Source organism: Tessaracoccus sp. ZS01, assembly GCF_022342445.1.
In the GTDB taxonomy this organism is placed as follows: Bacteria; Actinomycetota; Actinomycetes; order Propionibacteriales; family Propionibacteriaceae; genus Arachnia.
The window spans coordinates 1-57,671 of sequence record NZ_PQFE01000013.1; the positions used below are offsets into that span (position 1 = coordinate 1).

At 66.9% G+C, this 57,671-nt stretch carries 43 protein-coding genes and 2 riboswitches (1 of these 45 running past the window's edge); of the genes, 25 read left to right on the top strand and 18 right to left on the bottom strand.

Going from position 1 to position 57,671, the window contains the following annotated elements; genetic code table 11:
- The 3 genes from C3E87_RS10990 to C3E87_RS11000 form a co-directional block, all read left to right on the top strand.
- Positions 1-181 (top strand): hypothetical protein (locus C3E87_RS10990; protein WP_233120793.1); only part of this gene is annotated, 181 nt, incomplete at its 5' end.
- Positions 182-514: 333 nt separating this feature from the next.
- Positions 515-623: riboswitch (TPP riboswitch) on the top strand.
- A complete protein-coding gene (thiC, locus tag C3E87_RS10995) occupies positions 615-2,333 on the top strand; it encodes a phosphomethylpyrimidine synthase ThiC (RefSeq protein WP_076062738.1) in 1,719 nt (572 codons plus the stop codon). It overlaps the preceding riboswitch by 9 nt.
- 118 nt (positions 2,334-2,451) lie before the next feature.
- Complete coding sequence (locus C3E87_RS11000) at positions 2,452-3,312, top strand: nuclease-related domain-containing protein (RefSeq protein ID WP_158069080.1); 861 nt, start codon at positions 2,452-2,454, stop codon at positions 3,310-3,312.
- Positions 3,313-3,328: 16 nt separating this feature from the next.
- Here C3E87_RS11000 and C3E87_RS11005 read toward each other — a convergent pair whose 3' ends face one another.
- Positions 3,329-3,880, bottom strand: coding sequence for a TetR/AcrR family transcriptional regulator (locus tag C3E87_RS11005; protein WP_076062883.1), 552 nt, complete (start codon positions 3,878-3,880; stop codon positions 3,329-3,331).
- Positions 3,881-3,974: 94 nt separating this feature from the next.
- On the opposite strand from C3E87_RS11005, the gene C3E87_RS11010 reads away from it, so the two are divergent.
- Positions 3,975-4,985 (top strand): hypothetical protein, encoded by a 1,011-nt coding sequence (locus tag C3E87_RS11010; protein WP_076062743.1) that lies wholly within the window; start codon positions 3,975-3,977, stop codon positions 4,983-4,985.
- Positions 4,986-5,056: 71 nt separating this feature from the next.
- Complete coding sequence (locus C3E87_RS11015) at positions 5,057-5,548, top strand: DUF456 domain-containing protein (RefSeq protein WP_076062746.1); 492 nt, start codon at positions 5,057-5,059, stop codon at positions 5,546-5,548.
- Between the two features lie 126 nt (positions 5,549-5,674).
- Here the strand turns inward: C3E87_RS11015 and C3E87_RS11020 are convergent, their stop codons facing one another.
- The 12 genes from C3E87_RS11020 to C3E87_RS11075 all read right to left on the bottom strand — a co-directional run bounded on the left by C3E87_RS11020 (position 5,675) and on the right by C3E87_RS11075 (position 20,041).
- Positions 5,675-7,099 (bottom strand): GH1 family beta-glucosidase, encoded by a 1,425-nt coding sequence (locus C3E87_RS11020; RefSeq protein ID WP_076062749.1) that lies wholly within the window; start codon positions 7,097-7,099, stop codon positions 5,675-5,677.
- The gene (gene yicI, locus C3E87_RS11025; protein ID WP_083665601.1) at positions 7,096-9,426 is read right to left on the bottom strand and encodes an alpha-xylosidase; all 2,331 of its coding nucleotides are present in this window, start codon (positions 9,424-9,426) and stop codon (positions 7,096-7,098) included. Before yicI ends, C3E87_RS11020 begins: the two co-directional genes overlap by 4 nt.
- Positions 9,426-10,307, bottom strand: coding sequence for a carbohydrate ABC transporter permease (locus C3E87_RS11030; protein ID WP_076062752.1), 882 nt, complete (start codon positions 10,305-10,307; stop codon positions 9,426-9,428). The genes yicI and C3E87_RS11030 overlap by 1 nt, the downstream gene beginning before the upstream one ends.
- Positions 10,307-11,278 (bottom strand): carbohydrate ABC transporter permease, encoded by a 972-nt coding sequence (locus C3E87_RS11035; protein WP_083665602.1) that lies wholly within the window; start codon positions 11,276-11,278, stop codon positions 10,307-10,309. The genes C3E87_RS11030 and C3E87_RS11035 overlap by 1 nt, the downstream gene beginning before the upstream one ends.
- A 95-nt stretch (positions 11,279-11,373) precedes the next feature.
- Positions 11,374-12,699, bottom strand: coding sequence for an extracellular solute-binding protein (locus C3E87_RS11040; protein WP_076062755.1), 1,326 nt, complete (start codon positions 12,697-12,699; stop codon positions 11,374-11,376).
- A gap of 213 nt (positions 12,700-12,912) precedes the next feature.
- Positions 12,913-14,097, bottom strand: coding sequence for an ROK family protein (locus C3E87_RS11045; RefSeq protein ID WP_076062890.1), 1,185 nt, complete (start codon positions 14,095-14,097; stop codon positions 12,913-12,915).
- Between the two features lie 14 nt (positions 14,098-14,111).
- Positions 14,112-15,050, bottom strand: a complete 939-nt coding sequence (locus C3E87_RS11050; RefSeq protein ID WP_233120794.1) for a ribokinase — start codon at positions 15,048-15,050, stop codon at positions 14,112-14,114.
- Positions 15,050-15,907: a carbohydrate ABC transporter permease gene (locus tag C3E87_RS11055; protein ID WP_198928293.1), complete on the bottom strand. Its 858-nt coding sequence runs from the start codon at positions 15,905-15,907 to the stop codon at positions 15,050-15,052. The genes C3E87_RS11050 and C3E87_RS11055 overlap by 1 nt, the downstream gene beginning before the upstream one ends.
- Positions 15,904-16,839, bottom strand: coding sequence for a carbohydrate ABC transporter permease (locus tag C3E87_RS11060; protein WP_076062760.1), 936 nt, complete (start codon positions 16,837-16,839; stop codon positions 15,904-15,906). Before C3E87_RS11060 ends, C3E87_RS11055 begins: the two co-directional genes overlap by 4 nt.
- A gap of 62 nt (positions 16,840-16,901) precedes the next feature.
- The gene (locus C3E87_RS11065) at positions 16,902-18,194 is read right to left on the bottom strand and encodes an ABC transporter substrate-binding protein (protein WP_076062763.1); all 1,293 of its coding nucleotides are present in this window, start codon (positions 18,192-18,194) and stop codon (positions 16,902-16,904) included.
- Between the two features lie 19 nt (positions 18,195-18,213).
- Complete coding sequence (locus C3E87_RS11070) at positions 18,214-19,167, bottom strand: phosphoglycerate dehydrogenase (protein WP_076062766.1); 954 nt, start codon at positions 19,165-19,167, stop codon at positions 18,214-18,216.
- Position 19,168: 1 nt separating this feature from the next.
- Positions 19,169-20,041, bottom strand: coding sequence for a dihydrodipicolinate synthase family protein (locus C3E87_RS11075; RefSeq protein ID WP_076062768.1), 873 nt, complete (start codon positions 20,039-20,041; stop codon positions 19,169-19,171).
- A 118-nt stretch (positions 20,042-20,159) separates the two neighbouring features.
- Here C3E87_RS11075 and C3E87_RS11080 point away from each other — a divergent pair, with 118 nt between their 5' ends.
- Positions 20,160-20,831, top strand: a complete 672-nt coding sequence (locus C3E87_RS11080; RefSeq protein WP_076062771.1) for a GntR family transcriptional regulator — start codon at positions 20,160-20,162, stop codon at positions 20,829-20,831.
- A gap of 37 nt (positions 20,832-20,868) precedes the next feature.
- On the opposite strand, the gene C3E87_RS11085 is transcribed toward C3E87_RS11080, so the two are convergent.
- Positions 20,869-21,783: an FRG domain-containing protein gene (locus C3E87_RS11085; protein ID WP_076062773.1), complete on the bottom strand. Its 915-nt coding sequence runs from the start codon at positions 21,781-21,783 to the stop codon at positions 20,869-20,871.
- A gap of 193 nt (positions 21,784-21,976) precedes the next feature.
- Positions 21,977-22,690, bottom strand: a complete 714-nt coding sequence (locus C3E87_RS11090) for a hypothetical protein (protein ID WP_076062776.1) — start codon at positions 22,688-22,690, stop codon at positions 21,977-21,979.
- A gap of 161 nt (positions 22,691-22,851) precedes the next feature.
- A riboswitch (SAM riboswitch) is annotated at positions 22,852-22,964 on the bottom strand.
- Between the two features lie 188 nt (positions 22,965-23,152).
- Between C3E87_RS11090 and C3E87_RS11095 the strand changes: the two genes are divergently transcribed.
- The 7 genes from C3E87_RS11095 to C3E87_RS11125 all read left to right on the top strand — a co-directional run bounded on the left by C3E87_RS11095 (position 23,153) and on the right by C3E87_RS11125 (position 39,993).
- The gene (locus tag C3E87_RS11095) at positions 23,153-23,968 is read left to right on the top strand and encodes a CBS domain-containing protein (RefSeq protein ID WP_158069082.1); all 816 of its coding nucleotides are present in this window, start codon (positions 23,153-23,155) and stop codon (positions 23,966-23,968) included.
- A gap of 67 nt (positions 23,969-24,035) precedes the next feature.
- A complete protein-coding gene (locus C3E87_RS11100) occupies positions 24,036-29,198 on the top strand; it encodes a DEAD/DEAH box helicase (protein WP_076062781.1) in 5,163 nt (1,720 codons plus the stop codon).
- Between the two features lie 47 nt (positions 29,199-29,245).
- Entirely contained in the window at positions 29,246-32,005 is a 2,760-nt protein-coding gene (locus C3E87_RS11105; RefSeq protein WP_233120795.1) for a helicase-related protein, read from the top strand.
- Between the two features lie 4 nt (positions 32,006-32,009).
- Positions 32,010-35,936, top strand: coding sequence for an N-6 DNA methylase (locus tag C3E87_RS11110; RefSeq protein WP_076062786.1), 3,927 nt, complete (start codon positions 32,010-32,012; stop codon positions 35,934-35,936).
- The gene (locus C3E87_RS11115; RefSeq protein ID WP_076062789.1) at positions 35,933-36,763 is read left to right on the top strand and encodes a hypothetical protein; all 831 of its coding nucleotides are present in this window, start codon (positions 35,933-35,935) and stop codon (positions 36,761-36,763) included. The genes C3E87_RS11110 and C3E87_RS11115 overlap by 4 nt, the downstream gene beginning before the upstream one ends.
- Positions 36,764-37,526: 763 nt before the next feature.
- Positions 37,527-38,828: an McrB family protein gene (locus C3E87_RS11120; RefSeq protein ID WP_198928294.1), complete on the top strand. Its 1,302-nt coding sequence runs from the start codon at positions 37,527-37,529 to the stop codon at positions 38,826-38,828.
- A complete protein-coding gene (locus tag C3E87_RS11125; RefSeq protein ID WP_076062896.1) occupies positions 38,800-39,993 on the top strand; it encodes an McrC family protein in 1,194 nt (397 codons plus the stop codon). Before C3E87_RS11120 ends, C3E87_RS11125 begins: the two co-directional genes overlap by 29 nt.
- Positions 39,994-40,217: 224 nt before the next feature.
- Here the strand turns inward: C3E87_RS11125 and C3E87_RS11130 are convergent, their stop codons facing one another.
- Positions 40,218-40,529 (bottom strand): hypothetical protein, encoded by a 312-nt coding sequence (locus C3E87_RS11130; RefSeq protein WP_143571006.1) that lies wholly within the window; start codon positions 40,527-40,529, stop codon positions 40,218-40,220.
- 254 nt (positions 40,530-40,783) lie between these two features.
- Between C3E87_RS11130 and C3E87_RS11135 the strand changes: the two genes are divergently transcribed.
- From C3E87_RS11135 to C3E87_RS11160, 6 genes are all read left to right on the top strand, one after another.
- Positions 40,784-41,365, top strand: coding sequence for a TetR/AcrR family transcriptional regulator (locus tag C3E87_RS11135; protein ID WP_143571007.1), 582 nt, complete (start codon positions 40,784-40,786; stop codon positions 41,363-41,365).
- Positions 41,365-43,107 carry an ABC transporter ATP-binding protein gene (locus C3E87_RS11140; protein ID WP_076062796.1) on the top strand — a complete coding sequence of 581 codons (1,743 nt, stop codon included), beginning with the start codon at positions 41,365-41,367 and terminating at the stop codon, positions 43,105-43,107. Before C3E87_RS11135 ends, C3E87_RS11140 begins: the two co-directional genes overlap by 1 nt.
- The gene (locus C3E87_RS11145) at positions 43,107-45,140 is read left to right on the top strand and encodes an ABC transporter ATP-binding protein (RefSeq protein ID WP_076062799.1); all 2,034 of its coding nucleotides are present in this window, start codon (positions 43,107-43,109) and stop codon (positions 45,138-45,140) included. Before C3E87_RS11140 ends, C3E87_RS11145 begins: the two co-directional genes overlap by 1 nt.
- A gap of 179 nt (positions 45,141-45,319) precedes the next feature.
- The gene (locus C3E87_RS11150) at positions 45,320-46,783 is read left to right on the top strand and encodes an HNH endonuclease signature motif containing protein (protein WP_076062802.1); all 1,464 of its coding nucleotides are present in this window, start codon (positions 45,320-45,322) and stop codon (positions 46,781-46,783) included.
- A gap of 339 nt (positions 46,784-47,122) precedes the next feature.
- On the top strand, positions 47,123-47,965 hold the full coding sequence (locus tag C3E87_RS11155; protein WP_076062808.1) for a VOC family protein: 843 nt from the start codon (positions 47,123-47,125) through the stop codon (positions 47,963-47,965).
- A 139-nt stretch (positions 47,966-48,104) separates the two neighbouring features.
- On the top strand, positions 48,105-49,205 hold the full coding sequence (locus C3E87_RS11160; RefSeq protein WP_076062810.1) for a PPK2 family polyphosphate kinase: 1,101 nt from the start codon (positions 48,105-48,107) through the stop codon (positions 49,203-49,205).
- A gap of 3 nt (positions 49,206-49,208) precedes the next feature.
- Here the strand turns inward: C3E87_RS11160 and C3E87_RS11165 are convergent, their stop codons facing one another.
- Positions 49,209-49,565, bottom strand: coding sequence for a BlaI/MecI/CopY family transcriptional regulator (locus tag C3E87_RS11165; RefSeq protein ID WP_076062813.1), 357 nt, complete (start codon positions 49,563-49,565; stop codon positions 49,209-49,211).
- Between the two features lie 78 nt (positions 49,566-49,643).
- On the opposite strand from C3E87_RS11165, the gene C3E87_RS11170 reads away from it, so the two are divergent.
- The 5 genes from C3E87_RS11170 (at position 49,644) to cydC (ending at position 55,955) form a co-directional block, all read left to right on the top strand.
- Positions 49,644-51,125, top strand: coding sequence for a cytochrome ubiquinol oxidase subunit I (locus C3E87_RS11170; RefSeq protein WP_076062817.1), 1,482 nt, complete (start codon positions 49,644-49,646; stop codon positions 51,123-51,125).
- An 11-nt stretch (positions 51,126-51,136) separates the two neighbouring features.
- The gene (gene cydB / locus C3E87_RS11175) at positions 51,137-52,237 is read left to right on the top strand and encodes a cytochrome d ubiquinol oxidase subunit II (RefSeq protein WP_076062819.1); all 1,101 of its coding nucleotides are present in this window, start codon (positions 51,137-51,139) and stop codon (positions 52,235-52,237) included.
- Between the two features lie 110 nt (positions 52,238-52,347).
- Positions 52,348-52,674 (top strand): rhodanese-like domain-containing protein, encoded by a 327-nt coding sequence (locus C3E87_RS11180; RefSeq protein WP_076062821.1) that lies wholly within the window; start codon positions 52,348-52,350, stop codon positions 52,672-52,674.
- Positions 52,675-52,785: 111 nt separating this feature from the next.
- On the top strand, positions 52,786-54,336 hold the full coding sequence (gene cydD, locus C3E87_RS11185; RefSeq protein WP_076062899.1) for a thiol reductant ABC exporter subunit CydD: 1,551 nt from the start codon (positions 52,786-52,788) through the stop codon (positions 54,334-54,336).
- Complete coding sequence (cydC, locus tag C3E87_RS11190; RefSeq protein WP_076062823.1) at positions 54,333-55,955, top strand: thiol reductant ABC exporter subunit CydC; 1,623 nt, start codon at positions 54,333-54,335, stop codon at positions 55,953-55,955. Before cydD ends, cydC begins: the two co-directional genes overlap by 4 nt.
- Here cydC and C3E87_RS11195 read toward each other — a convergent pair.
- Positions 55,939-57,030 (bottom strand): glycerate kinase, encoded by a 1,092-nt coding sequence (locus C3E87_RS11195; protein WP_076062826.1) that lies wholly within the window; start codon positions 57,028-57,030, stop codon positions 55,939-55,941. The genes cydC and C3E87_RS11195 overlap by 17 nt on opposite strands.
- Positions 57,031-57,201: 171 nt before the next feature.
- Here C3E87_RS11195 and C3E87_RS11200 point away from each other — a divergent pair, with 171 nt between their 5' ends.
- Positions 57,202-57,671, top strand: partial view of a glycosyltransferase gene (locus C3E87_RS11200; protein ID WP_076062828.1) — the beginning only. 811 nt of this gene lie beyond the right edge of the window; 470 of the gene's 1,281 nt are visible here — the first part of the coding sequence; the start codon lies at positions 57,202-57,204; its stop codon lies off the right edge, out of view.

Below are 57,671 nucleotides of genomic sequence, written 5' to 3' on the forward strand. Positions count from 1 at the left end.
AGCCTTGCCAGTGCATGTATTTGGCATTGACTTAAAGCACACTGTTGAGTTCTCAAGTTTCGGGTGCGACCCACGCTTCAACCACACCATTTTCCGTGCGATTCCCGCTTGGGGCAACTCGATCAACTTTACTTGCCGTGTTCCAGCCTGTCAAATCGGCCGGTTTGGCTTGTTCCGTTGAGTTGTATTTGCCGCTTGGGCAACCCGCAGAACTTTACTTGTTGGCCTCCCCCGTGTCAAATCGCTTGATCTGGGTGGATCAGCCGCAAATAAGCATGAATTCCCATGTGACTGGGGGTTTTGCTTGTTCAGCAGTCGCTTGCGCGAAGGCCAATACTAGACAGACTCTGCGGAGAAGTCAAAATCGGTGTAGGGCTGGGCTCGCCTGCTGGCTGCGCGTCGCGTCGAGTCGCGAGGCGATGTCGTCCTGACAGGGGCTTGTGCTCCCACGAGGCGAGTGCGGAGCGTTCGCCATGAGACGTCGGTGGCGGTGAGCTCCCGCTGTGGTTGGCTTCAGACACCCCACGGGTGCCCGGGCACGGGCTGAGATCAAGCTGATGCCGCTTGCGACCGTCGAACCTGTCCGGGTCATGCCGGCGAAGGAAGAGAGTCAGATGGAAATCCATCCGCAGCATCGTGCCGTCACCATCTCCGATGGCGACATCCACGTCGCGGTCACCGCCATCAGCTTGGCGGACTCCCCTGGTGACGTCCCCAATGCCGACGTGCACGTCTACCGCACATGTGGCCCCACCGTCGATCCTGTGGAAGGGCTTGCCCCGAAGCGCCGGGAGTGGATTGCCGGGCGAGGTGACACTGAACTCCATTCGGCGCGCTCCGCCGGCCTGGCCGACGACGGCCGGGCGGCCGTGCGTCGTGGCGCGGCCTCCGATGAATGGCGTGGCCGCAGGCAGGACCCCATCCGAGCCATACCCGGCAAGAGGGTGACGCAGCTGCACTATGCCCGCAAGGGCGTCGTCACCCCGGAGATGCGTTACGTGGCGCTGCGCGAGGGCGTCGCCGTCGAGAAGGTGGTGGAAGAGGTGGCGTCCGGCCGAGCGATCATCCCCGCCAACATCAACCACCCTGAGACCGAACCGATGATCATCGGCAGGGCGTTCCTGACGAAGGTCAACGCCAACATCGGCAATTCCGCCGTCACCAGTTCCATCGCGGAGGAGGTGGACAAGCTGACGTGGGCTACCCGCTGGGGCGCCGACACAGTGATGGACCTCTCCACCGGTGACGACATTCACACCACGCGCGAATGGATCGTCCGCAACAGCCCCGTGCCCATCGGTACCGTGCCGCTCTACCAGGCGCTGGAGAAGGTGGACGGCAAGGCCGAGGAGCTCACATGGCAGGTGTACCGGGACACGGTCATCGAGCAGGCCGAGCAGGGCGTCGACTACATGACCGTCCACGCCGGCGTCCTCCTGCGGTACGTGCCGCTGACGGCTGATCGCGTCACGGGCATCGTCAGCCGGGGTGGGTCGATCATGGCCGGCTGGATGCTCGCGCACCACCGGGAGTCGTTCCTCTACGAGCACTTCGACGAACTGTGCGAGATCTTCGCGGCCTACGACATCTCGTTCAGCCTGGGCGACGGGCTGCGGCCCGGCTCCATCGCCGACGCGAACGACGATGCTCAGTTCGCCGAGCTGCGCACGCTCGCCGAGCTGACGAAGCGGGCCTGGGAGTACGACGTGCAGGTGATGGTGGAGGGCCCCGGCCACATCCCGCTGAACCTCGTGGAGGAGAACGTACGCCTCGAGCAGGACTGGTGCCACGGCGCGCCGTTCTACACGCTGGGGCCGCTGGTCACCGACATCGCCCCGGGGTACGACCACATCACCTCCGCCATCGGGGCCGCAGTGATCGCCATGCACGGCACCGCGATGCTCTGTTACGTCACCCCCAAGGAACACCTGGGGCTGCCGAACCGCGACGACGTGAAGACGGGCGTCATCACGTACAAGATTGCGGCCCACGCCGCTGATGTCGCCAAGGGTCACCCCGGGGCGCAGGTCCGCGACGACGCCTTGAGTAAGGCGCGGTTCGAGTTCCGGTGGCACGACCAGTTCGCGCTTTCGCTCGACCCGGACACCGCCATCGCGTTCCACGACGAGACCCTGCCCGCGGAGCCGGCGAAGACGGCGCACTTCTGCTCGATGTGTGGGCCGAAGTTCTGCTCGATGAAGATCAGCGGCGACATCAGGGCCCGGTTCGGTTCCGGTGTCGACGCGGAGTCGGGCATGGCGGCGAAGTCGCGGGAGTTCAGGGAGATGGGTGCACAGGTGTACCTGGACATCTCCGAGGCGCAGAGCGCCTGATTCTGGCGGGCTGGCCGCGGTCCGGATGGATCGCGGCTAGCCTCGGCCCATGGGGGACCAGTCGTCGACCGCGTTCAATTTCAAGCGGTGGAAGCACTTCGGTAAGGATCGCTTATACGTGATTCGCTCCAGTGACGGGGTGCAGCTGGGTTATCAGGACATGGATGCCCACACGCTGCACCCAGAGTCACCGGAGCTCTCCGCGGAACTCGAGGCGGCCGTTGGCTATTGGCGCCGCCCAAGTGCCGAGCCGAGCCAATCGACGAAGCCGCCGGCGAGGCCGAAGGATCCCGCGGCGTTCACCGCATCCCGCCCCCCGGGACGGGCCGTCGGGGCAGTCCCCAGCAAGCCCACTCCCGTCCTCGACCTCATCCACAACACACCGGGCGTATCGCTCCAGGCACAGATCGACGCCGCCCACGCGGTCGGCCAGCGCGCCACCATCCTGCGAAGCATCCTTCTTGGGAAGCACGCGCGCTCGCCGTGGGAGCGGGGTGCCATCGGTGAGCGGCTGGTGGCCGCTGAGCTCGAGAGATTGCGGAAGGCGGATCCACGATGGCGCTTCCTTCACTCGATCCCGGTGGGAACGAAGGACTCAGACATCGACCACCTACTGATCGGTCCAGCGGGCGTCTTCACCATCAATTCGAAGAACCACGCCGGGATGAAGGTATGGGTGGGCGGCAACACGTTCATGGTCAACGGCGTGCGCCAGCCCTATATCCGCAACTCGCGCCACGAGGCCAGCAGGGCAGCCAAGCTCCTCGGGAAGGCCGCAGGCTTCGCCGTCGCCGTGCGCGGCATGGTCGTGCCGGTGAACGCCGACACCTTCGTCGTGAAGGCGGCACCCGAGGACGTCACCGTCATCAACCGCAGCCGCCTGGTGAGGCACCTCCGGCGCTTGCCGGAGCGACTCCCTCAGCACACCGTCGAGAAGGTGTTCGAGCTTGCCCGCCGGAGCACCACCTGGCTCGGTTGAGCTGCTGAGCTACGACCTACGGTCGGGTGGAGCCGACGAACGCGGCCACAAGACGGGCGACGACGCCGGGCGCGGCCCGGTGGATCGCCTCAGGCTGGGGGCGGGTCAGGATCGCTATGGCCGCGATGAACTCCACCGCGCTCAGGTCTGAGTTCACCGCCCGCCTGTCGCTCAGCGCCTTCAACACAGCCGAGACGCCGGCGAGGGAGCGCTCCTGCGCCTCGGTCACTTCAGCCGGGAGATCTGCAACCTGCCCGGACAAGGCGTGGGTAAGTGCCCCGACCTCCAGGGCGACGAGGCGGTCGACCAGCTCGGCCCACGTCGCCTCCGGGTCTGCGTCCAGCCCCTCCGCTGCCGCTGCGACGGCGGCGTCGATGTCTGCCAGAAGGTCGAGCATCACGGCGATGACGAGCGCGTCGCGGTCTGGGTAGTTGCGGTACAACGTCGCGATGCCAACCTCCGCTGCCTGCGCCACGGTCTCCAGCGGAACGGCGACTCCCTGCCCGGCGAACAGGTGACGTGCCTCGTCGAGGATACGGCGTCGACGTGCCAACGCGTCTGCCCTCATGACCGCCTTCACCTCCCTGGTTTTGACTTCGTCATCCTATCCGGAGGAAACTTCTCCGTAAGCGGAGGATTTTCCTCCATAACGCAAGGAACGCATGCCCGTCACCACCGAAGCCCCCATCCGTCCCACGCTGCGCAGGCGCGCGCGAGCCGTCCGCTGGTTCGGCCTCACCGCCGGCCTCTCCGTCATCCTCGTCGGCCTCCTGCTGCTGTTCATCATGCCGACGCTGAAGTCAGGCCCCCGTGACCTCCCGCTGGGGGTAGTCGCGGAGGGACCCACCGTCGACGCGATCGCCGCGGCGTTGGGGGAGCACGCGCCGGGCGGGTACCTCGTCGAGCAACTCAGCTCCAGCGCGGAACTGGACGAAGCCATCCGCTCCAAGGAGGTGCTGGGCGGGCTCGATCTCACCCGTGGCGGGTCTGCCCGGGTCGCCGTCGCCAGCGCCGGATCCACCGCGATCTCCGGCACCGTCGCCGCCACCGGCAGCGCAGTCGCCGCACAGCTGGGCCTGGCAGCCACCGTCGACGACGTCGTACCCCTTCCCGACGGCGACCCCATCGGCGCGGGCATCGGCGGCCTCGCCTTCCCCTTGGTGTTCGGCGGCATCGTGCCCGCCGTCGCGTTCCGCAAACTCCTGCCCGGACACCGGCGCCTGGTCCTGGTGGGGTTGCTGGGCTTTTCGCTGGTGGGCGGGTTCGTCGTCTCGACCGTGCTGCGCTACGCCTTTGGGAGCATCGACGGGTCGGTCTGGTCCGTGGGTGCGGCGATCGCGCTCGGCATCGCGGCCCTGGCCGTGCCCTTGGCCGCGCTCAACGACGCCCTCGGCGCGAAGGGTTTCACCGTCGCGGCCATGACGATGATGTTCATCGGCAACCCGTTCGCGGGCATCGCCACCAGCGCGGTGTGGCTGCCCGCCGGCGTGGCGACTCTGGGGCAACTCCTGCCACCCGGCGCGGCCGGCACGCTGGTGCGCGCCGTCGCCTACTTCGACGGCGCGGGCGGCGGATGGGCGCTGCTGACCCTGGCCACCTGGGTTGCGCTGGGCCTGGCTCTGTACGTCGCGGCGCCTCGGGTCGCATCGAGGAGCATGGGAACCGCCGGCTGAGGGCAGCGGGAAGGCTCGCGCCCCGGGGCGCGAAGCCAGCAGGTGCACGCGCCGGGACATAGTCTTGCAAGATGACTGCAGAGATGATCGCCGCCCTCGCCGCCGGCGTCCTGGCCCTCGTCGGGCTCACGGGGATCGTGGTGCCCGTCCTGCCCGGCAGCCTCGCCATCGGCATCGGCGCACTCGTATGGGCGATCTGGGGCGGCTCGTCCTGGGGATGGATCGCGTTCGGCTTCGCCGCACTGCTACTGATCTTCGGTGCCCTCAGCAGCTGGATGCTGACCGGCCGCTCGCTCCAACAGCGTCAGGTACCCAAGTGGCCCGTCGTCATCGGTGTCGTCGCCGGGGTCGTCGGCGTCTTCGTGCTTCCCGGTTTGGGCCTGCCGATCGGCTTCGTGCTCGGCCTCCTGCTGGCCGAGTGGTACCGGCTACGCGACTTCCGCATGGCGCTGGCCACCAGCTGGACGACCGTCAAGGCGCTGGGCATCGGGATCCTCGTGGAACTGGCCTGCGCGATGGCCGCGGTGGTCATCCTGGCGGTCAGCATCGCCACCGCCTGGTGAGCCGGGCTTAGAGGCCCAGCACGCCCAGGTCCCCGTCGACGACCGAGCCGGCCTCGAGGGTGGTTGGTGCCGGAGATGCAGCTAGCAACGCAGGGAGATCCGGCACGCGCGAAGGACGCGTCACCGCTACGGCAACACTCGCGTCGTGGCCAACCGGCGGTACCACTTCCCGCTGTCCTTGAGCGTGCGCTCCTGCGTATCGAAATCCACCCGGACGATCCCGAACCGCTTGGCGTACCCGTAACCCCACTCGAAGTTATCGAGGAGGGACCAGACGAAGTAGCCCCTGAGATCGACGCCGTCGCTCAATGCCCGGTGCGCCGCGGTCAGATGCCTCCGCAGGTAGTCCACGCGCTCCGCGTCTGGCACAGATCCGTCCGCCGCCACCACGTCAGCGAACGAGGCGCCGTTCTCGGTCACCATCAGCGGCAGGTCGGGGAACTGCCCACGGAGGCTCACCAGCAGCTCGTGCAACCCTTCGGGCGCGATGTTCCATCCCATCTCCGTGTGCGGGCCGGCCTGCTCATGGAACTCCACGACGTCGTGCGAACCCGGCCACGCGGTGCCGGTCGACGGCTTGTGCCCATCGGCATTCGCCCGTGGTGACCGTCCATCCCAGAGCCCGACGGTGGTGGTGGAGTAGTAGTTGACGCCCAGCACGTCGAGGGGTTGGTGCACGCTCGCGAGGTCGCCGTCGAGGACGAACGACCAGTCCGTGACTGCTGATGTGTCCTCAATCAGGTCCTCGGGATAGGACCCGCGCAGCATGGGGCCGGTGAAGGCGCGGTTCGCCAGCGCGTCCACCCGCCGGACGGCCTCGGCGCCTCCGTCGCCCACGCCGCGCAGCACGTGGAAGTTGAGCGTCACGGAGTACTCCGGCGACCCGGTGGACGCGGACCGCAGCGCCTGCAGTCCCAGACCGTGTGCGAGGTTCAGGTGATGGACCGCCGCCAGGGCCGCGGCGGGTTCGGTGCGGCCGGGCGCGTGCCCGCCCTGCCCGTAGCCCAGGTACGCCGAGCACCATGGTTCGTTCAGCGTCGTCCACGTGTGGATCCGGTCTCCCAACGCCGCCCCCACGACGGTGGCGTACTCGGCATAGGCCTCCGCCGTCGCACGAACAGGCCAACCACCAGCGTCCTCGAGCGGCTGGGGCAGGTCCCAGTGGTACAGGGTGGCCACTGGCTCGATCCCCCGCTCGAGCAGACCGTCCGTGAGCCGCGAGTAGAAGTCCAGCCCCCTCTGGTTCACGGCGCCGACGCCGCCGGGGATGATCCTCGGCCACGCGATCGAGAACCGGTAGGCGTCCAACCCCAGATCCTGCATCAGGTCGAGGTCGCTCTCCCAGCGGTGATAGTGGTCACATGCCACATCGCCGGTGTCCCCGTTCCACACCTTGCCGGGCGCGCGGCTGAAGGTGTCCCAGATCGACGGGCCGCGTCCGTCCTCCTGTGCGGCGCCCTCCACCTGGTAGCAGGCGGTGGCCGAACCGAAGGTGAAGCCGTCGGGGAACACCAGCCCGGAATCCCGGTAGTCCGGGCTGCCGGCGTTCATGCCTTCAGCTCCACGACGCCGGCATTTGCCGCCACCGCGTCGCCCAGCCCGAGGGCCGCGCTCCAGCCCTCGCCGGTGGCTGAGGTGATCCTCACGCCACCGTCGGATCGCTCCACCGTGAAGTCGACGGCGGTGCCGTCCGGGTTGGTCACGGTTACGGTCTGCTCGCCCGACCCACCGGGGAAGACCCGCAGGACGAGGCCGTCGACGTAGTGGTAATCAGGGCGGGTCTTCACCGCGCCGATGGGCAGCACCGCGCCTTCCCGCACGTACAGCGGAAGGCTGGTGAAACCGTGGCGCTCGGTGCGCCAGGCGCCACCTCGGACCTCCTCCCCCGTGAGCAGGTTCGTCCAGGCGCCCGCCGGAAGGTAGAACTCCACGTCACCTTCGTGCGAGAAGACTGGCGCCACGAGCAGGTCGGACCCCAGCATGTATTGGCGGTCGAGGTAGTCGACTGCGCGGTCGCCGGCGAACTCCACCTGCATGGGCCGCATGATGGAGAGCCCTGTCTTGGTCGCTTCCATCCCCACCTGGAACAGGTACGGCATGAGCTGCATCTTGAGGTGGGTGAAGACGCGGGTGACTTCGACGGCCTCATCATCGAAGGCCCACGGCACCCGGTAGGAGTTCGAGCCGTGGAAGCGGGAGTGGGACCCCATGAGCCCGAACGCCGTCCATCGTTTGTAGACGGACGGATCCGGGGTGCCTTCGAAGCCGCCGATGTCGTGGCTCCAGTGCGCGAACCCGCTCATCACCAGCGACAGGCCGCCCCGGAGGGTCTCTGCCATGGACTCGAAGGTGGACGTGTTGTCGCCGCCCCAGTGCACCGGCATCGTCTGGCCGCCGGCGGTGGCGGATCGGGCGAAGAGGACGGCCTCGCCCTCACCCCTCTCCTCCACGATCACGTGGAAGACGGCCTTGTTGTAGAGGTGCGTGTAGCGGTTGTGCATCCGCGCCGGGTCTGACCCGTCGTGCCACACGACGTCGACGGGGACGCGCTCGGCGAAGTCTGTCTTGAAGGCGTCGACCCCCTGCCGCAGCAGGCCGCGCAGCTTCTCCTGGAACCACGTGACCGCGTCGGGGTTGGTGAAGTCCACCAGAGCCATGCCGGCCACCCAGAGGTCCCACTGCCAGATCGTGCCGTCGGGCCTCTTCACCAGGTAGCCGTTCTCGGCTCCCTCCGTGAACAGCGCAGAGCGCTGGGCGATGTACGGGTTGATCCACACGGAGATCTTCAGGTCCTTCTCGCGGAGGCGCATCAGCATGGCATCCGGGTCCGGGAAGGTCCGGCGATCCCACACGAGATCCGTCCAGTTGAACTCACGCATCCAGAAGCAATCGAAGTGGAACACCGACACCGGCAGGTCGCGCTCCGCCATGCCGTCGACGAAGCTCGTGACGGTGGCCTCGTCGTAGTCGGTGGTGAAGGACGTGGAGAGCCAGAGGCCCCAGGACCAGGCGGGGACGACGGGGGGCCTGCCCGTCAACCCGGTGTAGCGCCGCACCACGTCCTTGGGCGTCGGCCCGTCGAAGACGAAGTACTCCAGCACCTCACCGGGCACGGAGAACTGGACGCGTTCCACCGCTTCCGAGCCGATCTCGAACGAGACGTGACCGGGGTCGTTGACCAGCACACCGTAGCCGCGGCTGGAGAGATAGAAGGGCACGTTCTTGTAGGCCTGCTCGCTGGAAGTGCCGCCGTCGGCGTTCCAGATCTCCACGGTTTGGCCGTTCTTCACCAGGGGCCCGAACCGCTCGCCGAGCCCGTAGATGGCCTCCCCCACCCCCAGGTCGAGTTGTTCGTGGACGAAGGTTCGGGGCCGGGGTACCGGCGCTCCCTCGCGGGCGTTGTCGATGAGGCCCGGGTCCACCTGGGCGTCAACGTCGAGCCGCAGGTATCCCTGTGCCTTGTGGCCGCTTCCGGTCAGCCGTCGACCGTCGCTCTCGAATGCCAGTTGCCAGGGTGATCCCTGGTTGATGCGGGCCACCAGGCTGCCGCTGGCGAGGCTGGCGTGGTCGGCCGCCATCGACACCGTGCCGGCACCCCCCTCGACGCGGCCGGGCAGGTCGAACCCCTGCACCGGACGGCCGCCGATGTGGTGGGCGATCCGCACGCGGATGACGCCCTCGCAGGGCGACGACAGCGTGGTCGTGAGCACGGCCCGGTTCAGCACGTCGCCGCGCTTCGCGATCTCCTTGGTGGGTGCCGTGATGACCAGACCGGGGCCGTCCGGGGTCTCGTCGGACTCCCAGATGTCGTAGGCCTCCTGCGCATACAGGGGCCGGACGCCGGGCCGGATCTGCCAGAAACCATCGGTGAATTTCATTACTTGACTGCTCCTGCGGTGATGCCGCGCGTGAGGGTGCGCTGGAAGATGAGGAAGAAGATGAGGGTAGGGATCAGGCCCAACAGAGCAGACGCGGAGGTGGTGGTGACGTCCATGAGCCGGTCGCCCTGGAGCACGGAGATGGCCACGGGCACCGTCTGGTTGGCGTTGGAGACCAGGAACGTGAGCGGGATCAGGAACTCGTTCCACGTCCAGATGAAGAAGAAGATCAGCAGGACCGACAGCGTGGGGCGGCTGATGGGATAGATCACCCGGGTGAGGATCCGCCAGCGGCTGGCACCGTCCATCGCGGCGGCTTCGAGGATCTCCCTGGGAAAAGCCCCAAATACCGATGCCAACAGGTAGGTGCCGAATGCTGCCTGGATGACCGTGAAGATGATGATCACGGACCACACGTTGTTGTAGAGCCCCATGCTTTTGAACATGTAGTAGAGCGGGTAGAGGAGCGCCTCCTGCGGCAGGAGGTTTGCCAGCAGGAACGCCAACACCACCCAGGAGCGGCCCTTGATTCTGCCGATGCCGATCGCGAAAGCGTTGAGTACGGAAATGATGACTGCGAAGACGGCGACGAGGCCGGAGATGAAGAACGAGTTCCACACCTTCCGTGGGAAGTCGACGCGCTCCCAGAAGGCCATGATGCCGTCGAGGTACAGACCCTTGGGCAGTGCCAATGGGCCTCCAGCGGAGTACTCGGCAGGCGACTTGAAGGAGTTCACCAGGATCAGATAGAAGGGGGCCACAATGGCCACGGCAGCCGCAATGGCGAAGGCGAGGAGCAGCCAGTCCATGGGACGACGCTTGAGCATTCCGCCCCGACCACGCTTCTTGGTCTGGACCGGAGTAAGGGTGCTGGTGGTCATCACAGGCCTGCGCTTTCCTTGCGCTCCATCGCGTTCTGAGCGCGGATGAAGAGAATGGCGACCACACTGATGACGATGGTCAGCGCTGTGGCGATCGTGGCGCCGTAGCCCACCTGCTGTGACTGGAAGAACTCGCTGTATGCGTAGTAGGCGGGAACGATCGTCGATGTGCCCGGCCCTCCCCTGGTGAGCACATAGATGGGGCCGAACACCTTCAGCGCTGCGATGGTGCAGGTGAGGGTGACAACGAAGATCTCTGGACGGATGATGCTGACGGTGATCGCCTGGAACCGCTGAATCCAATTGGCGCCGTCGAGTTCCGCAGCCTCGTACAACTCGGGGTTCACCCTCTGGAGGGCGGCCATGAAGATGACGACGGGATAGCCGATCTGGATCCACACGAGCACCACCATCATGCTGGCGAGCGCTGTATCAGGCGAGCCCAGCCAGTTGTGGGTGAGTGAGCCCAGGCCGACGCTCTCGAGGATGGTGTTCAGGGCCCCGTCCTGAGGCCGCAGGATCCAGCCGATCACGATGCCCGCGATGACCGCCGGCAGGATCTGAGGCAGGTAGTACGTGGCGCGGAGGAAGCTGGCGACCTTGCCGCCGAATTTGCGTCCCACCAGGTCGAACAGGAGCGCCGCCAGGATGAGCCCGATCAACGTGGGCACGATCACCATGGCGACGATCATCCAGAGGCTGTTGCTGAACGAGGCCCAGAACTTGTCGTCGCCGAAGAGCTTGAGCCAGTTGTCGAAGCCGATGAACTCGGGAGGCTTGATGCCACGCCAGGACGTGAAACTCAGGTAGATGTTCCAACCCAGGGGGATGAGCACCACCAACGTGAGCAGCGCGAAGCCGGGAATCAGGTAGAGCCAGTAGATGAGCGAGCGCCGGCTACGTTCAGGGATCAGCGGCTCTTCGATGGATCGCGGGCGTTTGGCTCGCTTGATGGTGGGAACAGCAGTCACAGCCCTACTCCTTCGTGGGGTGCCGGCTCGGGTGAATGGCGGGTGGCGCGAGAATCGAGGGCGGGGCGGCCGGGTGGCCGCCCCGCCGCTGTCAACTAGCTGACCTCTTCGGCGTAGGAGTTGTACTCCGCCGCGAGACCCTCCCGCACCTCAGCCGGGCTCTTGGTGCCGTTGCCGAGTTCCTGGAGCTGGGCGACGATCACGTCGTAGAAGGTGGGGGTGGCCCAGTCGGGGTAGAAGGACAGGCCGTCCTGCTCGTTGACCGCATTGAACGCCTGAATGAGTTCAAGGCTCTTCTCATCGGTGATGTCAGCCTCGTCCGCGGCGACGGGAAGGCCCCCGTTGTTGCCCAGGATTGCCTGGATTTCGGGGCGCATGGTGATGTCGATGAACTCGTAGGCGAGCTCCTTGTTCTCGGCGTTCTCGGGGACGACCCAGAGGTTGCCCGAGGAACCGAGGCTGAGCTCGCTGCCGGGGAACGGGAACAGCCCGAATTCGAAGCCTTCAATTTCATCGACGAAGCGGCCGTACCACCACGAACCGGAGACGAACATCGGCGACTGTCCACCCCTGAAGGCCAAGCCCGCATCCTCCGCCTTGATGCCGGAGACGTCTTCAGAGACATAGCCCTTGTCGACGTACTCAAGAAGAGTGTCGGTGGCGTAGGTGATGGGTTTGCCGTTCCAGTCGAGGGGGTTTTCATACAGCTGGTAATCGTTGACCCACTGGCGGTCGGCCTGACTCAGCGCGAGCTGGTACCACAGCTGACCGAGCGGATACTCGAGGCCGGCGGTGGCCAGTGGGGTCACGCCCTCGGCCACGAAAGCATCCATGACAGCGATGAAGTCCTCGTAGGTGGTGGGCACCTCAAGACCTGACTCCTCGAACATCGCCTTGTTGTAATAGACGGTCACAAACTCGCCGTAGTTCGGGATTCCGTACCAGGGGCCAGAGCCCATCACGCCGTTCTCGTTGTACCGTGCCGTCGTCTGGAGCGCCGGTGCCAGTTTGTCGTCCCAGCCGTATTCGTCGACGGCGCCGCTGATGTCGGCCAGGAGGCCCTGGCTGGCCAGGAGCCCAGCCGTCGCGTTGCCCTTGTTGAACTCCATCACGTCAGGCGCCTCGTCCGAGTTGAGGACCTGGCTGGCCGTCGAGCGGATCTGTTCGAAGGACTTCTCCTCGAAGTTGACCGTGGCGCCGGTCTCCTCCTCGAACACCTTGATGGCCTCTGCCCAGGCGATACCCATGGCCGAGTTGGCACCTTCGTAGTGCCAGAGAGTCAGTTCGCCGCCCTCCGCCGCGGCGCCCGTTGCGGCGCCGCCGGTGGTGGAGCCGGATTGGGGGTCGCTTGCGGCGTCGCCGCCGCAGCCGGACAGCAACAATGCGGCTGCCGCCGTCGCGCCCAGGATCTTCTTGAGCATCACTACCTCCTCGTAGGATTGCTGGCCAGCCGACAGCTGCAGCAACTCCGATGCTTTTGTTGGTGTCGCAAACATAACCCGACGAGCGGCGGCCTTGCAACCCCTTTCGGCAGATTGGTTTCTAGGCAGAACAATCTGGGCGTCAGCGGTCCCCGGCGCGTTCAGCGGGGTGGGTGCCTGCGACCTATGGGCGGCCCGCTTAGATCTGCCGGCTCAGGTCAGGGCGGCCGGCGCGAGGATGAACTCGGAGAAGACGAGTTCCGCGGCGCCCAACAGCACGGCGTTGGGCACATCGGCGGGAAGGATGCTGAGCCCTTGACGGCTGGACCGGATTGCTTCCGGCACCAACTCGTCGACGCTCTTGCCCTCGACGAGCGCGGCAAGAAAGCCGGCGATGAGGATGGTGCCGGGGTTGAAGAGGTTGACGACGTTGCGCAGCGCCACCGCGAGGTGAGCGCTCAACTCCTCCTCCAGCTCCTGCAATTGGGGTTCGTCCCTGCGGCGGAGCCACTGCTCCACCAGTTCCTCGATGGAGCAATCCGCGCTGCCCAGCGCTTTGCACAGACGGGCTGCGGTGACCTCCGCCTCGAGGCACCCTCGTCCCCCGCAATGGCACGCTGCGCCGCCTGGCTTGACCGCGACGTGCCCGATCTCGCCGGCGAAGCCTTGGGCACCAACCAGGAGTCGCCCGTCTTCCACTGCTCCCCCGCCGATGCCTGAGGGGCCGCCGATCATGTAGAAGAGATCATCGCGATCGCGGCCCGCCCCGAAGGTGCTCTCTGCACGGAGGGCGAGGATGGCGGCATTGGCGGCCCATGTGGGAACCCCCACGGCCTCGGCGATATAGGCGGACAGGGGTTCGTCGGTCCACCCGAGGTGGGTCGCCTCGCTCACCGAGCCGTCCTCCAGCCGGATCTGCCCCGGCACTGCGACACCCGCACCGAGCAGCTGCCACTCGGGGTGCTGCTGGAGCATCTCCGCCGTTGCCTGGGCTGCGAGTTCCGCCACCCGCCGCCCGGACGGCAGGTCGTCCAGCGGGAGCGACACCCGCTCCAGGAGCCGCCCGCCGGACGCAACCGCGGCGACGCGCAGCATCCCGACCTCCGGGTTGATCGCGATGGCCACCAGGTTGGGGTCGAGCGCGACGATGGGGCTGGGGCGGCCGTGCCCGTGGGCCACGGGTTCGGATTCGGTGACGATGCCCATGTCCACCAGTTGGGCGATGAGGACGCCCATCGTGGAGCGGTTGAGGCCCATCTGCCTGGTCAAGGCCGCTCGCGACTGTGCGCCACCCCGATGGAGAAGGTCCAGCATGCGCGAGACGTTGACCTCACGGATCCGCTCCGTGGTGGCGATCCCGGGAGAGTGTCCGGGGGGTCGTCGGGTGAGGGCGGGCATGAGCAGACGGTACATCACCTGCCGCGGGTGCGGTCCGGCTGCATACCGTCTCTATCGGTCAGCACCTCACTGAGCGTCGGGTAAGACTCCTGAGCCCCACGACGACCCACTGACACGGCGGCCACCCGCGTAGCGAAACCCGCCGCCTCAACCAGGCTGGCATCCTCTGCCAGCCTCACGGCCAACGCCCCGACGAACGAGTCACCAGCGCCAGTCGTGTCGATGGCAGTGACCCGCACAGCGGGCACGTGCACTGGCAGGGCATCCCCGCCCGCCACGTACGCGCCTTCCGCTCCCATCGTCACGACGACGGACCGCACACCCAGGCCGAGGAGAGCTACGGCCAACTCCTCTCCTCTCTGGTTGCCGTTTCGTTCCAGCAGATAGGCGGCCTCGGACTCGTTGACCACGAGCGGGTCGCATACCTTCAACAGCTCCGGTGGCAGATCACGGGGCGGGGCGGCGTTCAGCACGAAGCGACCCTCCCGGGTCAGTTGCGCAGCGGCCACCACCGTCTCCATCGGGATCTCCAGTTGGGCGACGACGACCCTTGCGCCGGCGATCATCCCGCCGACCTCCGCCACGCGCTCTGGCGTCACGTGTCGGTTCGCGCCGGGAGCCACGATGATCGAGTTCTCCCCGTCCGGGGTCAGCATGATGATCGCCAGGCCGGTGGGCGCCTCGGACTCACCCAACCCCCGCAGATCCACACCCGCGTCGAGGAGCGAACCGCGCAGCAGTTCGCCCGCCCCGTCCGCGCCAAGCGCGCCCACGAAGGCGACGGCACCGCCGAGCCGACCAGCAGCAACTGCCTGGTTGGCCCCCTTACCGCCGGGAGTGAACACCAGATCCGACCCGAGGATGGTCTCTCCGCCGGCCGGGCGATGATCGATTTCCACCACATGGTCGACGTTGGCCGAGCCGATGACGACGATCTGGGCGTCTCGCATCATCAGCCCTTCGTCGCGCCGGCGGTCAAGCCGGACACCACGTACTTCTGCGCGGCCAACGCAACCAGCATGACCGGAAGCGTGATGATCACCGAGGCCGCCATGAGGCCGCCCCAGTCGACGGAGGCGTAGGCGGTGAAGTTGGAGATCGCCACGGGGAGCGTCCGCGTCTGCTGGCTGGACAGGACCAGCGCGAAGAGGAAGTTGTTCCAACTGAAGATGAACGCCAGGATCGCGGCGGTCGCGAGGCCCGGGACCGAGAGCGGAAGCGCGACGCGCAGGAATGCGCCGATCTTCGTGAGTCCGTCCACCTGCGCCGCCTCCTCAAGGTCGACGGGGACGCCGTCGAAGAAGCCGGCCATCACAGCTACGACGAACGGCAGGGTCACGAAGACGTGGGTGGCGATCAGCACGGGGTAGCCACCCACCAGGCCGAGGTTGGAGAACACGAAGTACCACGGCACCAGAAGGCTCACGCCGGGCAGCACGCGGGCCAGCATCAGGAACGCCGTGGCGTTCTTGATCCGGTAGCGGGCGATCACATACGCCGCGGGCGCACCCACCAGGAGCGCGATCAAGGTGGAGACCAAAGCCACGAAGAACGAGTTGAACACGAAAGGCGCGAAGTCGTAGCGGTCCAGCACGTTGGCGTAGTTGCTCCACGTGAAGGCGCCCTGGAGGAATCGGCTTGGGTCGACGATGTCGAGGTTCCGTCGGAAGGACGCCAGCAACATCCAGGCGATGGGCAGCAGGAGCACGGTCAGCACAACGCTGATCGCCACTACGCGCAGGATCCCGAGGGTCTTCTTCTTGTCCTTCGCGCTCATCTGGCGACGGCCAGGAGTGGTGGTGGCAGTCATCGTTGGCCCGCCCTTCTGAGGATCTGGATCACGGCCAGCGACCCGACGATGAGGAGCAGGAACACCATCAGCAGGGCAGAGGCGCGTCCGTACATCGAGTACTCGAAGCTCTCGCCGTAGGCCAGGATGTTCAGGGTTTCGGCCTCGTGCCTGGAGCCGCCGCCGCGCCCCTTCGTCGCGTAGATGATGTCGAAGGACTTCAACGCGTCGATCGCGCGCAGCATCGTCGCTGCCGCCATGGTGGGCCACAGCATGGGGACGGTGAGGTGGCGGAAGCGCTGCCAGGCGTTGGCACCGTCGACGGCCGCAGCCTCGTAGGGCTCATCCGGCAGCGAGGTCAGACCGGCCAGCAGGATGAGTGCCATCATGGGGGTCCACTGCCACACGTCGATCCAGATGAGCGTATTCAGGGCCTGGCCCGGGTCTGTCAGGAACCCCTGTTCCGACAGCCCAAGGCTCTGCAGCACGTAGTTCGCCATGCCGATGTTCGGCTCCAGGATGAGCAGCCACATCATGCCGATCGCGACGGGGGTGGCGACCAGTGGCATGAGGATCGCCGCGCGCACGAGACCCTGCCCGCGGAACGTCCGCCGCAGCAGGAGCGCAATGCCGAGGCCCAGCAGTAATTCCAATGCCAGCGCGAACACGGTGTAGTAGACGGTCCTGCCCGCCGCTGGCCAGAACCTAGCCGTGTCGGTGAACCAGTAGATGTAGTTGTCGAGGCCGACGAATCGGAACGGCCTCGAGACGGCCCCCTGCGCGTTGGTGAAGGACAGGAAGACCGTGTATCCGATGGGGAAGATGATCATCACGGCGATGTAGATGATCGAGGGAAGGATGAAGATTCCCCGCACCCGCTTGTTGACCCAGGTGCTGGCGGCACTCGAGCGCTGCACAGCGCTGGGGGCCGCGGTGGTGGTCGTTGCTGTCATGCAGCGCCTCCTTGCTAGTGGTGGCCGCGCCGTCAGGCGCGGCCACCAGATGAGGGTGGGGTTTACTCGCCGTCGCTGTCCAGGAGCTCCTGGAACTGGGTGTTGGCCTGCTCCGCTGCTGCGGCGACGTCGCCGCCGTCGATGGCGGTCACGATGGGGGCACCGACGAACTCGCGGGATCGTGCCACCTGCTCGAGCTGCGGGCGGTCGTGTCCGATGGCGGTCTCGGCCGTGGCCTTGACGTTGGCCACTAGACCCGCCGGGAACGCCGAGGTAGCGGCTTCATCTTCCCAGCTGGAGACGCGCGGCGAAGGCACCGTGTCGTCGGCCATCAGCGACTTGAACATGTCTTCGCTGGTGGCCCACTGGATGAAGTCCCAGGCTGCGTCCTTCTTCTCCGAGTAGGCGTTGATGCCAGCGGTCCACGGCACGATGCTGTACGGGTGGGCGCCAGCAGGTCCGGCCGGGAACGGCGCGTAGTCCACGGTGTCCACAACTGCCGACGAATCGGGGTCCAGGAACGTGTAGGCCTGGGAGTCGGCGTCCAGGTAGAACGCGGCCCTTCCCTGCGCGAACAGGGCGGAGGCCTCAACCCAGCCCATCGAGGTCACGCCGGCAGGCCCGGACTCGCGGAGGAGCCGCCCATAGGTCTCGTAGGCCTCGATCGCCTCGGGGGTGTTGACGGTGGCGGTGTCCCCGTCCTGGAAGTCCCCACCGAAGGAGTACAGGAACGAGGAGAACTGGGTGACGGCGGGGACGTTCTGCCCGCGCATCGCGATGCCGGTCATGTTCTCGTCCGGGTTGTTCAGTGCCTTGGCCGCCGCCTCGAGTTCCTCCATGGTGGTCGGCACCTCAATGCCAGCCTCCTCGAGGAGGTCCTTGCGGTAATACATGACGTGGCGCTCGGTCATGAGCGGCACGCCGTAGATGGCATCGTCGAGGGTGACGGCGTCGCGGGACGACTCCTGGAAGTCCTCCCAGTTCCAGCCCTCTGCACCCACCTTGTCCGAGACGTCGGTGAGCCACTGGTTGCGGGAGAACTCGCGCATCACGTCCTGGACTTGGAAGACCATGACGTCGAAGTTGGAGTCTGAGGAGTTGAGCTTCACCTTGTACTGGTCGTTGAGCTGCTCGTTGCCGTAGGTCTCGATGTTGACCTCGACGCCGGTCTCCTCCTTGTATTCAGCGAGGTGCTTCTCGATGCCCTGGACCCAGGGGTTGTTCCCGGACACGACGGTGATCGAGGTCACCTCCTCGTCCTGGGCCACCTCGCCTGCTCCCCCGCCGCAGGCGGCGAGGGGCAGGATGAGGGTGACGGCGGCTGCCGCAGCAGCAAAGTTTCGGGTGAGCTTCATTGGTCGAATCCCTTCGTTGTCAGTTTCTGATGTTGAGGGGCTTGCGTCCGGCAAGCCGTTCGTTGATTGCTAGCGCTGTGACGCGGCCCACCTTGTCGTAGGCCTCGTAGGTATCGGCGGCACCGTGACAGGTGCCCACGACGTTGGGGAGCGAGAGAAGGGGATGGTCAGCGGAGGGGGGCTCCACCTCCCACACGTCGATGCCCGCCGCCACCGGGACCCCTGAGGCGAGCGCATCATAGAGCGCGGCCTCGTCGACGACGCCGCCCCGGCTGGTGTTGACGAGGATGCTGCCCGGCCGCATCGAGGCGAACTGTTCGCGCGAGACGATGTGGTGGGTGTCGGTGGTGTGCGGCAGGTGGACGCTCAGGAAGTCGCAGCCGGAGACCACCTCGTCGAACGATGTGAGCCGGACCTGCAACTCAGCGGCGCGGGCCGGATCTGCCCACGGGTCGTAGGCGACGAGTTCCACCTCGAAACCCCTCAGCCGGCGAGCCAGGTTCTGCGCGGTCATCCCGAAGCCCAGCAGGCCCACGGTCTTGCCGGTGATCTCGACGCCGGTCATCCGGTCCCAGCCCCCGGCGTGCAGCGTGCGGTCCTGCTGCACGATCTGCCGCGCGGCGGCCAGCATCAGACCGAGCGCCAGTTCGGCGACGGCGTTGGCGTTCCCGCCCGGAGCGTTGGTCACGTCGACGCCGGATTCTCGGGCCGCGCCGCCGTCGATGTTGTCGATACCCACGCCCAGCTTCGACAGGATCTTGAGGTTGGGGGCCCGCCCAATGAGGTCTGCGTCCCAGTCGTCCATGCCGACGATCGCCGCGTCGATGCTGGGTGCGAAGCCCTCCAGTTCGTCCCGCAGAAACGGCACCGACGCGGTGTTGAGGATCAACTCATGGCCGGCCGACTCCAACATTTCGCACGCCACCGGGCACAGCTCTCGAAAGCGCACAGGCCCTACTAGTACACGTCCCATGTCAGGATCCTTGCAGCAAGCCGATGGCTCGCAGCGCCTCGGTGATTGCGCGCTTAGTATCGTCGGACGGCTGGTCGATGGGCATCCGGCACGCCCCACCGTCGAGCCCCTGCAGGGTCAGCGCGTACTTGAGGTTGGCGATGCTGGGGCCCAACAGAGGCACGATGAGTTCAATCTGCTGCTGGGCTGCGGCCATGGCGTCCTCGTCGCCGGCGCGGTACGCCTCGCGGAACGCTGCCCACGGCTCCGGGCAGGCGCCGGAGACACCCGACACCGTGCCGTTGCCGCCCGCGGCCATCACATGCGGGAGATCCGCGTCGTTGCCGGACCAGAGCTTCAAACCGTCGGGTCCGGCCGCTAGGTATTCATCGACGCGGCCGCTGGCCGTGGCGGACACCTTCAGGCCGTCGATCCCGCTACCCAGGACCGAAGGCAGGTCCTGCGGAAGGAGGTCGGTAACGGCGACGTCGGGGTAGATGTAGCCGTAGAGTTCGCCGCCGCACGCCACCTTGATGGCAGCCCAGTGCCGCGTGATGCCATCGACGCTGGCGGGCAGGTAGTAGGGGGTGATCGCTGCGAAGCGTTTGGCCCCGAGGGAGACGGCGCTGCGGGTGAGCTCGAGGGACTGGCGCGTGCTGGGGGCACCCACGTGGACGACGACCCGGGCGGGGCCGAAGACATCGAGGGCGGTCTCGACGATACGGGCGTGCTCGTCGAGAGAGAGTGATGGGAACTCGCCCGTCGTGCCTGCGGCGAAAACGCCGTCGACGAGGGGCTCCAGGCGCTCCACGTTGGCGCGGAGAGCCTCGAAGTTGACCTCCCCCGCAGCTGTGAAGGGGACGGTGAGTGCAGAGAGCACTTCAGGAACAACCATTTGCGATACCTAACATCTTCGTTAACGGTTAACGGTTTACCGTTGACTGACGTTAGCACTATAGTTGGGCGCAACACAAGCAGAGAGCCATCTGCTTTCAGCCAACGAAGGGTTCCGCATGTACAGCCTCCGCTCCGTGTCGCTTGGGGACCGGCTTGCCGACTTCTTGCGGCTGGACATCGTCCAAGGCAGGATTACCCCGGGTACGCATCTAGTGGAGGACGCGCTCGCCGACAAGTTCGGCGTGAGTCGGGGGCCTGTTCGCGACGCGCTGCGCCTTCTCACCGGGGAGGGGTTGCTCGAGTCGCGGCGCCGGGGCATCTACGTGAAGTCGTTCGCCGCCGCCGACATCGACGAGCTCTACGCCATCCGAGAGGCCGCTGAACAGCTCTCCTGCCGGCTGGCGATTTCAACCTCCGACGCCGCGGACTGGGAGGGGGCGCAGGAACTGGTTGAGGAGATGCGACAGGCGGCTTTGGCCGACGACCGCCCGCGTTACGCCAAGGCGGACCTCGCCTTCCACACCGAGTACTACGTGAACTCGGGGAGCCCGCGCCTGCTCAGCCTGTGGGAGCAGTACCGGCCCATCTTCGCGACACTCCTGGAGGTGACGAACTCCCAGGACTCGGATCTTGGGCCCTCGGCCTCGGATCACACGGAGTTGATGGACTTGACGCTCAAGGGGGACACGGAGGCCTTCGCGGCGGAGTTGACCCGGCACCTCGCCGGTTCCCAGAGACGGATGCACGAGGCGCTGAACATCCGCGACAAGGAGTCGGCGGGGAGATAAGTTGCGCTGGCCGCCGGGCGGGAAGAAGGCCCCTGACTTAGTCCTGGACCAACGCATCCGGGCGCTTCGCTAGATATGTAGCCAAGCCCTCGATGTCGGCGTAGATCGTCGCGAAGCGATACCCGAAGCGATCCTCTAGCTGTGCACGAATTTCGCTCTTGGCCCGGGCAGAGATGCGATAGGTGAAGACCAGTCCCTTGGATGGAGGTCGCGACTCTGGTCTGATCCGCGTGAACTTCAATGGGATCGACGCGACCTCCCGCAATTCTGCGGCGGTCCACGAAGACGCCAGCTCAAACTCAGATCGGGGGCTGGTCTGCTTTGTCACATCGGCTGGGACACCATCAAGCAAGAAGGCAGCGCTCTGTGCTGGGATCCGTGCGTGAAGGGCTGGGGGGAGCCATACTCGTCGGCCAAGTCCTGTCCCCCAGTCCGATGGATTCTGGGTGAACGCGTTGGGATGCCACCGGGGAGTATTGCCATTCCATTTCGTGTTCAATTGAATCTTCCCCTTCACCGTGAACGCGAATAGTCGAGCGTCCCGGTCCTTGTCGCCTGACGAAACGGCGAACCAGGCGGCAATGAGAGGGTTCAAGGTGGCGTCGATCAGGCGAGTAGGGACCCCCACGTGCTGCATCTGTGCGAATAGAGGCAGAGCCGGAATCCCGTCCAGCCTCCAGTCTTCTCGGGCTAGTCTCAGCAAGCGCCTTTCGGCGGCCACCATGTCCGTCTCCATTGGAGCGCTCCCCAGTTGCTCAGCGACCTTACGGTAGAGCGAACTCCACAAACCCCAAGAGGCGTCCGCCTGCCCACGCCATACGAATTGCTCGCTCGGGTAGGCATCGCTAAGTTCATTGAGGGCAGTGTGCAGTTGCGACCAACCACCGATCAATTGTTCATATGGTTCGTAGAATGGGCTTGCATCATTACGGAGGCCGTTGTTCGACAGCATCCCCTGATCCTCTCACGCGCCACCGCGTCAAGGCGCAGTTCCACCAGTGGAGGCTTGAGGTGCTACGGAGGCCCTTCCGTGACACCTCAATGCCGGGCGTGTCTCAAGTCCGCCGCCCCACCTCCACTCGGTCGGTTTCGACTCGATCTTGCCGGGGAACGTGGCGTGGCTCCAGGACGCAGCGGCACCCGGATCAGGCGCCCCTGATCTGGGCCAAGGTCCGCGGCGCCCCCCGCTGCCAACCGCCCTCCCGTGACGGAGTGAAGAGGTCGATGCCACCGATCAATCCTCCGCCGCCTTCCCCTTCACAGACATCGCAGCCAAAGGCATCCAGCAGCAGGTCACAGTGCCGGCTCCAGAAGTACGCGGCCGTGATCGAGGAGCTCGTCCATGGTCCCCCGTACATCTTGCAGACCCCGTCAGCGCCGCAACGCATCGGACAGCCGGTCCGCGCCGGCGTCAGCTGAACCGCCACCGGCTCGTCACCGCCCACGTCTACCCCCTCACGCGTCGCTACCGGTGTCAGTCCACTGGCGTCCCACCTCAACACGAAGTCCTGGCCGTGATGCGACGCCGTGGAGATCGCCTCACCCTCGTCGACGCCCTTCACCAGAGCTCCCTTCTCCACCCACTGACGCTCCGGTGAGGTCGACACGCTCGGCAGCCAGTCCTCACCCTGGAAGCCCAGACCCCAGTAGAGCCCGCCGAGCGTGGCCTCGTCCTCGTCCGGGGTGGTCAGGCGCCCGAAGGCGTGGGTGCCCGACACTACAAAGACCGGCCCACACCCCTCCCCGAACAGTGCCTCGGGCCCGTCGGTCTCGGCGCCGGGGGTGGGCACCACGTCGACGGGCGCATCCTCGCGCCCGTTCGGCCAGATTCGGATGACCGTCTGACGGTAGGACTCCACCAGGGGGACCAAGGGCGGACGCCGCAGAACTTCCCCGTAGTCCGGGTGGCTGCGGTGCGGCGCTTAGGGGATAGAGATCTGGTCTTCCGGGAAGGAACCCTCACCGGGACGAAGTGGCAACGGCGACATGCTAGAACTCCTCGTTCCAGGTCTCGCTGGAACGAGACCGCTTGACCTCTACGACTGTGGAGGCCTGGTCTTCCTCGGAGGGCACCGGAGCGGTTACCGGTTGCCGTGCGACCATTCCGAGGGATTGGGGCCGCATCTCTTAACCCACCAAGCAGTATGGCATGCGGCTCGACGAGCAGACTCCGCACAAGCGGAAACCGGAGGACGAGGAAGATGCGTCGCAGGGCCACAGGTTGGAAGTTCTGCTGGGACGGCGCGCGATGTGATTTCCCGAGCACCGGACGACGGCTCGTCTGTCCCCCACGAGGCGGGAAGAGTGACAGAGTGTCTGGCGTGAGCCAGCAATTGGAGTTCCCATCATGGATCCGCGCGCGCGAGATCGCTACGCCCCTGACGACTTCATTCGCGACCGCGCCCGAAGACTCTGCCTTGGCGATGGCAGCGCTGCTGCGAGCGCGCCAGTTTGACAGCGCCCCCGTGCTGGCCCCCGATGGCGCACCCGTTGGGGTGTTCCGCGCCGACAACGACGGGACCTTCGACGATGAAACGCCCGTCTCCCAGGTCATGGCACCTCTCACAGCTCATCTCTTCGTGTCGGGCGACACCCCGCTGAGCACGTTGATGCGTCGAATGAGCGAGGAACCCTTCCTCTTCGTGCTCGACGATCGCGGAGTCATCGGGTTCATCACTCCAGCAGACCTAGGCACGGTCCCCGTGAGAAGTCACTTCTATCTCCGGTTGGCGCATCTAGAGAGCCAACTGGGCGACTACCTCCGGGATAGGTTCTCTGATCAGACGATGGCTATCGCCCAGTTATCCCCCAGCCGGCGCGAGGCGCAAGTCAGAATTGCGGAGGACCTGCGCAACAAAGACACCTTCGTCGATGACATCGCGTGCCTTAGTCTCGATGACCTCGTCTGCATCGTCGGCAAAGATCCAGCCTTTCGCGAGGCCACCCGTCAGCAAGGAATCGGCTGGCGCCGCGCAACGAAGGGCATTGCGGACTTCCGCAATGACGTCATGCACCCTGCGCGTCCATTCGGGGACTCCACCGACGCTCGGCCAGGCAAATTGGTCGAGTGGGAGGACTCGCTTCGGGCGCTCTCTCGGGCCGCTACCTGTCTCGCGCACGACTCACCCATCCTCTGATTAGTGGTCTGCCCCATCGCTGACTACGCCATTCGGCTAGGCTGCGCCTACGCGACGGGGAGGTAGCGTGGACGTATTCAAGGTGCGCGACTCGGTCATTGACGACTACAGGTCGTTCACGACCGCATCGATCGACATCAAAGACGCTCGGCTCAAGCATCACTATGAGACCGAACTCGACGGGGACCGCCAGTGGCCGGAACCCTGGATCTCGCTCAATCCGTCCTTCGCGTCGGGCGGCCGGATCGACGACCTCGTCCGCGAAGGCCTCCTCCACCCAGAGTGCGAGCGCATCTTCCGCGTCAAGGAGCACGTCGAGGATCCGGGCAGAAGCCCCATCACCTTGCACCGCCACCAACGGCAGGCGGTCGAGGTGGCCCAGACCGGGGAGAGCTATGTGCTCACCACCGGCACCGGTTCCGGCAAGTCGCTGGCCTACATCGTCCCCATCGTCGACCACATCCTCCGTCAGCCCAAGACGCCGGGCGTGAAGGCGATCATCGTCTACCCCATGAACGCTCTCGCCAACTCCCAGCGAGGAGAACTCGAGAAGTTCCTGCTCAACGGATACGGCAATGGCAACGAGCCGGTGACGTTCGCCCGCTACACCGGGCAGGAGTCGCCGGAGGAGCGCAACAAGGTCCTCCAGAATCCTCCGGACATCCTCCTTACGAACTACGTGATGCTCGAGCTTGTCCTCACCCGCCCGGACGAGCGTGCCCGGCTGGTGAGGGCAGCCAAGGGGCTGAAGTTCCTGGTTCTCGACGAGCTGCATACGTATCGCGGGCGCCAGGGTGCCGACGTCGCGATGCTGGTCCGTCGTGTTCGCGAGGCATGCGCGTCGCCGGGGCTGCAGTGCGTCGGCACCTCCGCGACGATGGCCAGCGGAGGGTCGACGCTTGACCAGAAGCGCACTGTGGCAGACGTCGCCACTCGCATCTTCGGCGCGTCGGTGATTCCGGACCATGTCATCGGCGAGACCCTCACTCGCGCCACCAGCCTCGACGGCGACGTCGACCGGCACGGTCTCGCGGAGGCCGTACGCAGCGTGCTCCCTCGGGACTACGCCTCGCTGGCCACCTTCCCGTTGGCCGCTTGGATCGAGAGCACCTTCGGCCTCACCACGGAGGCTGAGACCGGCCAGCTGGTTCGTCAGGTCCCCAAGCGCCTCCGTGAGCACGCCGCTCCTGATCTCTCCCGGGCGACCAAGCTCCCAATCCAGGACTGCTACGACGCCATCCAGGCGGCCCTCCTCCTGGGATCGCAGATGCGCCACCCCGAGACAGGTCGCCCGCTTTTCGCGTTCCGACTGCACCAGTTCCTCTCCAAGGGCGACACTCTCTACGTATCCCTGGAGTCGGAGAAGGACCGCTTCATCACGTCGAAGTACCAGGTGGCTGTGCCCAGCCAGCCGGAGAAGCTCCTCTATCCACTCGCGTTCTGCCGCGAGTGCGGACAGGAGTACGCCGTCGTCCGGGCCGTTTCGAGGTCCGGCGAGGTCTCCTACGCCCCCCGTTCAACCCGCGACGTCGCTGAGGACAGCGCGCAGGACGGGTACCTTTACGTCTCGACCGAGACGCCCTGGCCTGCCGACCCGATCGCGGAGAGCAGGCTCCCGGACTCCTGGGTGGACCCGAGCACCAACGAGCCTCTCCCCAACAAGGCCAAGTACCTGCCCAGGCGCGTCCGCGTCGACGTCACCGGCCACAAGGTGGACACCGGCGGCACCAACGCCGCGTTCATCCCGTCGCCGTTCACGTTCTGCTTGTCCTGCCAGGTCAGCTACGAACAGACCCGAGGCCGCGACTTCTCCAAGCTCGCCACCCTCGACGCCGAGGGCCGAAGCTCCGCCATCTCGGTGCTGTCGACCAGCATGGTGCGTGCCCTGCGTGAGGTGCCCGAGACGGAGCTCGGCGCTGATGCCCGCAAGCTCCTCACGTTCGTCGACAACCGCCAGGACGCCAGCCTGCAGGCCGGCCACCTCAACGACTTCGTCCAGGTCGCCCAACTCCGCGGGGCACTCTTCGCGGCCATGGCCAAGGCCCCCGACGGACTGACCCACGCCACTGTGGCGGCGGATGTCGTCACCGCCCTGGACCTGGATTTCACGGACTACGCAGCCGCGCCAGACGCCGTGTACGCCGCGAAGACCCGGACCGAGCGGGCGCTCCGAGACCTCGTCGAGTACCGCCTCTACCTGGACCTGCAGCGCGGCTGGCGTATCACCATGCCGAACCTGGAGCAGACCGGCCTCCTTCGGGTCGGATACGAGTCGCTCTCTGAGATCGCGTCTGACCAAGGGTTGTGGGCCGCGTCGCACGCAGCCATCCGCGACACCGAGAACGGTCGCCGCGAGGAGCTCTGCCGCATCGTGCTCGACGAGTTCCGCAAGGTGCTCGCCGTCGACGTGGACTGCCTCACCGAGCAGGGTTTCGAGCGCATCCGTCGACAGTCGGCGCAACAGCTGGCCGGCGCCTGGGCGATGGCCGGCAACGAGGAGGTGGCCTCTGTCGGCACCGTTTTCGCTTTCGCCTCACAACCCGGCCGTGGCCGCAACGACCTCCACATGACCGGCCGGTCCGCGTTGGGCCGTTACCTTCGCCGGCCGAAGCAGTTCTCTCACCTCGCGTCGCGCCTGACCACCGACGACGCACAGAGCGTGATCCAGGACATCCTGCGCGTGCTCACCCAGGCGGGGGTTCTCACGGACGTGGATCACCATGGGAGCCGTGGCTACCGCTTGCGGGCCTCGTCCCTCATCTGGGAGGCGGGCGACGGGACCAGCGCGGCCACCGACCCCCTCCGCAAGACTCTCGACGCCGACACCGGCGGACGTGTCAACGCCTTCTTCCGCTCCCTCTATCAGGGGGTCGCGCAGGATCTTCGGGGCCTGTCAGCGCGAGAGCACACCGCTCAAGTGTCCCCGCATGACCGCGAGGAGCGTGAGCAGGCATTCCGACGGGGCTCGCTGCCGCTGCTCTACTGCTCGCCGACGATGGAGCTGGGTGTCGACATCTCGAGCCTCAACGCCGTAGGCCTCCGCAACGTCCCTCCGACGCCCGCTAACTACGCCCAGCGCTCTGGGCGCGCCGGCCGGTCCGGACAGCCAGCCCTGGTGCTCACCTACTGCGCCACGGGCAACTCGCACGACCAGTACTACTTCCGCAGGTCTGCGGACATGGTGGCCGGCTCCGTCGCTCCGCCACGGCTCGACCTGACCAACGAAGCACTGCTTCGCAGCCACCTTCACGCCGTCTGGCTGGCGGAGACGGGGGAGAAGCTCGGCACCCGGATGAGCGACCTGCTGGACGCCGTGGGCGATTCCCCGTCGCTGGTGATGAAGCCGGAGAAGGCGCGGGCCTTCGCCGATCCGGACGCCATACAGCGTGCCATCGATCACGCAATGGCCATTGTCGCACCCATGTTCGCCGAGCTCCGGGGGACAGCCTGGTGGCATGAGGATTGGGTCACCGACATCATCCGCCGAGCCCCGGTGACACTCGAGGAGGCCTGTGAGCGCTGGCGTCAGCTGTACCGTGCGGCCCTGAAGGATCAGGAAGCCCAGAACCGCATCGTCCGCGAGAGCAGCCACACCAAGTCTGCCCAGAAGGCCGCCGCGGCCCGGCGGCGTGAGGCAGAGAACCAGCTCCGCCTGCTACGCAACGAGGACGACGAGACCGGGCATTCGGACTTCTACACCTATCGCTACTTCGCCTCCGAGGGTTTCCTGCCGGGCTACAGCTTTCCGCGGCTCCCGCTCGCCGCGTACATCCCAGCGGTGCGAGGCGGAAGCGGAAGCCGCGACGGCGGCGACTACATCCAGCGCCCCCGCTTCCTGGCGATCGGCGAATTCGGACCCGGGGCGCTCATCTACCACGAGGGCGCCCGGTACGAGGTCAACCGCATCCAGGTTCCGCTCTCCCCGTCCGGGCAGGGGTCCGTCGACACAGCCGAGGCCAAGCGGTGCAAGGAGTGCGGCTACCACCACGAGCGTCGCGCCGGTCTGGATGTGTGCGAGAACTGCGGCGAGCAGCTGACGGATGTCACCTACAACCTCATGCACCTGACTACGGTCTACACCCGACGTCGCGAGCGGATCTCTTCCGACGAGGAAGAGCGGCGTCGCGCTGGATACGAGCTGCAGACGTCCTACCGGTTCAGCCAGCACGGCGCACGCTCGGGCAAGCTCGTCGCGGAGGTTGTCGGCGATGACGGTCCGCTTGCCGACCTGACCTACGGCGACTCCGCCGAGGTGCGCGTGACCAACCGGGGTCGACGCCGGCGCAAGGACCCGAGCAACGTCGGCTTCTACCTCGATCCGGTGCAGGGCCGGTGGCTCACCGACACCGCGGGGACGGACTCCGAGGCCGACAACGGAGAGGGTGATCCCGAGCGGGCCAAGGCCATCCGCGTCATCCCCTACGTTCGCGACAACCGCAACATCCTCGTCCTGCGACTCACCAACCCCGTCCCCACTGAGGTAGCCACCACACTGCGCTATGCCTTGGAACGCGGAATCGAGGCAGCCTTCCAGCTCGAGGATTCGGAGCTGGCCAGCGAGGCGCTGCCAGACAGCCAACACCGTGGCCGGATGCTGCTCACCGAGTCTGCCGAGGGTGGAGCCGGCGTCCTCCGAAGGCTCCAGGCAGAGGATGACGCACTCGCGCTCGCGGCACGCACCGCGCTGGAGATCGCGCACTTCGACCCCGACACCGGTGCCGACCTCAGCATCGCCACGGCGGGCAACGAGCGGTGCGAGCGCGCCTGCTACGACTGTCTCCTCTCCTATGGCAACCAATCGGAGCATCCGTCCATCGACCGGCACTCCGTCCGCGACCTCCTGCTCCAGCTGGCCCAGTCCCACACGGAGGCTTCCTCCTCTGACCAGCCGCGCGCGGAGCACGCCGCAGAGCTCATGCGCGTCGCGGAGTCCGAGCTTGAGCGGCGCTGGGTGCGGCTGCTCTTGGAAGGCGGCTACCGGCTGCCAGACGCAGCTCAGCCTCTGCTTGAGGATGTGGGCTGCCGGGCCGACTTCGCGTACACGGGCCGCCTGCTGGTGTTCATCGACGGCCCAGTCCATGACAGGGTGGACCACACGGAGCAGGACTCGATGATCGAGGAGCGCCTGATGGACGCCGGCTGGGAGTTCATGCGGTTCGCGTACGACGAGGACTGGACCGCCAAGCTCCGTGAACGAGCTGACATTTTCGGGGAAGGACGTAGGGCGTGACGACATTCGCCGTTGGAAGTCTCGTAGCAGCGCGAGGACGCGAATGGGTGGTACTGCCCGACAGTTCCGAGGACTTCCTCGTACTCCGCCCACTTGGGGGCACCGACGACGACATTGCCGGTGTGCTGACCGCGATCGAACCCGTCACCCCTGCGGCGTTCCCACCGCCCACCGCGGAGGACCTGGGCGACCACCAGAGCGCACGCCTGCTCCGAAGCGCCCTCCAGATCGGCTTCCGTTCCAGCGCAGGCCCCTTCCGTTCCCTCGCGGCGATCGCCGTCGAGCCTCGGGCCTACCAGCTCGTGCCCCTGCTCATGGCCATGCGGCAGGAGACGGTGCGCCTTCTCATCGCCGACGACGTCGGCATCGGGAAGACCATCGAGGCTTCCCTCATCGCCACGGAGCTCCTCACCGTCGGCGACGCCCGCGGCCTGGTCGTCCTTTGCAGCCCTGCGCTGGCAGAGCAGTGGGGCGACGAACTCCTGGCCAAGTTCGGCCTGGAGGCCGAGCTGGTCCTCCCCAGCACCGTACGCCGGCTTGAGCGGCAGTGCATCGCCGGCGAATCCATCTTCGAACGCTTCCCCGTCACGGTGGTGTCCACCGACTTCATCAAGTCCGACCGGCGCCGCAACGAGTTCCTCCGCACCTGCCCTGATCTCGTGATTGTCGACGAGGCCCACACGTGTGTGGCCGACGGCGGCCTGAGCGGGAAGGCGCGCAGCCAACGCTACGACCTGGTCCGGGCTCTGGCCCGCGACGAGCAGCGCCATCTGGTCCTCGTCACCGCCACCCCCCACAGCGGCAAGGACGCCACGTTCCGAAACCTCATCGCCCTGCTCGACCCGGCCCTGGCGGAGATCGACCTCGAGCAGAGCCGCGGCCGCGAGCTGCTGGCCCAGCACTTCGTCCAGCGCCGCCGCGCGGACATTCGGCAATTCCTGGACGAGAACACCCCGTTCCCCTCGGACCGGTTGTCCAAGGAGGTCCCCTACGACCTCTCTCCCGCCTACCGCGCGCTGTTCGACGACGTGCTCGACTACGCCCGCGAGACGGTGCGCAACGCCGAGGGCGCACTTCAGCGCCGAGTCAACTGGTGGTCGGTGCTGGCCCTGTTGCGCGCACTCGCGTCGTCGCCCCGGGCCGCCGCCCAAACGCTCGCCACCCGCTCAGCGGCTCTGGCGGGCGAGTCCGCCAGCGAGGCCGACGCTCTCGGCCGCGCGACAGTGCTCGACACCGCCGACGACGAGGCCATCGAATCCGCCGACGCCACGCCCGGCGCCGACAGCTCGACCTCGTCGGGCACCGCACAGCAGCGCAAGCTGCGGGGCTTCCTCGACCGCGCCCGCCAGCTGGAAGGTCCGCAGGACCGCAAGCTCGACGCCATCACCACCCAAGTGAAGGCGCTGCTGATGGACGGCTACGCGCCCATCGTCTTCTGCCGGTTCATCGACACCGCCGAGTACGTGGCAGAACACCTCAAGAAGAAGCTCGGCAAGGGGGTCAGCGTGGGAGCCGTCACAGGAACGCTCCCGCCCTCCGAGCGGGTCGCACGCATTGCCGAGCTGTCCGCGACCGACGGCTCGACGGTGCTCGTCGCCACCGACTGCCTCTCCGAGGGCGTCAACCTCCAAGAGCAGTTTCAAGCCGTGATCCACTACGACCTGGCCTGGAACCCCACCCGGCACGAGCAGCGCGAGGGCCGCGTCGACCGGTTCGGCCAGCGACGTGACCAGGTCCGGACGGTCACTCTGTACGGCCGCGACAACCACATCGATGGGATCGTCCTCGACGTCCTCCTGCGCAAGCACGTGGCCATCCGCAAGGCCACGGGCGTCTCCGTCCCAGTGCCCGACAACAGCGACGCCGTCCTCGAGGCACTCATGGAGGGCCTCATCCTCCGTGGCGACAACCACCGCCAGGACGCCCTCGACATCGAGTTCCAGCAGAAGGCCGCGGAGCTGGACCGCGAATGGCAGTCGGCCGCGGAGCGAGAGAAGGCCTCGCGGACCAAGTTCGCCCAGCGCTCGATCCATCCCGACGAGGTCATGGCTGAGGTGGCCGAGCTACGCAGCCACCTCGGTACCCACGCCCAGATCCGCGACTTCGCCCAGACCGCACTGAGCGAGCTGAAGTCCACTGTCACCGTCCGCCAAGGCGGTTTCACCGCAACCACCTCGCCGCTCCCCGCAGGCTTGCTCGACACCCTGCCTCCCGGCCGCGAATCGGGGTTGCGCTTCGTCGACGACTTCCCCGTGGCCCGCGGCCAGAACGTCCTTCACCGAACCGACCCCGCCATGGAGGCGCTGGCCACCTACGTGCTCGAGTCCGCGCTTGACGCCGGGCTGCCCGAGGAAGCCCGCCCGGCACGGCGGTGTGCCGTCATCCGCACCGGGGCGGTCTACACGCGAACCACCTTGCTGCTGATGCGCTACCGCTTCCACCTCACGCTCCCCTCTCGCGCCGGTGACCGGATGGCGGTCGCGGAGGACGTGGCCACACTCGCCTACGCCACGCGGGACGGGCAGCTGGAGTGGCTGGAGCCAGACGAAGTAGAGGCGCTGCTCGGAGCGGTGCCGTCGGGCAACGTCGGCGGCGCCGGACAGTTCATCGGCTCTGCGCTCTCCAAGCTGCCCGACGTTCAGCCCCATCTGGAGGAGCACGGCGCCCGGCTCGCGGAGAACATCCGCGCCTCCCACCGACGTGTCCGCGCCGCATCCGGATCGGCCGTCCGAGGTCTCGGCGTGCGGGTCGAGAGCCCGCCCGACGTGCTGGGCGTCTACGTATTCGTCCCGCCGATGAAGGGCTGAGGTCATGGCTGCAGAATCATTCGTCGGACTGCGCGTGCAGGGAGGGCTCCTTCCCGCCGAGTTGCTGTCGCGGATCGCCGCGGGCGCCCTTGACGGGCAGACATCGTCCGACTATCACCTCGCGCCGGGTGAGACGTTCCGCGAGGCCGCCAACCGGGCCTGGGCCTATCTGACTGGCGTCTGGGCCGCCTACCGGCAGGCCGCGGAGCGCCTCCCGGAGTCCGACCGCGGCACAACCCTGACACGGGAACGCTGGCTGCTCATCCTGCTTCGCGAACTCGGCTTCGGCCGCGTCTCCGCCGCCCCGTCGGGCGGCCTGCACATCGACGGCAAGCACGCACCCGTCTCCCATCTGTGGGAACACGTCCCGATGCACCTGCTCGGACACCGGGTCGACCTGGACCGCCGCACGCAGGGCGTGGCGGGCGCCGCAACGTCGTCGCCACAGTCCATGGTGCAAGAGCTCCTCAACCGCTCCGACGAGCACCTCTGGGCCGTGCTGTCCAACGGCCTGACGCTCCGCCTGCTGCGCGACTCAACCTCCCTCGTCGGCTCCGCCTACGTCGAGTTTGACCTCGAGGCCATCTTCGACGGCGACCTCTTCGCCGACTTCCTGCTCCTCTTCAGCCTCTGCCACGAATCCCGCCTCCAAGTGCGTGACGACGAGAAGGGAGCCGCGTCATGCTGGCTGGAGACCTGGCGCACCAGCTCCATCGAGTCGGGCTCCCGCGCTCTGGACCACCTCCGCGACGGAGTCATTGACGCCATCACCACCCTCGGCACCGGCTTCCTCGCCCATCCCGCGAACGCCCAGCTCCGCGACCAGCTGGCCGACTCGCACCTGAGAATCGAGGACGTCAACCACGCCCTGCTTCGCATGGTCTACCGGCTCCTGTTCACGTTCGTGGCCGAGGACCGAGGACTGCTCCTCTCGCCGGACGCCGATCCCAGCGCCCGGTCCCGCTACGCCAATTACTTCTCTACCGCCCGGCTACGTCGCACTGCTCGACGACGCCGCGGTACCCGTCACACCGACCAGTGGCGCGCCCTCAATGTGGTCTGGGACGGCCTCGGCTCCGAGACTGGGCGGCCCGAGCTCGGCCTAGTCGGCATCGGCGGCGTCTTCGACTCGGGCCCGCTCGACATCTTCCGCAGCGCCGAGCTCTCCAACGAGGCACTGCTGCGGGCGGTCCGCCACCTGAGCCTCGTCGAGGAGCCAGGCTCGAAGATCAAGCGGGTGGTCGACTATCGCAACCTGGGCGCCGAAGAGCTGGGCTCGATCTACGAGACACTCCTCGAGTTCGTCCCGTCCTGGGACGCGGGAAGCCGAGCGTTCTCCCTTCTCACTGCCGCGGGAAACGACCGGAAGTCCACCGGCTCCTACTACACCCCCACTTCCCTCATCGACTGCCTGCTCGACTCGGCGCTCGACCCCGTCCTCGATCGCGCGGAGAAGTCGTCTGATCCCGAACAGGCGCTGCTCAGCCTGACGGTGTGTGACCCGGCCTGTGGGTCTGGGCACTTCCTCGTCGCCGCGGCCCGCCGCATTGCCAAGCGAGTCGCGGCCATCCGCACCGGCGACCCCGAACCCCCGCCGGAGCGAGTGCGGGAGGCTCTGTCCGACGTTGTTGGCCGCTGCATCTACGGCGTCGACGTCAACCCGTTGGCCGCGGAGCTGGCAAAGGTCTCGCTCTGGCTTGAAACCCTCGACCCCGGACGCCCGCTGGCCTTCCTCGACGCCCAGGTCAAGGTGGGCAACTCGCTCATGGGCACGACACCCGCACTCATCGCCGCAGGCATCCCCGACGAGGCCTTCGCAGTGCTCGAGGGCGACGACAAGAAGACCGTCACTGCCCTGAAGAAGCAGAACAAGGTGGAGCGCTCAGGGCAGGACGAACTGTTCGGCTCGTCCGTGCCGACGGTGGACGCGGCCCTCGCCAGGCAGGTGGAAGGGCTCCTCGGGAGCGTCAGCTCCGCGTCGCTCGCGGCCGTCCACGCGAGACAGCAGAGGCTGCGGGCGCTGGAGGCAGATCCGGCGATGCGTCGGGCGCGGCTGGTGGCCGACGCTTGGTGCTCCGCCTTCGTGTGGCCGAAGCATGCCGGTGGGCCGAAGGCCGTCACCGATGGGGTGGTGAAGTCCCTGGAACGCGGTGAAAGCCTCACCGCCGACACAGCAGCGACCGTGCAGGAGCTCGCCACCGAGTACAAGTTCTTCCACTGGCACGTGGAGTTCCCGCACCTGTTCCGGCCAAGCAGTGACGCCGATGGGCCGGGCTGGGACGGCGGGTTCGACGTCGTCCTCGGCAATCCGCCATGGGAGCACGTGGAGCTCAAGGAGCAAGAGTTTTTCGCAATCCGGGATCCCGACATCGCCAACGCCAGCGGAGCCCGTCGGAAGCGCATGATTAAGGACCTTCCAGCCAACGCCCCCGGCCTGGCTGCCGAGTTTGAGAATGCAAAGCGACACCTGGATTGCACGCGGCACTTCCTGGCAAATTCCGGCCGCTTCCCTCTCTGCGGGCGAGGCAGGGTGAAGACGGACACCGTCTTTGCCGAGCTGGGACGCTCATTGCTTGCCTCCCACGGCAGGTTCGGTTTCGTGCTCCCGACCGGGATCGCCACGGATGCCACGACCCAATACTTCTTCAAGGACCTCGTCCAGAGCGCGAGCATCGTCAGTCTCTACGATTTTGAGAACCGCAAACCACTCTTCGTAGGCGTTGATAGCCGATTCAAGTTCTGTTTACTGACTCTTGCGGGACGGTCGGATCCCGTCGAGCGCGCCGAGTTCGCATTCTTCGCGCACGACCCCTCCGACTTGCTGAAGGAGGACGCACGCTTCGAACTCACCCCAGAAGAAATCCAGCTTCTGAACCCCAACACTGGGACTTGCCCGATCTTCCGGACGCGCCGCGACGCGGAGATCACGCTTAGCATCTATCGGCGTGTGCCGGTACTCATCAACGAGAACGATCCGGTCAACGGCAACCCGTGGGGCATCAGTTTCATGCAGGGCCTGTTCAACATGACTAGCGACTCCCATCTGTTCCACACGCGCGAGGAGCTCGAGGCCGACGGCTGGACGCTGAACGGCAACGTCTTCGAGCGTCCGCTGGCCGCAGCCGAGAGAGAGAGAGAGAGAGAGAGAGAGAACAACTCGGCCGGAGTGGAGCGAATGATGCCGCTCTATGAGGCAAAGATGCTGCACCTGTACGACACCCGGTGGGCCACCTACGATCAGAATGGCTCGATACGAGCGATGACCGAGGACGAGAAGGCACAACATGCGTCGCCGCTTCCCCGCTACTGGGTGGCGGAGAATGAAATCGACCGGAAGCTCGCCGGGCGGTGGGAGAACCAGTGGTTCCTCGGTTGGAGAGACATCTGCCGGGCGACTGATGCACGCACGGTGATCGCTACTGCCTCCCCACGAGTCGGCTACGGGGACAAGTGGCTCCTCGCACTGCCGAGCCGAGGCCGTCGCCAGACTCTCCAAGCCACATGGTCTTCGTTCGCACTGGACTACTGCGCGAGGCAGAAGATCGGTGGCACGTCCATGAAGTTCTTCAGCTTCATGCAGTTGCCTGTACCACGGCCAGAGAACTTCGAATCTCCTTCGATGCCGGATAGGTCCGCCTCACGATGGATCTCACCGCGAGTCGACAGGTTGAACGGGTGGATCGCCGACCCCGACGAGAGGGCGCAGGTGAGGGCTGAGCTGGACGCCCTGATGTTCCACGTCTACGGCATTGGCCGGGACGACGTGTCGTACGTGCTTGATACGTTCCCGATAGTGAAGCGCAAAGACGAAGCGGCGTTCGGCAGCTACCGCACCCAGGACCTCATCCTCAAGGCATATGACGCCCTGGCCCACGCCGAGACGTCGGGCACCCCATACAGAGCGCCCTGGACCCAGGAGGTCTCCTCATGACACAGCACGTCGAGCGAATGCTCCCCTTGTACGAAGCCAAGATGATCCACCAGTTCGATCATCGGTGGGCCACCTACGAGACTGATGGCTCGGTCCGCAACGTCACTCTTGAAGAGAAGCAGGACCCGGACTTCCAAGCCATGCCCCGCTACTGGGTGCGAGAAGGAGTGGTGGATGACCGTATTGGCGCCGCCGAGGTGCTTATTGGCGTGCGCGACATCACCAACAGCACCAACGAACGTTCGGTCATCTCAACGGCATTTCCGCGTAGCGCCGTTGGCAACAACTTGCCGCTCGCTCTGGAGGTAGACGCCGCGCTGCAACTTCGCCTGATCGCGTATCTTAGTTCATTTGCCCTCGACTTCGTTGCCCGGCCGAAGATTGGCGGGGTGCATCTCAACTTCTTCATCGCTAATCAGCTGGCTGTGCCCCACCCACAAGCGCTAGCGGGTTCAACCGGCTGGTGTGCGGACCTCGGCACATGGATCGACCGCCGCGTAGCGTACCTAATTGGACATGGGGCGGATCTCGCCGCGGCGCTGCAAGTTTCACCCCAGACGTTCGACTCCGAGCTTCGTTCATTTGTTCGGGGAGAGCTCGACGCTGCGTTCTTCCACTTACTTGATATCACCCGAGAGGACATCGACTACATCATGGAAACCTTCCCCATCGTCAAGAGGAAGGACATCGTGGTGCACGGCGCGTTCCGGACCAAGGAGCTGATCTTGGAGGCCTACGACGCGATCCAGTCAGCCATCGACGCGGGGCAGTCCTATGAGTCGCCCCTCGACGACGAACTGGCACGTGGGAGGAACGATGCCCGATAAGGACCTCACTCGGCCGCAGCAGTTCGCCGAGACTTTGCTGCACACTCTCCATCGTAAGGGTCCGCTCACCCGCGAAGAGGCGATTGTCCGAGTCGGAGAGCAACTCGACGGGACACTCACCGATGCGGAACGTCAGAGGCTCACTGCCGCGAGACACTCGGAGAGATGGACGAAAGTGCTGCTGCTGGTGGCGCGGCAACTCGAGAGAGAGGGCCTAATCTCCGACGGGATCACCACCTGGTCGCTTACCGAGAAGGGTGACGCCAGCTTTGACGCAACCGGCGGAGATGCACCCGATGTCCCGTGGCACCTGGCGGCGGAGGCAGGCAGCTCTTCAGATGTCATCGATGCCGCGATGACCATGGTTGGCCCGGGTGAGTGGACGACCTTTCGAGAGCTGGGCGCCCTAGCCGGAGTCCGGGGCAACATCGTGGGCAGATGGGCATGGGAACACTGCACCTCCTCCGTTCACCGCCTCCTGGGAGACGCCGGGCGGACTCTTAATCAGACCGGGTTCGGGGAGAGAACCCAGCAGGAAATCCTTCAAGAGGAGGGGGTGGATTTCGAGGCCACCGGACTAGCTCGTGAGGAGTATCACCTCAGATTGGAGGATCTCCGCGAGCTTCTGGAGACAAGTGGAGTGCTGCTAGGTCTCCCCAGGAGGGCATGGTTGGTGCGGGGGTCTTCGGTGGACGGTCACGATCTCATCCCCACTTGGCTGCGGGACGGGTTTGCTTCCCTGCGCGCTGCGAAGCTCCGGGAGGTGGATGGAGGGATCAGTCGCGCGGAGCTGAAGGAGATCGTCGACGAGGACTACTCGCAGACGTCCTATGCCGCTAAGGCGGCCAAGCTGGACGAATTCCACGCGTTTCTCTCCCGCATGAGGGCGGGCGACATCGTGGCCAGCACCAGCCAGGGCAAGCTCTACGTCGGCACGGTCTCCGGACCAGCGGAGTATGTGGCGTCGCCGAGCGGCTTGTCGAATCTGCGTCGCGACGTCGACTGGTCGCCGGTCGGGCATGACTACGGTGATCTCGCCCCTGAGATCAAGGCACGCCTCCAGATCCAGTACGACGTGGTGGAGATGACCCAGCAGCTGGATCTGCTCGACGAGATGTTGGCGCCGCCGTCGGCTGTGGACGAGAGTCCGGCGCCGGTTGGGCGTGAACTGGTGCTCCCTGACGCTTCCGATGAGCTGGCCGAACAGCTGCATGTGGATCGGGCATGGCTTCAGGAGTGCGTCGATCTGCTTCGCGACCGGCCGCAGCTCATCTTCTACGGCCCGCCCGGCACGGGGAAGACATTCATCGCGCAACATCTCGCCGCGCATCTGGCCGGGGACAACGTGCGGCTCGTGCAGTTCCATCCCGCGTACTCGTACGAGGACTTCTTCGAGGGTTACCGGCCGCTGGAGGAGGGCGGGTTCAAGCTCAAGCCTGGGCCGCTGCGGAAGGTGGTCGACGCGGCGCGCGACAACCCGTCGACGCCGTACTTCCTCCTCATCGACGAGATCAACCGCGGGAACCTGGCCAAGATCTTCGGCGAGCTGTACTTCCTGCTCGAGTACCGCAACCAGAACGTCGACCTGCTCTACGCCACCGACGACGACATCGGCTTCACGCTGCCAGAGAACGTCTTCATCATCGGCACGATGAACACAGCAGACCGGTCCATCGCCTTGGTGGACGCGGCGATGCGCCGACGCTTCGCGTTCGTGCCGCTGCACCCCTCCGAGGCGCCCACACGTGACGTCCTGCGCCGCTGGCTCGCCGCCACCGGCCGCGACGGCGGGGTGGCCGACCTGCTCGACGAGCTCAACCGGAGGATCGAGGATCCCGATTTCAGGATCGGCCCGTCCTACTTCATGCGCGATGCCGTGCATGCCGACGGCGGGCTTGAGCGGGCATGGCGGACGGCGATCCTGCCGCTCCTGGAGGAGCACCACTACGGCGACGGGATGGACGTGCGCCAACAGTACGGGCTCGAGGCGATCCGCGCTCGGGTTGCGAAGCAGAGCGACGACGCGGTGACGAGCGATGGCGACCAGCCCGCTGATCCTGCGTGAGGGGGAACCGGCGCGGGTCGTCGAGCTGAGCCGAACGACGGCGGAGGCGATAGCTGCGGCGGGTGTCGCGGTGGTGACGCCGACGTTGGATCCCAGCCGTTGGGAGGTGACCGCGGGCAACCAGGTGGGAGTCGCGCGCGTCAACGGGCTGCAGGTGGTGATCCAGCCGAAGATCGACATCAACCGCCTCGTGTTCCTCATGGGCTACGCGCTGCGCCCGAACCATTGGCGAGGAGACCTCGTAACGCTCGACCCCGAACTCGAACTCCCAGAAGCGCTGGCCGAAGCATTCCTCGCCCTGGCCAGGAGGGCGCTGGACCAGGGGCTGCTCAAGGGCTACGTCACAGTGGAGGAGAGCCTGCCGGTGCTGCGGGGCCGGATCCGGGAGTCGGAACAGCTCCGACGAAGGTTCGGCCGCTCAGTCCCACTTGAGGTGCGTTACGACGAGTACAGCGTCGACATTCCGGAGAACCAGCTCCTGTTGGCCGCGGTGGAACGGCTGCTGCGGACTCCGGGCGTTGGGGTGCGGCACCGCGGGGGGTTGCAGCGGTTGCGGGTGCTCCTGGCTGACGTGTCGCCACCTCCTCGGGGGACGGCCCCGGCGTGGAGGCCGAGCCGGTTGAACGCGCGGTACGTGCCAGCGCTGGAACTGGCGGAGCTGATCCTCGCGGGGCGTTCGTTCGAACAGCGGGTCGGCGACGTCGTCGTCACCGGCTACCTGCTCAACATGGCGAAGATCTTCGAGGACTTCGTGACGGTGGCGCTGCGAGAGGCGTTCCGGCCGTACGGGGGACGGTCGCGCCTGCAGTATGCGACTCATCTCGATGAAGGCGACATGGTGCCGGTGAAGCCAGACTTCGTGTGGCTGGAGGAGGGCGTGCCGCGCGTGCTTGTCGATGCTAAGTACAAGTCGGAAAAGCCAAGCGGCTTTCCGCAAGCCGACCTGTACCAGATGCTGGCGTATTGCACGGTGCTCGGGCTGCCTGAGGGACATCTGGTGTACGCGAAGGGCAACGAAGAGGCGCGGACGCACATTGTCCGCAGGGCTGGCGTGCGGATCCTTGCTCACACATTGGACCTGAAGGCGTCCCCCAGCCAGCTGATATCAACCGTAAGGGCGCTCGCTTTCCAGCTACGAGGCGCCTCGACCGTAGCCTCTAGGTGAGGCATGCCGGCCCGCCCAAGCTCCGTCGAGTGACTTGGTGATCGTGTGGGTGCGCGATGCCCTTGGCTCTCTCGGTGACGACTGGTCTCGAATTCACCTCTCGAGTTCACCCGCTAGGTGTACCCGGTCAGCAGGTGCGGATCACTCGCGATGGCCGAGAGATCCTCACGGGGCCACGACACATGCACACAGCCGCCTATTGGGGCCCCCAACCGTTCGGCTACTCAAGATGCACAGTCGAGGAGGACCTTTGCAAACTTGTCAGAATCCGCACGTGACGCCGTTCCCGCGGTCAGACCAGCCTCCAGTTCGACAAATTCTCCCAGTGAGAACTCATCTTCAACGGCTTCCAGACACTTCGAGCACATGGAACTGGTAGCTCCTGGCTGTGCAACGCATGCGTCCAGGAAGTTCGTCCGAACTTCGGCTGGATAATCATTCTCCGGTGTTGACCCGCCACAGGCGCTGAGGCCGAGGAGCAATACTGCGCCGATCATCAGAGCATTGGCGGCTTTTACGCTGAGTTTTTTCCCCATGAGCGGAGATTATCGGACTCTCCCTGCCGGCACGCATTTTGCATCACTATTCATTAAGTTAGTAATCGTTGAAGGCCGGCCTATTCCCACTCCCTCGGGCCTAACTAGCTAAAGAGTCAACAAAGTCCATGCCATCAGCGCGGCTCGGGGTCGCTCATAACAGAGACATGTGCGCGGCGAGGCCGGTCAGGCGCGCGCGCTTTGACCACCTCGCGATATTTGCTGAGTGAGTTCTCACTCACTACACTCGATCCGTGACCCGCGCGACACCCATGCCCCCACAGGAGCGACGCGCCTCCCTCGTAGAGGCGACACTCCCCCTCCTCCTCCAACACGGCCCCTCCCTCACCACCAAGCAAGTGGCGGAGGCCGCCGGCGTGGCCGAGGGCACCATCTTCCGTGCCTTCACCTCGCTCCCCGACCTCATCGCCGCCACCACGCGTGAGGCGCTCTCCGCCCAGCGGCTGCAGCGCGACATCGCCGCCGTCGAACCAGGCGACACCCTCCTCTCGAAGTCGCACGCAGCCATCGCCATCCTCACCCAGCGCATGGCCGACGTCCGCAACCTCCTCCACACCGTCCACCACAGCCAGGAGTCCGACGGTGGGGCCTGCCTCCGCGACGAACTCGAAGCACGCCGGGACGAACTCGAGGCCTGGCTCCTCGGCCAGCTCGAGCCCCACGTCGACGAACTCTCGATCGAGCCCCAGGCCTACGTCGAATTCCTGCGCACCATCGCGCTGGGCCACGTGTTCAACTACACGCACGGCTCCGCAGCCCTCACCCCCGAAACCCTCGCCTCCCTCGCCCTCTCCGGCGCCCGAAAGGCCAACTAATGCTCTCCCGCCTGGCGCGGCTCATCAACCGCTATATCCGCCCCTACTGGGGCCTTCTCTCCATCGTGATCGTGCTGCAGACCATCGCCACCATCATGAGCCTCTACCTCCCCACCCTCAACGCCCGCATCATCGATGAGGGCGTCGTGAAGGGCGACCCCGGCTTCATCTGGGGCACCGGCGGCATCATGCTGCTGCTGTCGGCCGTCCAGGGCGCCGCGCAGATCGGCGCTGTGTGGGCCGGCGCGAACGCCGCCATGCAGTTCGGCCGCGACGTCCGCACCGCCATCTTCAACCGCGCGCTGAGCTTCTCCACACAGGAGCTCAACAAGTTCGGCGCCCCGTCGCTGATCACCCGCAACACCAACGACGTGCAGCAGGTGCAGATGCTGGTCCTCATGACCGCGGTCATGCTGGTCTCGGCACCCATCACCATGGTGGGCGGCGTGTTCATGGCGCTGCGTGAAGACGCCGGCCTGTCCTGGATCATCCTGGCCGCCGTCGTCATCCTGGGCATCGGCATCGTCGTGCTCATCGTCAACATGGGGCCGCTGTTCGAGAAGATGCAGAAGCGCATCGACTCCCTCAACCGCGTGCTCCGCGAGCAGATCACCGGCATCCGCGTCGTGCGCGCGTTCGTCCGCGAACCCCACGAGGCAGTCCGCTTCGAGAAGACCAACGCCGAACTGGTGGACGTCACCACCAAGGTGGGCCGCCTCATGGCCTTCCTCTTCCCCTTCGTCGGGTTCATCATGAACATCTCGACGGTGGGCGTGATGTGGTTCGGTGCGCACCGCATCGAATCCGGCGACATCCAGATCGGCCAGCTCACCGCGTTCATCGCCTACCTCATGCAGATCCTCATCTCCGTGATGATGACCACCATGCTCCTGGTGATGGCGCCCCGCGCCGCCGTCTCCGCAGACCGCATCATGGAGGTCCTCGACACCGAGTCCTCCGTCGCGCCGCCGGCCCACCCGCAGCAGGCGACCATGGCGCGCGGCAACGTAGTCTTCGACGGCGTGAGCTTCGCCTACCCGGGCGCCGAGGCCCCGGTCATCAAGGACGTCTCCTTCACGCTCACCCCCGGCAAGACCACCGCGATCATCGGCTCCACCGGCGCCGGCAAGTCGACGCTCATCAACCTCATCCCCCGCCTGTTCGACGCGACGGGCGGCCGCGTCCTCGTCGACGGCGTGGACGTGCGCGACTACGACCCGGACGACCTCTGGGCCCGCATCGGCCTCATCCCCCAGAAGCCGTACCTGTTCACCGGCACGGTGGCCAGCAACCTGCGCTACGGCAAGCCGGACGCCACCGACGACGAACTGTGGGAGGCGCTCACCGTCGCCCAGGCCGCGGATTTCGTCCGTGAACGCGATGGGCAGCTCGAGTCGAGCATCGTCCAGGGCGGCACCAACGTGTCCGGCGGTCAGCGCCAGCGCCTCGCCATCGCCCGCGCGTTGGTGAAGAAGCCCGGCGTGTACGTGTTCGACGACTCCTTCTCCGCGCTCGACGTCGCCACCGACGCCCGGCTCCGCGCCGCGCTCGCGCCTGTGACGCGGGAATCGTCGGTGCTGGTGGTCGCCCAGCGCATCTCCACCATCACCGCCGCCGACGAGATCCTGGTCATGGACCACGGGCAGATCGTCGGCCGCGGCACCCACGAAGAGCTCCTCGAGAGCAACCCGACGTATCAAGAGATCGTCGAATCCCAGCTCAGCGCGGAGGAGGCGGCCTGATGACCGACACGACCACCACCCAGAACCCCGACGACGACATGGCCCTGCCCGTCAAGGCCAACGAGCGCCCCAAGCACGGCCCCGGCCGCCAGATGGGACCTGGCGGCCACGGCATGGGCACCGGAGAGAAGGCCGCCAACTTCGGCGTCTCCGCCAGGCGCCTCATCCGCAACCTCGCCCCGCAGCGCGTCGCCATCATCACCGCCATCGTGCTGGGCACGTTGTCGGTGGCGCTGGCCGTCGTCGGCCCGAAGATCCTGGGCCTGGCCACCGACAAGATGCTCGAGGGCATCATCGGCAAGCAGTTCCCGGCCACGGCCACCAAGGAACAGATCATTCAGGGCGCCGAGTCGCAGGGCCAGACCGAGCTCGCCGACCTGCTGCGCAACCTCAACTTCACCCCCGGCGAAGGCATCGATTTCGGCGCCATCGGCACCATCCTGCTGCTGGTTCTGGGGCTGTACGTGGCGTCCTTCGCGTTCTCCTACCTCCAGGGCTGGATCCTCAACGGCGCCGTGCAGCGCACCATCTACGACATGCGCCAGCGCGTCTCCGCCAAGCTGGACAGGCTGCCGCTGCGCTACTTCGACAAGCAGCCCCGCGGCGAGGTGCTCAGCCGCGTCACCAACGACATCGACAACGTGTCGCAGACGCTGCAGCAGACGCTGTCGCAGCTGCTCAACTCGCTGCTGATGGTCGTCGGCGTGCTGATCATGATGTTCTGGATCTCGCCGACGCTGGCACTCGTCGCCCTGGTCAGCATCCCGGTGGCCGTGCTCATCACGGCCATCATCGGCAAGCGCTCCCAGAAGCTGTTCGCGCAGAACTGGAAGTCGACGGGTGAGCTCAACGCCCACATCGAAGAGGCGTTCACGGGCCACGCGCTGGTGAAGGTGTTCGGCCGCCAGAAGGAGGTCGAGGCGGTCTTCGCCGAGCGCAACGACGAGCTGTACAAGGCCGGCTTCGGCGCGCAGTTCATCTCCGGCATCATCATGCCGCTGATGTTCTTCGTCGGGAACCTCAACTACGTGGTGATCGCGGTGCTTGGCGGCCTGAGGGTCGCCACGGGCCAGATGAACATCGGCGACGTGCAGGCGTTCATCCAGTACAGCCGCCAGTTCACGCAGCCGCTGACCCAGGTGGCGTCGATGGCCAACCTCATGCAGTCGGGCGTCGCCTCCGCTGAGCGCGTCTTCGAACTGCTGGACGCCGAAGAGATGACCGGGCTCGACACCTTCGCCGAGTCTGGCCAGGCGCAGAGCGCGGGCCAGTCGGGAGCGCCCGTCAACGTGACGGGCCGCGTCGAGTTCGAGCACGTCGACTTCTCGTACTCCCCCGACAAGCCGCTGATCCGCGACCTGTCCCTGACCGCCGAGCCCGGCCAAACCGTCGCCATCGTCGGCCCCACCGGTGCCGGCAAGACGACACTGGTCAACCTCATCATGCGGTTCTACGACCTCGACAGCGGCCGCATCACCATCGACGGCGTGGACATCGCCATGCTCCCGCGTGGCGAGGTCCGCCGGAACATCGGCATGGTGCTGCAGGACACCTGGCTGTTCGGCGGGACGATCTGGGACAACATCGCCTACGGCCGCCCGGACGCTACTCCGGAAGAGATCATCGAGGCCGCCAAGGCCACGTTCGTCGACCGCTTCGTGCACTCGCTGCCGGACGGCTACGACACGGTGATCGACGAGGAGGGCTCGAACGTGTCCGCGGGCGAGAAGCAGCTCATCACGATCGCCAGGGCGTTCCTGGCCGACCCCGCGCTGCTCATCCTCGACGAGGCCACCAGCTCCGTGGACACGCGCACCGAGCTGCTGCTGCAGCACGCCATGGCGGCGCTGCGGACCGGCCGGACGTCGTTCGTGATCGCCCACCGGTTGTCCACCATCCGCGACGCGGACCTCATCCTCGTGATGGAGGACGGGGCCATCGTCGAGAAGGGCAACCACCACGAACTGCTGGCAGCCGAGGGTGCGTATTACGACCTGTACCAGTCGCAGTTCGCGGCGGCGATCGAGGACTAACGGGTAGATCCGCGCACCGCTGGGGCGCGCCGGAACCCCCGGGCATAGGGGGCCTGACTCAGGCCCTCACGGGCCCGGGGGTTCCTTCGTTCTGAACTGGGCCCACCCTTTGGGGTGGTTTTCGGGGCGAGACGCTGGCTCGATCAGTTTTGTCAGTGCGTTCTTATTTAATGGTACGTATGAACGAGACGCGCGAAGTGTTGCTGCAGGGCATGGCTGCCCTGTGGCAGGACATCGGCTCGCTGGGCCTGGACCCGGCAGCCGACGTCCAGCGTCGCGCCCAACTCGCGGCACTGTTGGACGAGGTCCAGGCGCAGGCCGCGGGCGCCCGGCTGCGGCTCCTGCACGACGCCCGGTTGGCAGCCGACGACGCGTTGGTCGAGGGATTGCGGCAGTCGGTGCGCACCACCACCGCCCAGGCCACCGCATCGTTGAAGCTCGCCATGGATCTCGGGGAGCGGTTCCCGCTGATCGCGGCCGCGTTGAACAACGGGGATATCTCGTTGGCGCAGGCCGAAGCGATCATCTCCGGGCTACGGAAACTGCCCAATGCTGTGACCCGTGCGGAGTTGGTGAAGTGCCAGGAATCGGTGCTGGCGGAGGTTCATGCGCTGGGCCCGGACGAGTTGCGGGAGCTGGCCAGTCACGTGTTCCGGGTGATCGACCCCGACGGCGCCGACGCCGAAGACAAGAAGAGACTCGACGCCCAAGACCGCGCCGCCCACCGCAACCGGTACCTCACCATCACCCCGGACCATCACGGGTCGTCCCGCTTCACCGGCCTGCTGCCCACCGCCCAGGTAGAACTACTCTCCGCCCAACTGGACGCGGTGACGCCGCCAGCATCCTCGTACCGCGACTCCGATGAACCCTCGGATCCGGCCGTCCGCCGCGCGGACGCGTTGATGATCCTGGTCCACACCGCCGCCGCCACCGGGAAGCTCCCCGCCCACGGCGGGGACCGGCCACAGGTCCACATCACCGTCAACTACGACACCCTGCTCACCGGGCTGGGACGCGTCGACGTGCTCGGCGGCCACGGCCAGGGCGGCCTATCCGCCGCCGACGCCAGACATTTGGCCTGCGACGCGGACCTGATCCCCGTCGTACTCGGCACCAAATCCCAACCCCTGGACGTGGGCCGCAAACACCGCCTGTTCCCCGCCGGGACCCGCACAGCCCTCACCCTCCGCGACGGGGGCTGCGCATTCCCCGGCTGCACCGCCACACCACGCGCCTGCGAAGCCCACCACATCATCCCCTGGTGGGCAGGCGGAACCAGCTGTCTAGGCAATGCGGTCCTTTTGTGTCCACACCACCACCGGCTGGTCGAACCAGACCCACACCAATCAACCGAATCACAGTGGCAGGTCCACCTCGATCCGGCCACCGGAAAGCCGTGGTTCACCCCACCCCGACACGTGGACCCGGCCCGGAGACCCAGGCAACACCGAAGGCACCTCCTGCGCGAACACCTCGTCTCCTCGGCCAAGGCACCACCCTGCCCAGACGAACCCGACACCGCCGAACCGGTAGGCCCCGAGGCCGTAGTCACCGAGCATCAACCCGATGGCGGGCCTGCAGACGTCAGCAAGCTCGAGGACCTCATCGCCCGAACAGCCGCAATCTGGCAACCGGCTTGAGGCGGCGCTCTCCCACGCAGTGGGGACGTGCCCCGGGAGCCATGCCCTCTCCTCGACCTGCCGCTGCGGGCTGGCTCAGGGAGCGAGAACGTACGCGATGACGAGCGCGCTGGCGGCCACGCTGGCGGCCGCCCAGGCCTGGGGGCGGCAGCTCGCGGGGTACGGCATCGGGCTTAGGACCTCGTCACGTCCCGTGCCTCGCAGGACGTCTCGGGCGACTGCTGGGTTTGACGCCGTCCTTCGCCTCAAAGTCAGCGCTGGGCGCAGCAGTGACGGCCGGCTGGGTTTGAAGCCCTACCGCGACTTGATTAGTTTAACTTTCAACCGTATGCTGGAGACATGACTCTCGCACCCGAAACGCACATGGGCCGCCTCGAGCTGCGCGTCCGAGACCTGAAGCAGCAGCTCGCCTTCTACACCGACGGCGTGGGCCTCGTCCCGCTCTCGGACGCGCCCGGCGCCGTGACGCTCGGCCTGGGTCAGACCCCCATCGTCCGCCTCACCGAATCCCGCGACCTGCGCTCCGCGCCGCGTAGCGCCGCCGGCCTGTTCCATACAGCCGTGCTGTACAACGAGCTGCCGGACCTGGCCCGCACCCTGGTGTCGATGTACACCAAGTACCCCGAGACCTATGCCGGCACGGGCGACCACCTGGTGTCGCAGGCGTTCTACTTCACAGACCCGGAGGGCAACGGCGTCGAGCTCTACCACGACCGCCCCCGCGACGAGTGGACCTGGATCGGCGACCAGGTGCAGATGAGCACCCTCTACATCGACCCCGAGAAGTTCGTGCGCACCCACCTCACGGACCAGCCCACCAGCCAGGCGGGCGAGCTGGGCCACGTGCACCTTCAGGTGGGCGACGTGGCGTCGGCCCAGAAGTTCTACGTCGACGCGCTGGGGTTCAACCAGACGTTCTTGCTGGGCGGCCAGGCGCTGTTCGTGTCCGCCGGCGGCTACCACCACCACATGGCGATGAACGTGTGGAACTCCGCCGGCGCCGGCCCCCGCGCCAACACGCTGGGCATGGGTGTCGTGGACATCCTCGTGCCCACCGTCGACGAGGTCGCCAAGGCCGAGGAGCGCCTGCGCTCGGCCGGATTCACCCCCACGCACGACGGCCGCACCCTCACGGTGCTCGACCCGTGGCGCAACGAGATCCGCCTCACCGCAGACGTCTGACGAACCCAGGGAGACCCCCAAATCTAGATTCGGTGTCACTCATGACCCCAGATCTGGATTTGGCATCCCGGGGCCCGCGATAGCCCCCATAGCGGCCCTCAGCGCGCAAGAATGGGTCATCCTCCCGAAAGGACTCCCCATGACCGATCTCTGGAGCCAGGACCCCCGGTACGCGCTGCGGGTCACACCCGATTTCGACCTGGCCACGTTCGACCGCAACTCCACCCCGGGCTGGGAGGGCAGCAAAGACGACGCCGAGGAGTACATCGCCGGCAACGAGAAGCTGCTGAACGAGCTCCAGGAACGGTTCTTCGCCCACGGTCGCTCCGGCGGCACGAAGAAGATCCTCGTCGTGGTGCAGGGCCTCGACACCGCGGGCAAGGGCGGCATCGCCCGCCACGTCTTCGGGCTGTTCGACCCCCAAGGCATCCGGCTCACCAGCTTCGGGGTGCCCACCGAGGAGGAGCGCGCCAACCACTACCTGTGGCGCGTCGAGAAGGCCCTCCCCCCGCCCGGCCTCATCGGGCTGTTCGACCGCTCCCACTACGAGGACGTGCTCGTGGTGCGGGTGGACGGCATCGTGGAGGAGGACGTCTGGTCCAAGCGCTACGACGAGATCAACGAGTGGGAGCAGAAGCTCGTCGACGACGACACCGTGGTGTTGAAGTTCGCCATGATGGTCTCGAAGGACGAGCAGGCCAAGCGACTGATGGAGCGCATCGACCGGCCGGACAAGCGGTGGAAGTACAACCCCGGCGACCTCGACACCCGAGCCAAGTGGGACGAGTTCCAGGAGGCCTACGCGGACGTCTTCCGCCTCACCAGCACCGGCTACGCGCCGTGGATGGTGTTGCCGGCGGACCGGAAGTGGTACTCCCGGTTGGCGGTCACCGAGATCCTGCTGCGCACCCTCATCGACATGAACCTGCGCTGGCCGGAGCCCGAGGAGGGGTGGACGCCGGAGCGGGAACGCGCCCGCCTGGCGGAGACCATGAGCACCGAGGCGCTGGCCGAGGATTTCGCCGACACCGAGGAGACCGTGCGCGACGCGATCGACAACAGCCTCGAAGTGTCCGAGGACGCGGCCCGGATCCGCACCCAGGCCGAGCCGCAGGACGTGCGGGAGACCGCCGTCGCGGACGTGGAGGCGAAGCGGGCAGCGCTCCTGGCGGATCTCGACGCGACGCTGGCGCACAAGAGGGAGTTGCTCGACCAACGCGGTAGCGGCGTCGGGGAATAGGTCTTAGACGAGTTCGACGGGGCGTTCCAGCGCGGTGCGCTCGTCGTCGGGCAGGTACCCCATCAGCAGCCTCAACGCGTCCACGCGGACGGAGCTCTCGACGCCGTCGATCTGGCGCAGCATGTCTGCGGCGATGACCTCTGCCTGCGTGCTGCGCGGCGTGTACTGCCATGCGCGGGCGACCAGCTCGCGGTCCACCAGTTCCTTCTTCGCCAGACGGTCGAGCACGGTCATCACAGTCGTGTACGCGAGCTCCCGCTCTTCGGAGAGCTTGGCGTGCACGTCGGCGACACTCATGGGCGCTTGTGCGGCCCAGAGCACCTCCATCACACGCTGCTCGAGTTCACCCCTGGATGACATGGGCCAAGCATAGGCGCTACTCGCCCCAGTTTTAGCGACAGGTTGTCGAAGTACGACGCAAAGTAGTACCGTGCGGCCATGGATCCTGTGATTCTCGCACGGTGGCAATTCGGGATCACCACCGTCTACCACTATCTCTTCGTCCCCATCACGATCGCCATGTCAATGCTCGTGGCCGTCCTCCAGACACTGTGGGTGCGCACCGGCAAGGACGCCTACCTGCGCCTCACCAAATTCTTCGGCAAGCTCTTCCTGATCAACTTCGCGTTGGGTGTCGTGACCGGCATCGTGCAGGAGTTCCAGTTCGGCATGAACTGGTCCGAGTACTCGCGCTTCGTCGGCGACGTCTTCGGGGCGCCGCTCGCACTCGAGGCGCTGCTGGCCTTCTTCCTCGAGTCCACGTTCCTGGGCCTGTGGATCTTCGGCTGGGACAAGCTCCCCAAGTGGCTGCACCTCATGGCCATCTACATGGCCGCGTTCGGCACCATGCTGTCGGCGGTGTTCATCCTCGCGGCGAACTCGTGGATGCAGCACCCCGTCGGAACCATCTTCAACAACGGCCGCGCAGAACTCGACGGCGTCGACGGCTTCCTCCAGGTGCTGACGAACCCGGTGTTCCTCGTCACGTTCCCCCACGTCATCTTCGCTGCCTACATGGTGGCCGGCGGCCTGCTGGCCGCCATCGGCGGCTGGCACCTGGCCAGGATCAACCGCGACGGCGAGGCCAAGGCCGGCGACACGCAGGCCTACCGGTTCGCCACCAAGTTCGGCGCCTGGGTGCTGCTCGTGGCCTCCGTCGGTGTCATCTTCACCGGCGACCTCCAGTCCAAGATCATGACCGAGGTGCAGCCCATGAAGATGGCCGCCGCCGAGGGACTGTTCTACACGGAGGAGAACGCCTCGTTCTCCATAGTGACGATCGGCAACCTGGAGGGCACGGAGGAAGTCTTCGCCATCAAGATCCCCGGCCTGCTGTCCACCCTCTCGGGCCACGAAACGGTCAAGGGCATCAACAACCTGCGCGACGAGTACGCCGCCAACGGCTTCCAGCGCTTCGACGAGACCAAGACCACGCTCCAGACCCAGTACGCGGCCGAACTCCAGGCCAACTACGAGGTGGACCCCATGCCCAACGTGGCCGTGTCCTACTGGACCTTCCGGCTCATGATCGGCCTGGGCTTCATCGGCATCGCGATCGCGGCCTTCACCCTATGGAGCGTGCGCAAGGACCGCCTGCCGAAGTACAGCCTGCTCTGGACGCTGCTCATGTTCGCCATGCCGCTGCTGCCGCTGTTCTCCAACTCGTTCGGCTGGATCTTCACCGAGATGGGCCGCCAGCCGTGGCTGGTCGCCGGCGTGCTGCCCACCCAGGCAGGCGTCTCCGCCTCCGTCTCGGCGGGCGAGGTGCTGTTCTCCATGATCGTGTTCACCCTCCTCTACGGCGGCCTGGCCGTCCTCGAGGTGTGGCTGTTCCTCAAGTACGCGAAGGCCGGTCTCCCAGAGGTCGCCCCCGTCGAGGTACAGACGGATGCCGACGCCCCGATGAGCTTCGCTTACTGACAGGTTGAGACATGTTGAATCTGCTTGAAACCACCGTTCAGACCCCGATCCTCGTGGCCGTCTGGTTCGTCCTGGTCGCCGTCCTCTGGATCGGCTTCTTCTTCCTCGAAGGCTTCGACTTCGGCGTGGCCATGCTCATCCCCGTGTTCGGCAAGAACGAGAAGGAGAAGCGCGTCATCGTCAACACCATCGGCCCCCTGTGGGACGGCAACGAGGTGTGGCTGCTGACCGCGGGCGGCGCGATGTTCGCCGCCTTCCCCGGCTGGTACGCGACGACGTTCTCCGCGTTGTACCTGCCGCTCCTGCTCGTGCTCGTCGGGCTGATCCTGCGTGGCGTGGCGTTCGAGTACCGCTCGAAGCACCACGACTCGAAGTACCGCTCGATGCTCGACTGGTTCGCCACCATCGGCTCCTTCATCCCGTCGCTGGTGCTCGGTGTGGGCTTCGCCAACTTCGTCGTGGGTCTGCCGCAGGCCACCGTCGACACCCCCGTGGGGCCGGCGCCGCTGTTCGACGGCACCTTCTGGGGCCTCTTCGGGCCGTTCGCCCTGCTCGGCGGCGTGCTGCTCGTGGTGCTGTTCCTGGTGCACGGTTCGATGTTCCTGGCACTGAAGACCAGCGGCATCATCCACGACCGGGCCAAGGCGTTCGCGTCGAAGGTCGGCTGGCTGGCCGCTGCGCTCGTCGCGCTCTTCGTGATCGGGCAGAACATCTTCTGGCCGGCCACCTCCGAGTTCGGCGACTTCTCGATCTACGCCTGGGTGGCCGGGGCGGTCGCGATCATCGCGATCGTGGCGGGCACGCTGCTGATCACCAAGGGCCGTGACGGCTGGGGCTTCATCTCCACCGGCATCACCGTGGTGGCGCTGTTCGTCGGGATCTTCCTGAAGATGTACGGCAACCTGGGCTTCGCCCAGAACGAGACCATCGCCATCGGCGAGCGCCTCACCATGCTCTCGGCCGCGTCGTCGCCCACCACGCTGACCATCATGACCTGGGCAGCGGTGATCTTCGTTCCCATCGTGATCGCCTACCAGAGTTGGAGCTACTACGTCTTCAGTAAGCGGATCTCGACGAAGAACATCCCCGACGAGGTCCACGTGGCCGCCTGACTCGGATCCGCCTTGCGGAAACGTCCCGGTCCGCCCACATTCGGGCGATCGGGACGTTTCCGCAAGGTCAAGTTTCACAACCCTGATACCCATGGGGGTATTCTGAGTCCGTGCGCAAGTTATTCCTCGCCCTGATCCTGGCCCTGACAGCCCTCCTCGCCGCGTGCGGTGACGAGGCCCCCTCCGAGTTCCCCGCCGACGCCGTCTTCCTCGACGTGCGGACCCCCGACGAGTACGACGCCGGGCACGTCGACGGCGCCCGCAACATCGACTTCTACGCCCCTGACTTCGCCGACCAATTGGCGGAGCTGCCCCGGGACGCCACCTACGTCGTGTACTGCCAGAGCGGCAACCGCTCCGGCCAGGCCAAGGCGGCGATGGACGAGTTGGGCTTCACCGACGTCATCGACGGCGGGGCGTACTCCAGCCTGAGCTGACCCGCCCTGACCGGGTCCAGCCCACATTCCCCTGTGTGGAAGGATGATTGAGTGGCCGGACCCATCCATCCCAGACTCCTGAAGCGCGCCGAGGCGACCCGCAGGTTCCTGGTGGCCACGGTGGTCGTCGGCGTGGTCACGGCGGGGCTGCTGATCGCTCAGGCCAGGCTCATCGCCGACTGGGTCACCCTGGCGTTCGACACCGGCGGCTTCCCATCCGGCTGGGGCACCGCCCTGGTGCTGCTGCTCCTCGTGTTCCTCGGCCGCGGCCTCCTGTCCTGGCTCAACTCGTGGCTGGCGCACCGCAGCGCGGCCTCCGTGAAGTCGACGCTGCGTCGCGACGTGCTGGCGGCCAGGCTGGCCACCCCGGTGGGGGCCACGTCGTCGGCGTCCCTGCTGCGCACCGTCACGCAGGGCCTGGACGCGCTCGACGGCTACTTCAGCAAGTACCTCCCCCAACTCGGCCTGGCCGTCACCGTGCCGCTGCTCGTGGGCGGCACCATCCTGCTGGCAGATTGGCAGTCCGCGCTGATCATCGCGTTCACCCTGCCGCTCATCCCGGTGTTCATGGCGCTGATCGGGTGGACGACGGAGAAGGCCACGCGGCATTCGTACTCGGTGGCAGACCGGCTGGCCAACCACTTCGGCGACCTCATCAGCGGCCTCCCCACGCTGCAGGCGTTCGCGCGGGCCCGGGCCCAGAAGCGCGGCGTGGACCTCACCGAGGAGCAGTACCGCGGCGCCACCATGAAGGTGCTCTACATCTCGTTCCTGTCGGCGTTCGCGCTGGAGTTGCTGGCGTCGCTGTCGGTGGCGATCGTCGCGGTCACGGTGGGCTTCCGGCTGGTGTACGGCGACGTCGACTTCACCACCGCCCTCTTCGTCCTCATTCTCGCGCCGGAGGCCTTCCTGCCCGTGCGGCAGGTGGGCGTGCACTTCCACGACTCGGCCGACGGCATCGCGGCCGCCGATGCCGCGTTCGAGGTGATCGACGCGGCCCCGACGCATGCGGGAACGCTGCCGGCCCCGGCGGGCGCCCTCGTCCTGGACGCCGTCTCGTTCACCTATCCCGGAGCGGCCGAGCCCGCCGTCGACCGGCTCGACCTGCGGGTGGAGCCCGGCGAGGTGGTGGCGCTGAGCGGGTCCTCGGGGGGAGGGAAGTCCACGACGTTGGCCATGACCATGGGCTTCCTCGCGCCGGATTCCGGCACTGTGTCCGTGGGCGGCGTCTCCCTGGCGGACATCGACCTGGCCTCGTGGCGCGCCCAGGGGGCGTGGGTGGCGCAGGAACCGGGGCTGGTCAACGGGACCGTCGGCGACAACGTCGCGCTCGGCCACCCCTCGGCCCCGAAGGCAGAGCTCGCCCGCGCGCTGGCCGACGCGGGCGCTGATTTCGGCCTCGACAAGCACGTGGGCGACGACGGCGAGGGCCTGTCCGCCGGCGAGCGGCGCCGCGTCGCGCTGGCCCGCGCGTTGGTGCGGATCAGGCTCGGCGGCGCGCGGCTGCTCGTGCTCGACGAGCCGACGGCCGGCCTGGACGCCGCCACGGAGGCGCACGTCATCGGGGCCGTCCGCGCGACGGGCGCCGGGGCCCTCATCGTCAGCCATCGGCCCGCCGTGCTGGCCGCCGCCGACCGCGTGGTGGAGGTGGTGCCGGCATGAGGAAGACGATCCTCCTGGCCCGGGAGTTGATGGACGCGACGCCCAAGGGTCGCCGTCGGTTCCTGCTGGCGGTGCTGCTGGCGATGCTCGCCTCCAGTTCCTCCGTCGCGCTGCTGGGCGTCTCCGCCTGGCTGCTGTCGTTCGCCGCGATGGCGCCGCCGGTGCTGTACCTGCAGGCCGCCGCCGTGGGCGTGCGCGCGTTCGCCATCTCGCGGGGCGTCTTCCGCTACCTGGAGCGCATCGTCGGCCACGACCTGGCGCTGCGCATGCAGACGGCGCTGCGGGTGCGCGTCTACGAGAAACTGGCCGCCACCACCCTGATCGGCAGGCGTCGCGGCGACCTGCTCACGCGCGTCGTGGCCGACGTCACCGCCATCCAGGACCTCGTGGTGCGCGTGGTGATCCCGTTCGTCTCGGCCGCGCTGGTCGTCGTGGCCACCACGGTGATGTTCAGCGTGTTCAACTGGCCCACCGCCCTCGCGCTGCTGGCGACCGCGCTGCTCGCCGGGGTGGTGCTGCCGTGGTGGACCCAGCGGGCCAGCCTCGCCGTCGACCTGGCGGCGGTGCCCACCCGGGGTCGTCTGGCGGACGGCGTGCGCGAACTGGCGCGGACCGCCACGGATCTGGTGGCCTACGGAGCCGAGGCCGCTGCGCTCGACAGGCTGCTGGGGATCGACGATGAACTGCGCCGGCAGGAGGCCCGCGGCGCCTGGATCCGCGGCATCGCGACGGGTGGCCAGCTCGTGGCCTCGGGGCTAGCCGTCGGAGCAGCGCTGTGGTTCGGCACCGGAGCCCTGACGGCCGGAGACCTGGACCCCCGCCTGCTGGCCGTGCTCGTCCTCACCCCGCTGGCGCTACACGAGGTGCTCGGCACCTTCGCGCAGGCGGCGCAGACCTACACCCGGGCGCGCTCCGCGCTCGGCCGCCTCTCCGAGGTGCTGGAGGCCGAGCCTGTCGGCACCGGAGACGTCGTGCCCGGCGAGGGAGCCCCGGGCCTCCTGCTGGAGGACGCGACCATCGGCTGGCCGCTGCCCGATGGCGACTCCGTGGTGGTCCAGGAGCACGTCTCCCTGTCGGTGGCCCCGGGCGAGCGGGTGGCGCTGGTGGGACAGTCCGGCGTCGGCAAGACGACCCTCGCCGCCACCGCCATGGGGCTCATCCCCCCGCTGGCCGGCCGTGTGTCGAGGGGCGGTCGCGTCGGCTACCTGGAGCAGGACGCCCACATCTTCGCCACCACGGTCGCGGAGAATGTGCGCATCGGCGACAAGGACGCCACCGATGGGGCCATCCTCGACGCGCTGGCGAAGGCCGGGCTGCCGATGGACCCGCAGCGACGGCTGGGCGAATCAGGCACGACGATCAGCGGTGGCGAGCGTCGTCGCCTCGCGCTGGCGCGGCTCCTGGTGGGCACGCGGGACCTCATCATCCTCGACGAGCCCACCGAGCACCTGGACCGCGAGACCGCCGACGCGCTGATGCGCGACGTGTGGGCCGCCTTCGCGGACGAGCCCGTCCTGGTCATCACGCACGACCCGGACGTGGTGGCTCTGTGCAGCAGGGTGGTGCGGATGAACCCCGCCAGCGAGTCGGCCTCCCCCGTGGTCAGCGGAAGCTCATAGCCAACTGGCGTCCCGCTTCCCTCGCCACCGCGATGGGGTCCGCCAGGGCGCGCTCACCGGCAAGGTCCCAGAGCGCGACGGCGAGGCCGTGGAAGTCCACCTCCCGGCGGCCGGCCACCAGGGCGACAGGCAGGTCCCTTCCCCGCGCCTCCGCCACCTCGGCAGCAATCTGCCGCACCACGTCGACGGCCTTGCCGCTGAAGCTCTGGGCGTCGAACGAGCCCTCCCCCGTCACCACGAGATCAGCGTCCTCCATGGCTTCGCGCAGCCCGATCGCGTCGGCCACCACCCGGGCGCCGGAGGTGGTGGTGGCGCCCCAGAGCTGCAGCGCGAAGCCTGCACCGCCCGCCGCGCCGGCGCCGGGTGCGTGGGGGTCGCCTCCCACCAACGCGGCCCAGTGCGCGAGGTTGGCGTCCATCTCCTCCACCAGGGAGGCGCCGCCCTTCTGCGGTCCGAACACTGCGGCCGCACCGTCGGGGCCGAGCAGCGGGTTGGTCACGTCGGACAGCACCAGCGCACCGCCTTCGGGCGGCGGCACGACGCCCGCCCACTCCACGGCCGTGATCCCCGGCAGTGCGGCGTTGCCCAACTGCTCCGTGAGCGCGGTCGGCTGGGGTGCGCGTGCCACGCTCAGGCCGAGCGCGACGAGCAGGCCCAGGCCCCCGTCGGTGGAGGCGCTGCCCCCGAGCGCAAGGAGGAGCCGGGTGGCGCCGGCGTCCAGCGCGGCGCGGATGGCCAGGCCGAGGCCGCGGGTGTGCGCCTCGCGCGGCGCCAGATGCCCGATCGTGGTGAGCCCGCAGCAATGGGCCAGCTCCACCACGCCCGTGCCGTCCGGGAGCCGCACCCACGACGCGTGCCGGAGGTCGCCGAGCGCGTCGACGGTGTCGAGCGGCAACCGTTCGGCACTCGCGAGGGTGGCGAACGCGTCGAGGGTGCCCTCCCCGCCGTCGGCCATGGGGCGGATGGTCAGCCGGTCCGCCGGGCGCACGTCGACCCACCCGTCCGCGATCGCGCGGGCGGCCTGGACGGCGGTCATGGTCGACTTGAACGAGTCGGGTGCGATCACCACGCGCATGGACGACGGTAACCCGGAGGGGGTCTACAACGCGAGCACTTCGCGGAAGTCGCCCTCCGACACGCCGGTCGAACGGCGTGGAAACCCCTGGGATGGCGCCCGGCTGCCCACGGTTCGACCCGCTGCCGCGCCCGCCGACAGGCGCCCGCGATCAGCCGCTAGAGTGGCCGGGTGACCGCCCCCGTTTCCACCGATGGACGCCGCCTCAGGGTGGCCCAGTTCATCGATAACTACGGCCCGGGTGCCAACGGCCTGATGTTCGCCGTACAGCAGTTGGAGGGCAACCTGCTCGACGCCGGGCACGAGGTGATCGTCGTCGCCCCCGCCGCGAAAGGGCCCAACCCGCACCACGGCCGCCCCGGCCGCAGCGAGATCCGGCTCCCCTCGGTGCGCGTACCGAAGATGCCCACGCGCGTGGCCAACGGTCGGCACTTCGAGCGCACCATCGACGAGATCGCGAAGCTGAAGCCCGACGTCCTGCACGTGCACGGCTTCGGCACCATCGGTGTGCTCGGCACCTGGGCCGCGCAGCGGCTCGGCATCCCCATGCTGCTGACGTGGCACACCGATTTCGACGCGTACGCAGACCACTATTCGACCGTGTTGCCCCTGCTCACCGGAGTGCTGCGGGCGTGGGCGAC

Excerpts from the sequence above, each read along its gene's own strand:
- C3E87_RS11045 (WP_076062890.1), bottom strand. The coding sequence starts at position 14,097 with ATGCCCGCCCTCACCCGACGACCCCCCGGACACTCTCCCGGGATCGCC.
- cydB (WP_076062819.1), top strand. The coding sequence starts at position 51,137 with ATGTTGAATCTGCTTGAAACCACCGTTCAGACCCCGATCCTCGTGGCC.
- C3E87_RS11020 (WP_076062749.1), bottom strand. The coding sequence starts at position 7,099 with ATGAACGCCGGCAGCCCGGACTACCGGGATTCCGGGCTGGTGTTCCCC.
- C3E87_RS11050 (WP_233120794.1), bottom strand. The coding sequence starts at position 15,050 with ATGATGCGAGACGCCCAGATCGTCGTCATCGGCTCGGCCAACGTCGAC.
- C3E87_RS11015 (WP_076062746.1), top strand. The coding sequence starts at position 5,057 with ATGACTGCAGAGATGATCGCCGCCCTCGCCGCCGGCGTCCTGGCCCTC.
- C3E87_RS11115 (WP_076062789.1), top strand. The coding sequence starts at position 35,933 with ATGACACAGCACGTCGAGCGAATGCTCCCCTTGTACGAAGCCAAGATG.
- C3E87_RS11075 (WP_076062768.1), bottom strand. The coding sequence starts at position 20,041 with ATGGTTGTTCCTGAAGTGCTCTCTGCACTCACCGTCCCCTTCACAGCT.
- C3E87_RS11005 (WP_076062883.1), bottom strand. The coding sequence starts at position 3,880 with ATGAGGGCAGACGCGTTGGCACGTCGACGCCGTATCCTCGACGAGGCA.
- C3E87_RS11165 (WP_076062813.1), bottom strand. The coding sequence starts at position 49,565 with ATGTCATCCAGGGGTGAACTCGAGCAGCGTGTGATGGAGGTGCTCTGG.
- cydC (WP_076062823.1), top strand. The coding sequence starts at position 54,333 with ATGAGGAAGACGATCCTCCTGGCCCGGGAGTTGATGGACGCGACGCCC.
- C3E87_RS11055 (WP_198928293.1), bottom strand. The coding sequence starts at position 15,907 with ATGACTGCCACCACCACTCCTGGCCGTCGCCAGATGAGCGCGAAGGAC.
- C3E87_RS11040 (WP_076062755.1), bottom strand. The coding sequence starts at position 12,699 with ATGCTCAAGAAGATCCTGGGCGCGACGGCGGCAGCCGCATTGTTGCTG.
- C3E87_RS11065 (WP_076062763.1), bottom strand. The coding sequence starts at position 18,194 with ATGAAGCTCACCCGAAACTTTGCTGCTGCGGCAGCCGCCGTCACCCTC.
- C3E87_RS11170 (WP_076062817.1), top strand. The coding sequence starts at position 49,644 with ATGGATCCTGTGATTCTCGCACGGTGGCAATTCGGGATCACCACCGTC.
- C3E87_RS11070 (WP_076062766.1), bottom strand. The coding sequence starts at position 19,167 with ATGGGACGTGTACTAGTAGGGCCTGTGCGCTTTCGAGAGCTGTGCCCG.
- C3E87_RS11145 (WP_076062799.1), top strand. The coding sequence starts at position 43,107 with ATGACCGACACGACCACCACCCAGAACCCCGACGACGACATGGCCCTG.
- C3E87_RS11150 (WP_076062802.1), top strand. The coding sequence starts at position 45,320 with ATGAACGAGACGCGCGAAGTGTTGCTGCAGGGCATGGCTGCCCTGTGG.
- C3E87_RS11110 (WP_076062786.1), top strand. The coding sequence starts at position 32,010 with ATGGCTGCAGAATCATTCGTCGGACTGCGCGTGCAGGGAGGGCTCCTT.
- C3E87_RS11030 (WP_076062752.1), bottom strand. The coding sequence starts at position 10,307 with ATGACCACCAGCACCCTTACTCCGGTCCAGACCAAGAAGCGTGGTCGG.
- C3E87_RS11060 (WP_076062760.1), bottom strand. The coding sequence starts at position 16,839 with ATGACAGCAACGACCACCACCGCGGCCCCCAGCGCTGTGCAGCGCTCG.
- C3E87_RS11140 (WP_076062796.1), top strand. The coding sequence starts at position 41,365 with ATGCTCTCCCGCCTGGCGCGGCTCATCAACCGCTATATCCGCCCCTAC.
- yicI (WP_083665601.1), bottom strand. The coding sequence starts at position 9,426 with ATGAAATTCACCGATGGTTTCTGGCAGATCCGGCCCGGCGTCCGGCCC.
- C3E87_RS11010 (WP_076062743.1), top strand. The coding sequence starts at position 3,975 with ATGCCCGTCACCACCGAAGCCCCCATCCGTCCCACGCTGCGCAGGCGC.
- C3E87_RS11155 (WP_076062808.1), top strand. The coding sequence starts at position 47,123 with ATGACTCTCGCACCCGAAACGCACATGGGCCGCCTCGAGCTGCGCGTC.
- C3E87_RS11130 (WP_143571006.1), bottom strand. The coding sequence starts at position 40,529 with ATGGGGAAAAAACTCAGCGTAAAAGCCGCCAATGCTCTGATGATCGGC.
- C3E87_RS11195 (WP_076062826.1), bottom strand. The coding sequence starts at position 57,030 with ATGCGCGTGGTGATCGCACCCGACTCGTTCAAGTCGACCATGACCGCC.
- C3E87_RS11125 (WP_076062896.1), top strand. The coding sequence starts at position 38,800 with ATGGCGACCAGCCCGCTGATCCTGCGTGAGGGGGAACCGGCGCGGGTC.
- C3E87_RS11080 (WP_076062771.1), top strand. The coding sequence starts at position 20,160 with ATGTACAGCCTCCGCTCCGTGTCGCTTGGGGACCGGCTTGCCGACTTC.
- C3E87_RS11085 (WP_076062773.1), bottom strand. The coding sequence starts at position 21,783 with ATGCTGTCGAACAACGGCCTCCGTAATGATGCAAGCCCATTCTACGAA.
- thiC (WP_076062738.1), top strand. The coding sequence starts at position 615 with ATGGAAATCCATCCGCAGCATCGTGCCGTCACCATCTCCGATGGCGAC.
- C3E87_RS11160 (WP_076062810.1), top strand. The coding sequence starts at position 48,105 with ATGACCGATCTCTGGAGCCAGGACCCCCGGTACGCGCTGCGGGTCACA.